This is a genomic window from Brevundimonas sp. (assembly GCF_030704825.1).
GTDB lineage: Bacteria > Pseudomonadota > Alphaproteobacteria > Caulobacterales > Caulobacteraceae > Brevundimonas.
Genome location: NZ_JAUYNX010000012.1, coordinates 1 through 55,959, shown reverse-complemented (window position 1 = coordinate 55,959; position 55,959 = coordinate 1). Strand labels below are relative to the sequence as shown.

General features: G+C 71.0%; 49 protein-coding genes (1 of these 49 only partly in view). 20 read left to right on the top strand and 29 right to left on the bottom strand.

The annotated features are described in order from the left end of the window. The 3 genes from Q8Q71_RS04920 to Q8Q71_RS04910 all read right to left on the bottom strand — a co-directional run. On the bottom strand, positions 1-1,930 hold the 5' portion of the coding sequence (locus Q8Q71_RS04920) for a prolyl oligopeptidase family protein (protein ID WP_305758529.1). The gene continues 299 nt to the left of window position 1, outside the view; only the first 1,930 of its 2,229 coding nucleotides appear in the window; it begins with the start codon at positions 1,928-1,930; its stop codon lies off the left edge, out of view. A 159-nt stretch (positions 1,931-2,089) separates the two neighbouring features. Further along, positions 2,090-4,267: a prolyl oligopeptidase family protein gene (locus tag Q8Q71_RS04915; protein WP_305758528.1), complete on the bottom strand. Its 2,178-nt coding sequence runs from the start codon at positions 4,265-4,267 to the stop codon at positions 2,090-2,092. Positions 4,268-4,366: 99 nt separating this feature from the next. After that, positions 4,367-5,182 (bottom strand): ion channel, encoded by an 816-nt coding sequence (locus tag Q8Q71_RS04910; RefSeq protein WP_305758527.1) that lies wholly within the window; start codon positions 5,180-5,182, stop codon positions 4,367-4,369. Between the two features lie 60 nt (positions 5,183-5,242). Here Q8Q71_RS04910 and dapF point away from each other — a divergent pair, with 60 nt between their 5' ends. Next, a complete protein-coding gene (dapF, locus tag Q8Q71_RS04905) occupies positions 5,243-6,076 on the top strand; it encodes a diaminopimelate epimerase (RefSeq protein ID WP_305758526.1) in 834 nt (277 codons plus the stop codon). 45 nt (positions 6,077-6,121) lie between these two features. Next, on the top strand, positions 6,122-8,401 hold the full coding sequence (locus tag Q8Q71_RS04900; protein ID WP_305758525.1) for an NADP-dependent malic enzyme: 2,280 nt from the start codon (positions 6,122-6,124) through the stop codon (positions 8,399-8,401). A gap of 4 nt (positions 8,402-8,405) precedes the next feature. On the opposite strand, the gene Q8Q71_RS04895 is transcribed toward Q8Q71_RS04900, so the two are convergent. The 10 genes from Q8Q71_RS04895 to rdgB all read right to left on the bottom strand — a co-directional run bounded on the left by Q8Q71_RS04895 (position 8,406) and on the right by rdgB (position 19,663). Next, a complete protein-coding gene (locus Q8Q71_RS04895) occupies positions 8,406-10,085 on the bottom strand; it encodes an MFS transporter (RefSeq protein ID WP_305758524.1) in 1,680 nt (559 codons plus the stop codon). A gap of 34 nt (positions 10,086-10,119) precedes the next feature. Then, positions 10,120-11,646, bottom strand: a complete 1,527-nt coding sequence (locus Q8Q71_RS04890) for a response regulator (RefSeq protein ID WP_305758523.1) — start codon at positions 11,644-11,646, stop codon at positions 10,120-10,122. Positions 11,647-11,701: 55 nt separating this feature from the next. Further along, positions 11,702-13,291 carry a YifB family Mg chelatase-like AAA ATPase gene (locus Q8Q71_RS04885; protein ID WP_305758522.1) on the bottom strand — a complete coding sequence of 530 codons (1,590 nt, stop codon included), beginning with the start codon at positions 13,289-13,291 and terminating at the stop codon, positions 11,702-11,704. 131 nt (positions 13,292-13,422) lie between these two features. Further along, positions 13,423-14,364, bottom strand: a complete 942-nt coding sequence (gene gshB, locus Q8Q71_RS04880; RefSeq protein ID WP_305758521.1) for a glutathione synthase — start codon at positions 14,362-14,364, stop codon at positions 13,423-13,425. A 144-nt stretch (positions 14,365-14,508) separates the two neighbouring features. Further along, complete coding sequence (locus Q8Q71_RS04875; protein WP_305758520.1) at positions 14,509-15,324, bottom strand: transglutaminase family protein; 816 nt, start codon at positions 15,322-15,324, stop codon at positions 14,509-14,511. After that, on the bottom strand, positions 15,321-15,761 hold the full coding sequence (locus tag Q8Q71_RS04870) for a YraN family protein (RefSeq protein WP_371315928.1): 441 nt from the start codon (positions 15,759-15,761) through the stop codon (positions 15,321-15,323). Before Q8Q71_RS04870 ends, Q8Q71_RS04875 begins: the two co-directional genes overlap by 4 nt. Further along, a complete protein-coding gene (rsmI, locus tag Q8Q71_RS04865) occupies positions 15,758-16,654 on the bottom strand; it encodes a 16S rRNA (cytidine(1402)-2'-O)-methyltransferase (RefSeq protein ID WP_371315927.1) in 897 nt (298 codons plus the stop codon). Before rsmI ends, Q8Q71_RS04870 begins: the two co-directional genes overlap by 4 nt. A 54-nt stretch (positions 16,655-16,708) precedes the next feature. Then, positions 16,709-17,812: a Gfo/Idh/MocA family protein gene (locus Q8Q71_RS04860; protein ID WP_305758518.1), complete on the bottom strand. Its 1,104-nt coding sequence runs from the start codon at positions 17,810-17,812 to the stop codon at positions 16,709-16,711. Positions 17,813-17,904: 92 nt separating this feature from the next. After that, positions 17,905-19,068, bottom strand: a complete 1,164-nt coding sequence (gene hemW, locus Q8Q71_RS04855; RefSeq protein WP_305758517.1) for a radical SAM family heme chaperone HemW — start codon at positions 19,066-19,068, stop codon at positions 17,905-17,907. Beyond that, the gene (rdgB, locus tag Q8Q71_RS04850; RefSeq protein ID WP_305758516.1) at positions 19,061-19,663 is read right to left on the bottom strand and encodes an RdgB/HAM1 family non-canonical purine NTP pyrophosphatase; all 603 of its coding nucleotides are present in this window, start codon (positions 19,661-19,663) and stop codon (positions 19,061-19,063) included. Before rdgB ends, hemW begins: the two co-directional genes overlap by 8 nt. A gap of 463 nt (positions 19,664-20,126) precedes the next feature. Between rdgB and Q8Q71_RS04845 the strand changes: the two genes are divergently transcribed. The 3 genes from Q8Q71_RS04845 to Q8Q71_RS04835 are packed head-to-tail and all read left to right on the top strand — an operon-like array spanning position 20,127 to position 21,528. Continuing rightward, a complete protein-coding gene (locus Q8Q71_RS04845; protein ID WP_305758515.1) occupies positions 20,127-20,702 on the top strand; it encodes a DUF2975 domain-containing protein in 576 nt (191 codons plus the stop codon). A gap of 23 nt (positions 20,703-20,725) precedes the next feature. Next, complete coding sequence (locus tag Q8Q71_RS04840) at positions 20,726-20,986, top strand: helix-turn-helix transcriptional regulator (protein WP_305758514.1); 261 nt, start codon at positions 20,726-20,728, stop codon at positions 20,984-20,986. Further along, positions 20,983-21,528, top strand: a complete 546-nt coding sequence (locus Q8Q71_RS04835; RefSeq protein WP_305758513.1) for a Smr/MutS family protein — start codon at positions 20,983-20,985, stop codon at positions 21,526-21,528. Before Q8Q71_RS04840 ends, Q8Q71_RS04835 begins: the two co-directional genes overlap by 4 nt. Here Q8Q71_RS04835 and Q8Q71_RS04830 read toward each other — a convergent pair. Beyond that, complete coding sequence (locus Q8Q71_RS04830; RefSeq protein ID WP_305758512.1) at positions 21,515-22,543, bottom strand: adenosine kinase; 1,029 nt, start codon at positions 22,541-22,543, stop codon at positions 21,515-21,517. The two genes, Q8Q71_RS04835 and Q8Q71_RS04830, sit on opposite strands and share 14 nt — an antisense overlap. Positions 22,544-22,656: 113 nt before the next feature. Here Q8Q71_RS04830 and Q8Q71_RS04825 point away from each other — a divergent pair, with 113 nt between their 5' ends. After that, positions 22,657-23,523: a RimK family alpha-L-glutamate ligase gene (locus Q8Q71_RS04825; protein WP_305758511.1), complete on the top strand. Its 867-nt coding sequence runs from the start codon at positions 22,657-22,659 to the stop codon at positions 23,521-23,523. On the opposite strand, the gene nth is transcribed toward Q8Q71_RS04825, so the two are convergent. Together nth and Q8Q71_RS04815 are read right to left on the bottom strand one after the other, a co-directional pair. Further along, positions 23,520-24,257: an endonuclease III gene (nth, locus tag Q8Q71_RS04820; RefSeq protein WP_305758510.1), complete on the bottom strand. Its 738-nt coding sequence runs from the start codon at positions 24,255-24,257 to the stop codon at positions 23,520-23,522. The genes Q8Q71_RS04825 and nth overlap by 4 nt on opposite strands. A gap of 41 nt (positions 24,258-24,298) precedes the next feature. Next, the gene (locus Q8Q71_RS04815) at positions 24,299-24,448 is read right to left on the bottom strand and encodes a hypothetical protein (RefSeq protein ID WP_305758509.1); all 150 of its coding nucleotides are present in this window, start codon (positions 24,446-24,448) and stop codon (positions 24,299-24,301) included. Between the two features lie 162 nt (positions 24,449-24,610). Here Q8Q71_RS04815 and Q8Q71_RS04810 point away from each other — a divergent pair, with 162 nt between their 5' ends. Genes Q8Q71_RS04810 through Q8Q71_RS04790 form a run of 5 tightly spaced genes read left to right on the top strand, consistent with a single transcriptional unit; the run spans position 24,611 to position 29,239 of the window. Further along, on the top strand, positions 24,611-25,723 hold the full coding sequence (locus Q8Q71_RS04810; RefSeq protein WP_305758508.1) for an HlyD family secretion protein: 1,113 nt from the start codon (positions 24,611-24,613) through the stop codon (positions 25,721-25,723). Beyond that, positions 25,720-27,306, top strand: a complete 1,587-nt coding sequence (locus tag Q8Q71_RS04805; RefSeq protein ID WP_305758507.1) for a DHA2 family efflux MFS transporter permease subunit — start codon at positions 25,720-25,722, stop codon at positions 27,304-27,306. Before Q8Q71_RS04810 ends, Q8Q71_RS04805 begins: the two co-directional genes overlap by 4 nt. Further along, positions 27,306-27,899, top strand: coding sequence for a TetR/AcrR family transcriptional regulator (locus tag Q8Q71_RS04800; protein WP_305758506.1), 594 nt, complete (start codon positions 27,306-27,308; stop codon positions 27,897-27,899). The genes Q8Q71_RS04805 and Q8Q71_RS04800 overlap by 1 nt, the downstream gene beginning before the upstream one ends. 60 nt (positions 27,900-27,959) lie before the next feature. Next, on the top strand, positions 27,960-28,715 hold the full coding sequence (locus tag Q8Q71_RS04795; protein WP_305758505.1) for a creatininase family protein: 756 nt from the start codon (positions 27,960-27,962) through the stop codon (positions 28,713-28,715). Positions 28,716-28,735: 20 nt separating this feature from the next. After that, the gene (locus Q8Q71_RS04790) at positions 28,736-29,239 is read left to right on the top strand and encodes a phasin (RefSeq protein WP_305758504.1); all 504 of its coding nucleotides are present in this window, start codon (positions 28,736-28,738) and stop codon (positions 29,237-29,239) included. A gap of 133 nt (positions 29,240-29,372) precedes the next feature. Here the strand turns inward: Q8Q71_RS04790 and Q8Q71_RS04785 are convergent, their stop codons facing one another. The 4 genes from Q8Q71_RS04785 to Q8Q71_RS04770 form a co-directional block, all read right to left on the bottom strand. Next, positions 29,373-30,818 carry an AMP nucleosidase gene (locus Q8Q71_RS04785; RefSeq protein WP_305758503.1) on the bottom strand — a complete coding sequence of 482 codons (1,446 nt, stop codon included), beginning with the start codon at positions 30,816-30,818 and terminating at the stop codon, positions 29,373-29,375. Positions 30,819-30,863: 45 nt separating this feature from the next. Then, positions 30,864-31,970, bottom strand: a complete 1,107-nt coding sequence (locus Q8Q71_RS04780; protein ID WP_305758502.1) for a hypothetical protein — start codon at positions 31,968-31,970, stop codon at positions 30,864-30,866. A 65-nt stretch (positions 31,971-32,035) separates the two neighbouring features. Continuing rightward, on the bottom strand, positions 32,036-32,893 hold the full coding sequence (locus tag Q8Q71_RS04775; RefSeq protein ID WP_305758501.1) for an alpha/beta hydrolase: 858 nt from the start codon (positions 32,891-32,893) through the stop codon (positions 32,036-32,038). 81 nt (positions 32,894-32,974) lie between these two features. After that, positions 32,975-35,008, bottom strand: a complete 2,034-nt coding sequence (locus Q8Q71_RS04770) for an AsmA family protein (RefSeq protein ID WP_305758500.1) — start codon at positions 35,006-35,008, stop codon at positions 32,975-32,977. A 191-nt stretch (positions 35,009-35,199) separates the two neighbouring features. Between Q8Q71_RS04770 and Q8Q71_RS04765 the strand changes: the two genes are divergently transcribed. Continuing rightward, entirely contained in the window at positions 35,200-35,517 is a 318-nt protein-coding gene (locus Q8Q71_RS04765; protein WP_305758499.1) for a hypothetical protein, read from the top strand. Positions 35,518-35,694: 177 nt separating this feature from the next. On the opposite strand, the gene Q8Q71_RS04760 is transcribed toward Q8Q71_RS04765, so the two are convergent. Continuing rightward, positions 35,695-37,794, bottom strand: coding sequence for a S9 family peptidase (locus Q8Q71_RS04760; protein WP_305758498.1), 2,100 nt, complete (start codon positions 37,792-37,794; stop codon positions 35,695-35,697). Between the two features lie 128 nt (positions 37,795-37,922). On the opposite strand from Q8Q71_RS04760, the gene Q8Q71_RS04755 reads away from it, so the two are divergent. The 8 genes from Q8Q71_RS04755 (at position 37,923) to Q8Q71_RS04720 (ending at position 48,462) form a co-directional block, all read left to right on the top strand. Continuing rightward, positions 37,923-38,786 carry a GNAT family N-acetyltransferase gene (locus Q8Q71_RS04755; RefSeq protein ID WP_305758497.1) on the top strand — a complete coding sequence of 288 codons (864 nt, stop codon included), beginning with the start codon at positions 37,923-37,925 and terminating at the stop codon, positions 38,784-38,786. After that, a complete protein-coding gene (gene tsaE / locus Q8Q71_RS04750; RefSeq protein WP_305758496.1) occupies positions 38,783-39,253 on the top strand; it encodes a tRNA (adenosine(37)-N6)-threonylcarbamoyltransferase complex ATPase subunit type 1 TsaE in 471 nt (156 codons plus the stop codon). Before Q8Q71_RS04755 ends, tsaE begins: the two co-directional genes overlap by 4 nt. Beyond that, complete coding sequence (gene amgK / locus Q8Q71_RS04745) at positions 39,246-40,334, top strand: N-acetylmuramate/N-acetylglucosamine kinase AmgK (RefSeq protein ID WP_305758495.1); 1,089 nt, start codon at positions 39,246-39,248, stop codon at positions 40,332-40,334. Before tsaE ends, amgK begins: the two co-directional genes overlap by 8 nt. Continuing rightward, positions 40,331-41,047 carry an N-acetylmuramate alpha-1-phosphate uridylyltransferase MurU gene (gene murU / locus Q8Q71_RS04740; protein WP_305758494.1) on the top strand — a complete coding sequence of 239 codons (717 nt, stop codon included), beginning with the start codon at positions 40,331-40,333 and terminating at the stop codon, positions 41,045-41,047. Before amgK ends, murU begins: the two co-directional genes overlap by 4 nt. After that, a complete protein-coding gene (gene addB / locus Q8Q71_RS04735) occupies positions 41,044-44,130 on the top strand; it encodes a double-strand break repair protein AddB (protein WP_305758493.1) in 3,087 nt (1,028 codons plus the stop codon). The genes murU and addB overlap by 4 nt, the downstream gene beginning before the upstream one ends. After that, positions 44,127-47,624 (top strand): double-strand break repair helicase AddA, encoded by a 3,498-nt coding sequence (gene addA / locus Q8Q71_RS04730; protein WP_305758492.1) that lies wholly within the window; start codon positions 44,127-44,129, stop codon positions 47,622-47,624. The genes addB and addA overlap by 4 nt, the downstream gene beginning before the upstream one ends. A gap of 98 nt (positions 47,625-47,722) precedes the next feature. Then, positions 47,723-48,061: a thioredoxin gene (gene trxA / locus Q8Q71_RS04725; protein WP_305758491.1), complete on the top strand. Its 339-nt coding sequence runs from the start codon at positions 47,723-47,725 to the stop codon at positions 48,059-48,061. An 89-nt stretch (positions 48,062-48,150) separates the two neighbouring features. After that, positions 48,151-48,462, top strand: coding sequence for a hypothetical protein (locus Q8Q71_RS04720; RefSeq protein WP_305758490.1), 312 nt, complete (start codon positions 48,151-48,153; stop codon positions 48,460-48,462). Positions 48,463-48,474: 12 nt separating this feature from the next. Here the strand turns inward: Q8Q71_RS04720 and Q8Q71_RS04715 are convergent, their stop codons facing one another. From Q8Q71_RS04715 to Q8Q71_RS04680, 8 genes are all read right to left on the bottom strand, one after another. Beyond that, the gene (locus Q8Q71_RS04715) at positions 48,475-49,761 is read right to left on the bottom strand and encodes a folylpolyglutamate synthase/dihydrofolate synthase family protein (RefSeq protein ID WP_305758489.1); all 1,287 of its coding nucleotides are present in this window, start codon (positions 49,759-49,761) and stop codon (positions 48,475-48,477) included. Positions 49,762-49,770: 9 nt separating this feature from the next. Then, the gene (locus Q8Q71_RS04710) at positions 49,771-50,667 is read right to left on the bottom strand and encodes an acetyl-CoA carboxylase carboxyltransferase subunit beta (RefSeq protein ID WP_305758488.1); all 897 of its coding nucleotides are present in this window, start codon (positions 50,665-50,667) and stop codon (positions 49,771-49,773) included. A 9-nt stretch (positions 50,668-50,676) separates the two neighbouring features. Beyond that, positions 50,677-51,507 carry a tryptophan synthase subunit alpha gene (trpA, locus tag Q8Q71_RS04705; RefSeq protein ID WP_305758487.1) on the bottom strand — a complete coding sequence of 277 codons (831 nt, stop codon included), beginning with the start codon at positions 51,505-51,507 and terminating at the stop codon, positions 50,677-50,679. Beyond that, positions 51,504-51,929, bottom strand: coding sequence for a hypothetical protein (locus Q8Q71_RS04700; RefSeq protein ID WP_305758486.1), 426 nt, complete (start codon positions 51,927-51,929; stop codon positions 51,504-51,506). The genes trpA and Q8Q71_RS04700 overlap by 4 nt, the downstream gene beginning before the upstream one ends. Positions 51,930-51,932: 3 nt before the next feature. Beyond that, complete coding sequence (gene trpB / locus Q8Q71_RS04695; RefSeq protein WP_305758485.1) at positions 51,933-53,147, bottom strand: tryptophan synthase subunit beta; 1,215 nt, start codon at positions 53,145-53,147, stop codon at positions 51,933-51,935. 32 nt (positions 53,148-53,179) lie between these two features. Then, positions 53,180-53,821 carry a phosphoribosylanthranilate isomerase gene (locus Q8Q71_RS04690; RefSeq protein ID WP_305758484.1) on the bottom strand — a complete coding sequence of 214 codons (642 nt, stop codon included), beginning with the start codon at positions 53,819-53,821 and terminating at the stop codon, positions 53,180-53,182. Then, on the bottom strand, positions 53,818-54,510 hold the full coding sequence (locus Q8Q71_RS04685; protein ID WP_305758483.1) for a pseudouridine synthase: 693 nt from the start codon (positions 54,508-54,510) through the stop codon (positions 53,818-53,820). Before Q8Q71_RS04685 ends, Q8Q71_RS04690 begins: the two co-directional genes overlap by 4 nt. A gap of 74 nt (positions 54,511-54,584) precedes the next feature. Continuing rightward, entirely contained in the window at positions 54,585-55,484 is a 900-nt protein-coding gene (locus Q8Q71_RS04680) for a class I SAM-dependent methyltransferase (RefSeq protein WP_305758482.1), read from the bottom strand. Between the last annotated feature and the right edge of the window lie 475 nt (positions 55,485-55,959).

Genomic DNA, 55,959 nt, shown 5'->3' with positions numbered 1-55,959 from the left:
CGATCCACGAGGCCCCGGCGGGCAGTTCGTGATAGCGCAGCATGTCGATCAGCGGGCTCTCGATCACCGCCGCATTGATCAGCTCCGGGTGCTGGGTCATGGTCACCGAGGTCAGGACCCCGCCGTTGGAGCGGCCGTAGATTCCCGTGCGCCGCGGCGAGGTGATCCCGCGCCGGTGCAGGTCGGCGGCGACCGCCGCGAAGTCGTCGAAGGCCAGCTGGCGGTTCTCGTTCAGCACCGACTGATGCCACTCCGGCCCGAACTCCCCGCCGCCGCGGATGTTGGCGTTGACGTAGACGCCGCCATTTTCGAGCCAGAGCTTGCCCATCTCGGGGATGTAGGCCGGCGGCTTGGACACCTGGAATCCGCCGTAGCCGTAGATGATCGTCGGAGCATGGCCGTCCATGACCAGGTCGCGCGGCCGGGTGACGAAATAGGGGATCTTCGTGCCGTCGGACGAGGTGGCCTCGAACTGTTCGACGACGTGGGTGGAGGCGTCGAAGCGGGCGGGGGCGGACCTCAGGGTCTCGGGCGCCGACGTCGCCGGCTCCAGTAGACCCAGCGTGTTCGGCGTCAGGAACCCCTCGGACGACACAAAGACGCGGCCTGACTTCTTCGACGAGTCGCCAAGCCCTACCGCGCTGTTGTCGGGGCCCTGAAGTTCCGTCATGCGCCAGCGGCTCGGAAAGTCCCCGCCCGGGCGGTCAAATCTCATCAGCTTGCCGGTGACGTTGTCGGACATGGACGCGATCAGAACGCCGTCCAGAACCCTGACGTCCTGCAGCGACTGGCGCGGCGACGGCACATAAACCAGGTGGGGGTCGCCGTCGGTGGAGACGCTCGGGCGGACCGCCCCGGTCAGATGGGCCAGCGGAACCGCGAGCAGCGTGCCAGGTCTGAACCTCCCCGCGATGAGACCCCAGGGTTCGTCATTCGAGAAGATCAGGGCTCCGCGGGTCACGCCGAAGATGGACACCCGTTCCGGCAGGGTCAGTTTCACCGGCGCGCCCTCGACCACCTGCCAGGTCTCGCTGCGGAAGGTGTCCAGCGGCCGGCTGATGATGACCGCCTCGATAGCCCCGTCCCTGTCGCGATACACCGTCGGGCTGACCCCATACCCGCCGTCGCCGATGTCGCCGCGATAGACTTCGGTCGCCTGATCCAGCGTCTGGCCGCGCGTCAGCGACTTGACGATGAAGGGGTAGCCGCTCTCTGTGAGGGTGTTCGGGCCGAAGTCGGTGGCGACCAGAAGCGTGTCGCGGTCCAGCCATTCGAGCCGGTGCTTGCCCTCGGGCAGGATGAAGCCGTCCTCGACCCACAGGCCGGTCGTGGTGTCGAACTCGCGCACCGTCACGGCGTCCTTGCCGCCGTCGGACAGGCTGACCAGGCAGCGCGTCTCGTCGGGGGCCAGGCAGTCGGCGCCCTTCCACACCCAGTCCCTGTCCTCGGCCCGGGACAGGGCGTCGACGTCGAGCATCGTCTCCCACTGCGTATTCGCCGAGCGGTAGGACTCCAGCGTCGTGCGCCGCCACACCCCCTTGGGATTGGCCGCGTCCTGCCAGAAGTTTCCGATGCCCTCGCCGAGGAAGGATGGAGAGGGAATGCGGTCGGTGGCGGTCAGGATCGCCTCGGCCTGCTGCCGGAACGGCTCATAGCGGCGGTCGCCGGTCAGGGCGGCCAGCGAGCGCTGGTTCTCGCCCGCGACGAAGGCCATGGCCTCGGCGCCACTGACCTCCTCCAGCGCCAGATGGTCGTCGGCGGCGCGGACGCCGGCGGGGGTCAGGTCGGACGGCATGTGCGGCGGGGGCGCCTGCATGACGCGCGGGACATCGGCGACGTTCAGGGCCGGAACCTGCATCTGGTCCGGGCCGCCCGCGCAGGCCGCAAGCAGGAGCGCCGGGATTGCGGCGGACAGGATCAGTCGGTTCATCGCACTACAACTTTCCGCTCATCCCGGCGAAAGCCGGGGACCCAGATCTTTCGGGCGATCGGCGCCGCCCGTGTCGCAACCCGCTAATCCCAGCCGCCGATGCTTCAACGAAAGCACTGGGTCCCCGGCTTTCGCCGGGATGAGCGGATGGTTGGGGGCCTATTCCGCCGCCGGCCCATCCATCAGCCGCCGCGTCAGATAGGTGTATTCCAGCGCGATCCGCCGCGCCGTCTCGCGCAGATTGGCCCCCGCCGCATGGCCGCCGTCGGTGTTCTCATAGAACAGCACCGGATAGCCCAGCTCTTCCAGCCGCGCCGCCGCCTTGCGGGCGTGGCCCGGATGGACGCGGTCGTCCTTGGTCGAGGTGTGGATGAAGACCTCGGGATAGGGCTGGCCCGCCTCGAGCCGTTGGTAGGGCGAATAGGCCTCGATCCAGGCCCGCTCCTCCGGAATGTCCGGATTGCCGTATTCGGCCATCCACGAGGCGCCGGCCAGCAGCCTGTGGAAGCGCAGCATGTCGAACAGGGGCACCTGGATGACCGCCGCGTTGATCAGGTCCGGCCGCTGGGTCAGCATCGCCCCCATGAACAGCCCGCCCTGCGAGCCGCCCATGATCCCGAGCTTCGGCTGGCTGGTGACGCCACGCGCGATCAGGTCCAGGGCGACGGCCTGGTAGTCCTCGTGCGCCCGCTGCCGGTTCTGCTGCAGGGCCGCCTGGTGCCAGTTGGGGCCGAACTCGCCGCCGCCGCGGGTGTTGGCGATGACATAGACCCCGCCCCGCTCCAGCCACAGCTTGCCCACCGTGGCCGAATAGCCGGGCAGCAGCGACGACTGGAAGCCGCCATAGCCGTACAGCAGGGTCGGGTTGGAGCCGTCCATGGCCATGTCGCCGCGGTGGACGACGAAATAGGGGATCATGGTGCCGTCGGCGGAACGGGCCTCGAACTGGTCGACCGTCATGCCCGTGGCGTCGAATTTGGCCGGCAGGGATTTGGTCAGGTCCGCCGCGCCGGTCGCCGCGTCGGCGAGGAACAGGCTGGACGGGTTCAGATAGCCGGTGACGTTGACGAAGACGCGGTCGTCCTGCTCGCTGGCCGAGCCGACGCCGACCGAGACGTTCTCGGGCAGGTCCAGACGGCTGCGGGTCCATTCGCCCGACGGATTGGGCTCATAGACATAGACCGAGCCGCGCACGTTTTCGTACAGGGCCACGACCAGCTTGTTGCGGGTGTTGGAGATGCCCTCGACGGCCTCGCGCGGCCCCGGGCGGATGACCAGTTGCGCCGGGACCGAGGGGTCGGCCAGCCAGGCCTGCAGGTCATAGGCGATGGCATCGCCGGTTTTGAATTCCTGTCCCGAGGGGGCGGTCCAGTCCTGGTCGGTGGTGAAGACCATCTGCCCACGGACGAGGGCGTTGATGTTGGACTTGGCCGGCAACTCCAGCTTCGTCGTCGTGCCGTCGGCGTTCAGCCGGTGCGTCTCGCCCTCGTAGAAGCTGACGCCGCGGTTGATCAGGGTCGCCTGCACCACGCCGTCGGCGTCGCGCAGCGTATAGCCCGAGACCGAAACGTCGGTCGGCTGGCCGGTGAAGACCGTCTGCGCCTGGTCGATCGTCTGGCCGCGCTTCAGCACCTTGACGATCATCGGATAGCCCGAGCTGGTCAGGGTGCCGGGGCCGAAGTCGCGCGAGATCAGCAGGGTGTCCGCGTCCACCCAGGACGCCCCGCCCTTGGACTCCGGCAGGACGAAGCCGCCCTCGACGAAGGTCCGGGTGGCGCGGTCGAACTCGCGGATGGTCACCGCGTCCTTGCCGCCGTCCGACAGGGAGACGAGGCAGCGGGTCTCTTCGGGCGGCAGGCAGGTCGACCCCTTGTAGACCCAGTTCCTGCCCTCGGCCGCGGCCAGGGCGTCGATGTCGAGGACGGTCTCCCAGGCGGGGGCTTCGGAGCGATAGTTGTCGAGGGTGGTGGTGCGCCAGACGCCGCGCACATGCTCGGCGTCCTGCCAGAAATTGTCGATCGTGCCGTCGTGGTTGAAGCCGGGGGAGGGGATGCGGTCGCGCGACTGGACGATCTCCAGCGCCTGCTGGTGCAGGGTCTCGAAACGCGGGTCGCCGCGCAGAACGCCGAGCGAATGCTCGTTGTGCGCATTGACCCAGGCCATGGCGCGCTCGCCCTCGATCTCTTCCAGCCAGAGATACGGATCGGTCGCGTCCGACGTGGCGAAGCCGCCCGAGACCTCCGCGGCGGCCGGCGCGGGAACTGCGGTCTGGGCCATGGCGACGCTCGAAAGGACGGGGGAGGTGAGAAGCGCGGCGAGCGCGGCGGTGCGGATCATATGGTCTGGTCCCCGACGGAAGTCGGGCGGCACCTTATCCCCCGCCGGACCCCGGGCAAGGCGACCGGGGGCATCTTACGGATTTGTCATCTTGCCGGATCAGGCCCCGTCGTCGGGAATGCAGAGAACCTCGCCGCAGGCCTTGCAGTGGACGGCGTCGGGGTCGTGCTTCTGCAGGCCGCAAACGGGACAGGGATATTTGATCTTGTGCGGCTTGAAGATGGTCTGGGCCAGCCGCAGGAACAGGGTGATGCCGGTCAGCATGACCACGATCGACAGCAGCCGCCCCCAATTGCCCGGCAGGGTGATGTCGCCGAACCCCGTCGTGGTCAGGGTGGCCACGGTGAAATACAGGGCGTCCAGATAGCCGCTGATGCCGGGGTGGCTGTCGCGGAAGGTGGCGTAGACGAAGCCCGTGACCACGAAGATGAAGGTCACCAGCGACGCCAGGGCGCGCGTGATCTCCTCCACCCGGGTGTCGTCGTATTTGCGTCCCACGGTGCGCCAGAAGAAGTCCGAGTGCAGCAGGGTCCACAGCCGCAGCAGGCGCAGGAAGCCGAAGTTGAACAGCCAGGCCGGAAACAGCAGGGTCGCCAGCACGAACAGGTCGACCCAGGTCGCCGGCTTCCTGAGCCAGTCCTTCCAGTCGGTGTGGGCGTAGGCTCGCGCGGCCAGGTCGGCCCCCAGCACCGCGGCGATGAGGTAGTCCACCACATAGAAGACCAGCCCCGCCTCGTGCAGGATCGGGGCGGCGAGGAAGAAGCCGATGATGGCGAAGTCGATGACGATGACCGCCAGCCGGAACCGCACCGCCGGCGGCGATCCGCCATGGTAGAGGTAGCGCAGTCGCGCCCTCAGCCGCAGCCCTTCGGCCTTGTCGGGAACGGACTTGCTGGCGGGCGTCGCGCGACTCATGGTCCAGCTTAACGCGGTTCTCTCGCGTCAGGTCCAGCCCGTCGCTATATGTTGCCCGGTATGACCCGTCCCTTCGTCAAGATGAACGGCGCCGGCAACGACTTCGTCGTCGTCAATGCGCTGGAGACGCCGTTCGCGCCGACGGCCGATCAGGCGCGCGCCGTCGCCGACCGCGAGACCGGCGAAGGCTGCGACCAGCTGATCGCCATCGAACCGTCCACGACGGCGGACGCCTTCATGCGGGTGTGGAACGCCGACGGCGGGTCGGTCGAGACCTGCGGCAACGCCCTGCGTTGCGTCGGCTGGCTGCTGATGCAGTCGAGCGGTCGGGACGAGGTCCGGATCGACACCCTGGGCGGTCCGACGACGGCCCGGCGCGCGGCCGACGGCCGGATCACGGTGGACATGGGCGCGCCCCGGCTGGAATGGGATCAGATTCCGCTGGACGAGGAAATGGACACCCGCGGCATCGAACTGCAGGTCGGGCCGATCGACGATCCTGTGCTGCACACGCCGGGCGCCGTCTCCATGGGCAATCCGCACGTGGTCTTCTTCATGGACCACGCCCCGAACGACGGCTTCGTGCGCGGCACGGGCTCCCTGATCGAGCATCACCCGCGCTTTCCCGAGGGCGTCAATGTCGGCTTCGCCCATGTGATGGCGCCCGACCGCATCCGCCTGCGGGTGTGGGAGCGGGGCGCCGGCCTGACCCGGGCCTGCGGCACCGGCGCCTGCGCCGCCCTGGTCGCCGCCGCGCGGCGCGGCCTGACCGGCCGGGCCGCGACCATCGAGGTCGACGGCGGCGAACTGACGATCAACTGGGACGAGGCGACGGACCACGTCTTCATGACCGGGCCGGTCGAGGTCGAACGGACGGGAGCGCTGACGGTCTGACCCGTCGACGGTTGTCGCGGCCCGCCCTCCGGCTTAGGAACGGGCATGGCCGACCTGACCGACAAACAGACCTTCTCCGACGAAGATGCGCTGGAGTTCCACCGCAGCCCGACCCCGGGCAAGATCTCCATGGCGCCGACCAAGCCGATGGCGACCCAGCGCGACCTGTCTCTGGCCTATTCGCCCGGCGTCGCCATTCCGGTCCTGGCCATCGCCGACGACGTCGACAGGGCCTATGACTATACGTCCAAGGGCAATCTGGTCGCGGTCATCTCCAACGGCACGGCCATCCTCGGCCTCGGCAATCTCGGCCACATGGCCTCCAAGCCGGTGATGGAGGGCAAATGCGTGCTCTTCAAACGCTTCGCCGACGTCGACAGCTTCGACGTCGAGGTCAAGACCACCGACCCGGACGAGTTCGTCACCGTGGTCAAGAACATCGGCGACACCTGGGGCGGCATCAATCTCGAGGACATCAAGTCCCCCGAATGCTTCGTCATCGAAAGCCAGTTGCAGGACCTGCTGGACATCCCGGTCTTTCATGACGACCAGCACGGCACGGCCATCATCTCCACCGCGGCCCTGATCAACGCCGCCCATATCGCCGGCAAGAAGCTGGAGGACCTCAAGGTCGTCCTGGCCGGCGCCGGCGCCGCCGGCCTGTCGTCGATCGGCCTGATGAAGGCGGCCGGCGTCCGGCAGGAGAACACCGTCATCGTCGACCGCGACGGCGTCGTCTACAGGGGGCGCGACAACGTCGACCAATGGAAGGCCGCCCACGCCACCGACACCCCGCATCGCACGCTCGCGGAAGCGATGGTCGGCGCCGACGTCGTCCTGGGCCTGGCCGCCAAGGGGGCCATCACCAAGGAGATGGTCGCCTCGATGGCGCCGAATCCGATCATCTTCGCCATGGCCAATCCGGACCCGGAGATCACGCCGGAAGACGTGCTGTCCGTCCGCTCGGACGCCATCATGGCCACCGGCCGGTCCGACTATGTGAACCAGGTCAACAACGTCCTCGGCTTTCCCTACATCTTCCGCGGCGCGCTCGACGTGCGCGCCCGCCGAGTCAATCACGAGATGAAGATCGCCTGCGCCCGCGCCCTGGCCGCCCTCGCCCGCGAGGACGTGCCGGACGAGGTCGCCGCCGCCTATCGCGGCCGCAAGCTGAAATTCGGCCGCGACTACATCATCCCCACGCCGTTCGACCCGCGCCTGATCTGGTACATCCCGCCCTTCGTCGCCCAGGCGGCGATGGACACGGGCGTGGCCCGCAAGCCGATCGAGGACATGGACGCCTACCGCACCGAGCTGCGCTCGCGGCTCGATCCGTCCGCCGCCTTGATGCAGAACATCTCGGCCGCGGTGCGCGCCGGCCCGAACAAGCGGGTGGTGTTCGCCGAGGGCGAGGAGACGGCCGTCATCCGCGCCGCCTGGGGCTTCAAACAGGCCGAGCTGGGCACGCCCATCCTCATCGGCCGCGAGGAGCTGATCCGCAAGAACGCCGCCGAGGCCGGGCTGATCTTCGACGACCTGGGCATCGAGATCGTCAACGCCCGCGTCAGCGAGCACAACGCCGACTACACCGACTGGCTCTACGGCCGCCTGCAGCGCCGCGGCTATCTGAAGCGCGACGTGCAGCGGATGATCAACCAGGACCGCAACTATTTCGCCGCCGCCATGTGCGCGCGAGGCCAGGCCGACTGCATGGTCACCGGCGTGACCCGCAATTTCAACATGGTGCTGAAGGAGGTCCGGCGCGTCCTCGACGTCCGGAACCGCATGATCGGCCTGTCGATCCTGCTGTCAAAGGGCCGCACCCTGTTCGTCGCCGACACCTCGATCCACGAGCTTCCGAACGCCGAGGAACTGGCCGAGATCGCCATCCAGGCCGCCGAAACCGTCCGCAAGCTGGGCAAGACCCCGCGCGTCGCCTTCCTCAGCTATTCGACCTTCGGCAACCCTCCGGGCGACCGCGGCGAGAAGGTGCGCGAGGCCATCCGCATCCTCGATCAGCGCGGCTGCGATTTCGAATACGAGGGCGAGATGCCGCCCGAGCTGGCTCTCGATCCCGAGGCCCGCGCCGCCTATCCCTTCATGCGCCTGACCGGCCACGCCAATGTGCTGGTCATGCCGGCCATCCATTCGGCCGCCATCTCGACCCGGCTGGTGCAGCAGCTGGGCGGCGCGACGGTGATCGGGCCGCTGCTGGTCGGGCTGGAGAAATCGGTCCAGATCGTCAGCCTCGGCGCCTCGGTCAGCGAGATCATCACCGCCGCCACCTTCGCCGCCTATGACGAAGGGGCGGCGGTGGAGGGCTGACGGGTCAGGTGGAGGCCGCGAGTTTCCGCTTCTCCGCCGCCAGTCGCACCCATTCCAGGATGCAGAAGACCACGGTGATGCCTCCCAGCGCCGCCGCGAAGATGAACACGGGCGCGAAGCCCTGGTTCTCGATCATCTCGCCCAGCGCCCCGCGCCCGAAGGTGCCGATCAGAAGCGCCAGCGAGGTGAAGATGGCGAACTGCACCGCGCCGAACATCTTGTTCGACAGCGCCGACAGATAGGCCACGAAGGCCGCGCCGGCGAAGCCGCCGGCGATGTTCTCTCCGGCGATCGCCAGCATCAGCCGCGCCATGGGCTCGCCGAGACCGAAGGTCCCGAACAGGCCGTACAGGCCGGTCGCGCTCATGAAGCCGCCGATCACTGGCGCCCCCATAGCCAGATCGGCGAACAGCAGGTTGGTCGCCGCCGCCAGGATCGCCCCGATCAGCAGTGACGCCATCCGGCCGATCACCAGCAGGGCCCAGCCGCCGAGGCCGATGCCGATGATGGTCATGATCACCCCGAAGGTCTTGGACGCCAGCGCCACCTCCGTCTTGGTGTGGCCCAGCGCGCCGCCCTCGGCCCCCATGTAGAAGGGGAAGGCGAATGGCCCCCAGACGCCGTCGGTGATGCGATAGGTCAGGATCAGGCCCAGCACGATCAGGGCGCCCCAACCCAGCCGCCCCATCAACTCGACCAGCGGGGCGATGATGGCGTCGTAAAGCATGGTCAGGATCGGGCGGTCGCCCGCGGCCGGGACGGCCACCCGGCCGCGCCAGACGACGAAGCCCGCAAGGGCGCAGGGCAGCAGCACCGCCGCGCTGATGATCCACGGACCCCAGGTTCCGGTGAACTCGCCCGCGCTGGGCGCAGGGGTCGTGGTGAGGGCCGTGATCATGAAATTGACCAGCATGAAGGCGGCCCAGGCCCATGCCGCCAGGGTGGCGACGAGGGCGAACAGCCGGAGACGCGGTGAACCCAGCCGTTCCTTCGCTATGGCCTGCGGCGGGGCGGCTTCGGGTTCGGGCGCGATCGCGGCGCCCAGCAGGCCCAGGCCCATCAGCACGCCGCTCACCGCGAAGGTAGCGGGCCAGCCGGCGACGTCGGCGAGAAGAAGCGCGCCCGCGCCGCCCACCAGGGCCGCGGTCCTGAAGCCGAACTGATAGATGGTCGACAGCAGATCGATCGGGGCGCCCGGTCCGGCCACCTCGATGCGCCAGGTGTCGATGACGATGTCCTGGGTCGCCGAGGCGAAGGCGCCCAGGGCCGCCGCCCCGGCCAGCAGGCCGAGGGTCCCGCCTTCCGGGCTGGATACGGCAATGACGATCAGGGCCGCGCCGATCACCAGCTGGCAGCCGATCATCCAGCTCCGCCGCCGTCCCAGCCGCCGGCCGATGAAGGGCGGAACCACGCCGACCAGCGGCGACCAGAGGAATTTGAAGGCGCCGAACAGGCCGATCCAGGAAAGGATGCCGATGGTCGAGATCGCCACCCCGGCGTCCGACAGCCAGGCGTTCAGCGTGCCGATCAGCATGGTGAAGGGCAGGCCGGCCGAGAACCCCAGCAGCAGCATCGCCAGGGTGCGCCGGTCCCGGAAGGCGACCTTGATCACCCCGAGCCCCTTGGGCGCGGTATCGGTCGCAGCGACAGCCGGCGGCGCGGTCTCCGTGGCGTTGTCGGTCATCTGTGGCGTCCCTCGAAGCGACGCCCCCGCGTCCCTATCCGGCGGCGACCTTGGCGCGGTCCGTGCGGTTCGTCCAGCGGGCGAGCGAGGCGCGCAGGGATTCCAGCTCCAGCGGCTTGACCAGATGGTCGTTCATGCCGGCCTCGAGGCAGGCCTTGCGGTCCTCGGCGAAGGCGTTGGCGGTCAGGGCGACGATGGGGGTGCGGTCGCCGCCCGCCCGCACGGCCCGGGCGGCGCTGGGCCCGTCCATGCCCGGCATCCGCATGTCCATGAAGACCAGGTCGTAGCGGGCCCGCTTCATCGCATCGACGGCCTCGTGGCCGCTGGCGGCGGTCTCGACGGCGCAGCCCTCGCGCCGCAGCAGGGTCGCCGCCAGCAGGGCCCCGACGGGATTGTCCTCGACCAGCAGGACGCGCGTGCCCGAGAACCGGGTCGGGGCGACGCGGTCGTCCTCGGGCGGGGGCGGGGGCGGCAGGCCGGGCTTCAACGTCGTCTGCCCGGCGGCGGCGAGCACCCGCTCGGCCAGGGAGGCGCGGCGCAGCGGCTTGATCAGATAGCCGTGGAAGCCGGCGACGCGGTAGCGGGCGATCAGGTCGCGTTCGGCGGGCCTCAGCAGGACGATGGCGCGGGCGCCGGCGGGCTTCCGGGCCAGTCCGTGGCCGGGCTCGCGCGCGGCGTGGTCGATCAGGGCCACCTCCGCGTCGTCCTGCACCGTCCCGCCCGAGGCCTTGATCTGCTCGACGGCGGCGGCGCGGACGAAGGGGTCGCGGCTCAGCACCGCGACGGCGTGGCCGGCCAACGGCCGCCCGCGGCGGGACGCGCCCGGGGCGGCGTCGAAGCGCGCCTCGAAGCGAAAGCGCGCGCCGGGGCCGTCGGGTCGGTCGGCGACCGAGACGGCGCCGCCCATGGCGGCGGCCAGCTTGCTGACCACGGCCAGCCCCAGGCCGGCGCCGCCGAAGCGGCTGGCGTCGGAGGCGTCGACGTGGCCGAACTCCTCGAAGATCCGCGCCCGCGCCTCGACCGGGACGCCGGGTCCGGTGTCGTCGATGACGAAGGCGAGCCGGGGGGATCTGGCCGAGCCGCCGGTCCGTTCGACGGCGATGCGGACCCCGCCCGTGGCGGTGAATTTGACCGCATTGCCGGCCAGGTTGAACAACACCTGCCGCAGCCGCCCCTCGTCGCCCATGACGTCGACGGCCTCGGGCGCGACGGACCAGGCGATCTCCAGCCCCTTCTCATGGGCGCGCGGGCTGAGCAGTTCGGCGACGCCGCGAACCAGCGCCTCCAGATCGACGGGGGCGTGGTCGAACTCCAGCTTGCCGGCTTCCAGCCGGGCGTAGTCGAGCAGGTCGTTGACCAGGCCCAGCAGATGCTCGGCCGACGACCGGGCCGCCTCGGCGTAGGCGCGCTGGGCGCCGTCCAGCCGGGTGCGCGACAGCAGGCCCAGCATGCCGATGACGCCGTTCAGCGGCGTGCGCATCTCGTGACTCATCAGGCGCAGGAACTGCTGCTCCGGCGCCTCGGTCCCGGTCGTCTCCGCTGTGGTCTTCGCCCGCGCCATCGCCAGCCTCCTTGAACCGCAGGATGCGCCGACAGGCGTTAAGACGGGGTTGGATTCAGAAGGCGCGCGTCTCCGCCCCCGCGCCGGCCGTCCGCTCGAAGTCGCCACGGGCGCCGACGGTCGTCCGGCGATGAACCAGGGCCTCGGCGATGTGACGGCGCAGGACGCCGTCGCAGCCGTCCAGATCGGCGATGGTGCGGGCCAGCCGCAGCGTCCGGGTCCAGCCGCGCGCGGTCAGACCGCCCGCCTCTCCGGCCCGCATCAGCAGGGCCCGTCCGGCGTCGTCGGGCGCGGCGAACCGGTCCAGAGTCTCGCCCGAGGCGCGGGCGTTGACGGTCTGGTCCCGGGCGGTTTCGGGATCGATGCCCGCCGCGCGCAGCCGGTCTTCCTGCATGGCGCGGGCGGCCAGCACCCGGGCCGCGGCCTCGGCCGTGCCCTCGGCGGGCGGCGGCAGGGCCATGTCGGCGGCGGTGACTGGCGGCGTCTCCACCGTCAGGTCGATGCGGTCGAACATCGGGCCCGAGATGCGGTTCTGATAGTCGCGCTGGCAGCGCGGAGCCTTGCCGCAGGCCCCCTTGCCGGCGCCGCCGAGACCGCAGCGGCAGGGATTCATGGCGGCGACCAGCTGGAAGCGGGCCGGGTAGCGGACGTGGGCGTTGGCCCGGGCCACCACGATCTCGCCCGTCTCGAGCGGCGCGCGCAGGGAATCGAGGGCCTGGGCGCTGTATTCGGGGAGCTCATCCAGAAACAGGACTCCGTTGTGCGCCAGCGAGGCCTCGCCCGGTTTCGCCCTCAGGCCGCCGCCGGTCAGGGCGGCCATGGAGGCGGAGTGATGCGGCGAACGGAAGGGCCGGTCGCGGGTCAGCCCACCGCGCTCGATCAGCCCGGCGATCGACCAGACCATGGAGGTCTCCAGCAACTCCCGGGGCGTCAGGGGCGGCAGCAGGCCGGGCAGGCGCGCCGCCATCATCGACTTGCCCGAGCCCGGGGGGCCGACGAACAGCAGGTTGTGGCCGCCGGCCGCGGCGATCTCGAGCGCGCGCTTGGCGCTTTCCTGACCCTTGACCTCGCGCAGGTCGGGGACGCGGTCTCCGGACCGCATCGCCCCCGGCTCGGGCCGGCGCAGCACCTGGGTTCCCTTGAAATGATTGACCAGGCCGATCAGGGAGCGCGGGGCCAGCACCGCCGCGTCTCCGGCCCAGGCCGCCTCGGGTCCGTTGGCCTCCGGGCAGATCAGCCCCAGCCCCATGGCGTCGGCGGCGACCGCCGCGGGCAAGGCGCCCCCGACCGGCGCGATCCGGCCGTCCAGCCCCAGCTCGCCCACCGCCGCCCAGCCGGCCAGCATGTCCGGCGGGATGACGCCCATCGAGGCCAGCAGGGCCAGGGCGATGGGCAGGTCGAAATGACTGCCCTCCTTGGGCAGGTCGGCGGGCGCCATGTTGACGATGATCCGCATCACCGGCAGGGACAGGCCGATGCCGCCGAAGGCCCCGCGCACCCGCTCGCGGCTCTCGGCCACCGCCTTGTCGGCCAGGCCGACGATGTTGAAGGACGGATGCTCGCCGCACGGCAGCTGCTGGACCTGCACGTCCACCCGCCGGGCGTCCACGCCTTCGAAAGCCACGGTCACCACGCTGGCGAGCATCCGCTCCTCCCGCTGTACGGGAAAGGAACGAACCACGAACGCGTGGGATTTGCAAGGGGAGGACTTGGGGCCTGGGCTCAGGGCTTAGGAAGAGGCCCGGTCTCCGAAACCCAAGCCCCAGGCCCCAAGCCCTACGACCGCTTCTTCTCGATCACGTCCCACATCAGCGCCGCCGCATCGACGCCGGTGAAGCGCTTCAGCTGCTGGGCGCCGGTGGGCGAGGTGACGTTGATCTCGGTGAGGTAGTCGCCGATCACGTCGATGCCGACGAAGATCAGGCCGCGCCGTTTGAGTTCGGGGCCGATGGCGGCGCAGATCTCGCGGTCGCGGTCGGTCAGCTCGACCGGGGCCGCCGTGCCGCCGACACGCAGGTTCGAGCGCACCTGATCCTTGGCCGGGATGCGGTTGATCGCGCCGACCGGCTCGCCGTCGATCAGGATGATCCGCTTGTCGCCCTTCGACACCGCCGGAATGAATTTCTGGATCACCAGCGGATCGCGGCTGCCCGTCGCATGAATCTCGATCAGCGCCTCCAGGTTCGGATCGTCCGCCTTCAGGCGCACCACGCCCGAACCCGCCGCGCCGTGCAGGGGCTTGAGCACCACGTCGCCGTGACGCTGGTGGAAATCGACCAGGGCGACCGGGTCCGAACTGATCAGGGTCGGCGGCGTCAGGCCGGGGAATTGCGTCACCAGCAGCTTTTCGGGCGCGCTGCGGACCTCGGCCGGGTCGTTCACCACCAGGGTCTTCGGATGCACCGTCTGCAGCAGATAGGTGGCGGTGACATAGGCCATGTCGAACGGCGGATCCTGCCGCATCAGGATCACATCGACGTCCCCGGCCAGGTCCAGCTTCACCTCGTCGCCGAGGCTGACGTGGTCGCCGGGGGTCTGGCGCACGGTCACCGGTCGGGCGCGGCAGAACAGGCGGCCGTCCTCCAGCGCCAGGGTGCGGAAGTCGTAGACCCATTGGGCGTGGCCCCGGTCCTGGGCCGTCGTCATCATCAGCCAGGTGGTGTCGGACTCGATGTTGACCGCCTCGACGGGGTCCATCTGGATCGCGACTCTGAGCATGGACATCTTCCCTGGCCTACCGCGCTTCGCGCTACTTGAGGCCGGGCCGCAGGAGGCGGACAGCCGCGCATTGGCTAATGGGCAGCCGCGGGCGCGCGCGCAAGCCTGGTCCGGCCTCAAGTAGTCTGAAAGCGGCAGGCCAGCTCAATTGAGCTGCAGCCGGACCCGGTCGACCGACATCTGGCGGTGGGCCTCCATCGGATCGTCCACCGTGCGGGCGTGGGCCAGGGCTTCCAGCGCGCCGGCGAGGGCGCCCTGTTTCTCGCGGGCGGCGGCGACGTCCAGCCACGGCCGGTGATCCTCGGGGTCGAGCAGGGCCCGGCGCAGGGCGGAGCGTTCGGCCCCCTCATAGTCCTCGGCCCGGATGGCGCGGCTGAACAGCACGTTCTGCAGCCGGATCAGGGCCTGGCGGTCGGTCACCGGGGCCATCAGCACGTCCAGCCGGTCGGCCACGTGCGGCGTCAGCCCGGCCCTGAGCGCGCGCCGCGTCAGCTCCGACGGCAGCACCAGCCGGCCCTGGCTGAACGGATCGAGAGCGACCGGCCCCTCGGGGGTCTCGACCCGCAGCAGGAAATGGCCGGGGAAGTCGACGCCCCGGGCCTTGATCCCCGCCCGCCGCGCGGCGTCGAGGTAGAAGACCGACAGGGCCGCCGACAGGCCGCGCCGGCGCTCGGCCACGTCGATGACGTCGGTGTTGCCCGGATGGTCGTAGTTGAGCAGATCGCCGTTCAGGCGCAGGTCGGCGGCCATGGTCTCGGCCAGGGCGTCGTCGGGGCTTTCGCCGCCGGTGCGCTCGGCCAGCCGTTCGGCGGCGCGGGCGGCCAGGGTCCGCACCGGCTCGGGATCGCGAAACGGATGGTCGTGGATGGCGCAGGCGATGGCCGCTTCGAGCAGGGGAAAGGCCTCGTCCCCGACCTGTCCGGCCTCGGTGAGCACCTCTATCGCTTCATCGCGGGTCATGCGGCGCCCCTCCCGAAGGCGACAACCCCGCGACGATGGCGCGGAAACCGGCCGGGAGCCAGCGCCACCATATCGATTCTCAGCACGTGACCGGCCAAGCTGGGTCTTTGGCGCAACACCGACCGGCCGGCCGCCAGCAGCCGGTCGTACTGGTCGGGGCCAAGGGCGGTCAGGGCCGCCTCGAGGGTGGCGCGGCGCTTGACCTCGACCACGGCCAGCACCCGGCCGCGCCGCGCGAGGATGTCGATCTCCCCGGCGCGGGTCTTCAGGCGGAAGCCGAGGATCTGGTAACCCGCGGCCATCAGCAGGGCCGCGGCCAGCCATTCGGACCGATGGCCGAGCCGGTGGGACACGGCTCCGAGGGCGACCCGCCAGCCGCGCTTGACCCGCACGACCTTCGGGGCTTTCAGCCGCCCCTCCGGCCGCTTCCGGCTCACCGGCCCTGCAGCTCCAGCGCCCGCTTGTAGAGCGGCTTGCGCGGCAGGTTCAGGGCCCTCGACACCTCCGCCGCCGCCTCGCCGGGCGGCAGCCGGGTCATGGCCTCGGCCAGGGCCGCGTCGGCGTCCGCCTCCGAGGCGGCCTCCGCTTCGCCGGGGGCGACGACGATGACGATCTCGCCCTTGGGCGACTGGCAGCGCGGATCCACGGCCAGTTCGGCCAGGGAGCCGCGCACGCACTCCTCGTACATCTTGGTCAATTCGCGGGCGACGGCGGCGGGGCGCTGGCCCAGCACGGCGGCCATGTCGGCGAGGCTGTCGGCCAGGCGCGGGCCGCTCTCGAAGAAGACCAGGGTCTGTCGCGCGGTGCGGACCTCTTCCAGCGCCGCGCGGCGGGCGCCGGACTTTGCGGGCAGGAAGCCGGCGAACAGCACCCGATCCGCGGGCAGGCCGGCGATGCACAGGGCCGCCAGCAGGCTGGACGGGCCGGGGATCGGATGCACCGGCAGGCCGGCCGCGATCACCGCCCGGGCCACGACGAAGCCGGGGTCGCTGACCAGGGGCGTGCCCGCGTCCGACACCAGCGCGACCACCGCCCCTTCGCGCAGGCGCTCGATGGCCAGTTCGGCGGCGCGCGGCGAGGCGTGATCGTCGCAGCGCTCCAGCTTCGCCTTCAGCCCGTAGGCGGACAACAGCTTGCCGGTGACCCGGGTGTCCTCGGCCAGCACCAGGTCGGCGGCGGACAGCACATCGAGCGCCCGCAGGGTCATGTCCCTCAGGTTCCCGATCGGCGTCGACACCAGATAGAGACCCGACGCCACCGGTCGCCGCGGCGGGGCGATCGGGGGAAACGGCGAGGGATCGGGCACGGACTCTGGCGGAAACTCTGGCATCGGCGGACCGTGCCAGCGGGGATCGCCCGGCTCAAGGGGCCGCGGGGGCGAGGATCAGAGTGAGACCGTGCGTCGCTCGCGGGCGGCGCGGTAGATGGCCTCGATGATCCGCATGTCCTTCAGCCCCTCCTCGCCGGCGACGATCGGCGCGCGGTCGTTCATCACGCACAGGGACAGGTGATCGAGCTGGGCCGAGAACTGGTTTTGCCCGGCCTCGGGGACGGGATGTTCCGCCGTGCGACCGTCGCGGTGCAGACGCAGGCGGTTGCCGCCATAGCCCGTGGCCGATTCGGCGTCGATCCAGCCTTCCGTCCCGACCACCCGGTAGCGATTGTGATGCGAGCCGTAGGTCGAGACGCAGTCGGCGACGACGCCGGACGGAAAGCGAAGCTGGAAATTGATGGTGTCCTCGACCTCGCGGAACCGCGGGTCCGAGCGATCGGTCGATTCCAGCGCCGTGACCTCGACCGGCTCTTCGCCGGTGAGATAACGGGCGGCCTGGAGGCTGTAGATGCCGATGTCCATCAGCGAGCCGCCGCCGGCCAGGGCCCGGTTCAGCCGCCACTGGGTCGGATCGCCGATGTTGAAGCCGTGTTCGGCTGTGACGATGCGCGGGCGGCCCAATTCCCCGGCCCTGACGACCCGCATGGCCTCGAGGTTCGCCGCCTCGAAATGACTGCGATAGCCAATCATCAATTTCCGGTCGGCGGCCCGGCAGGCGGCGATCATCGATTCGGCCTCCGCCGCCGTATTGGCCATCGGCTTTTCGCACATGACGTGCTTGCCGGCCGCCGCGGCCCGCAGGGTGTATTCGTGATGCATCCCGTTCGGCAGGATCACATAGACGATATCGACGTCCGGATTGTTCCGGAGGTCGTCGAAGGTTTCATAGGAATATTGGCTGCGTTCCGGCACGCCGTACTGGACGCCGTAACGCCGGGCCTTATCCGCTGACCCGCTGACCAGGGCCGCAACCCTCGAGTGCCGGCACTCCGCGAAGCGCGGCAGGATGACATTAGCGTACCCCCCGAGGCCGACGATCGCATAGCCGAGCTTGTCGCGTGATCGCGCGTGGGCCGTCGCGGCGGTCGCGGTGGTCGCGGACAGAACGGCCGTGGCGGCGGCGAGTTCGAGGATACTGCGACGGGTGGGAAACATCTGCCTTGGAGCCCATTCGTTACGACGACCGCGACAAGACTAACCTGTTGGGGATGATGATCCACCCGCTGCCCAGGCGAGGGGTTCGGCGCTCAAACCAGCAAGGCCTTCAGCACTCCGTCCAGCACCGGCCGGCCGGCCGGCGTCGCCCTGACCCGTCCCGCAGTCGCCGTCAGGAAGCCGTCCGCGATCAATCCGGCGAGCGGTTCCGTGGCCCCGGTCCGGCCCAGCAGGGCCAGATCCGCCAGCGCCACGCCCTCGATGGTGCGCAGGCCCAGAAGCACCTTCTCCTCCGCCGCGTCCCGCGCCGACTGCGTCTCCCGCTCGCTCCACGGCGCGCCGGCCGCGACGCCGGCGACATAGGCCCCGATGCCCTTGTGCGCGACCGTCGCCGTCCGCGCGCCTTCGAGCGTCAGCCGCCCGTGCCCCCCCGGCCCGGCCCCGAGATAGTCGCCGCCGCGCCAGACGTGGAGATTGTGGGCGGACCGCGCCGCCACGCCGCGCGCGTGGTTGGACACCTCATAGGCGTCGAAGCCGGCGGCCTCGAGGACAGCCTGGGTGGTTTCGTACAGGGCGGCGGCGCGGTCCTCGTCGGGAGGGATCCAGGCGCCGCGGGCGACGGCGCGGCCGAAGGCGGTCGAAGGCTCGATGGTCAGCTGGTAGGGCGAGACGTGCTCAAAACCCAGGTCGATGGCCCCGGTCAGTTCGGCGCGCCAGCCGTCCACGGTCTGGCCGGGCCGGGCGTAGATCAGGTCGATGGACAGGCGCGGGAAGGCCCGGGCGGCGACGGCGACGGCGCGGCGGGCCTCGTCCGCCGAATGGTTGCGGCCGAGGAAGGCCAGGGCCGCGTCGTCCAGCGCCTGCACCCCCATGGACAGGCGGTTGACCCCGGCGTCGGCCAGGGCTTTGAACCGGGCCGCTTCGGCATCGGTGGGATTGGCCTCCAGCGTGATCTCGATTTCGCCCCGTGGCGGGAACAGGGCCTTCGCCCGCTCGATCACGGCGGCCACGGCCTCGGGCGCCATCAGCGACGGGGTGCCGCCGCCGAAGAAGATCGAGGCCAGCCGGCGCGGACCGGTCAGGGCGGCTTGCGCCTCCAGGTCGGCGAGGATGGCCTGGACCAGCGCCGCCTGTTCCTCCGCCCGGCCCCGGTCGCGCACGACGTTGAAGTCGCAATAGGGACAGATGCGGGCGCAATACGGCCAGTGGACGTAAAGCGCCACATCCGTTCCGGGGTCGGGGACCGCGTCAGTCAATCAGGCAGGCCTTCAGCTTCGCGAACGCCCGCGCCCGGTGGCTGATGCTGTCCTTCAGCGCCGGATCCAGTTCGCCGAAGGTCCGGGTCTGGCCCTCGGGGATGAAGATGGGGTCGTAGCCGAAGCCGCGGTCGCCGCGCGGGGGGAAGGTCAGCTGGCCGTCGACCCGGCCCTCGACCACCACCGCCGGCCCGTCCGGCCAGGCCACGGCGAGGGCCGAGGTGAACCAGGCGCGGCGATCCGGCGAGCCGGTCTCCTCCAGCCGCTCCTCGACGCGGCGCATGGCGAAGGCGAAATCCTTGTCCGGCCCGGCCCAGCGCGCCGAGAAGATGCCGGGCGCGCCGTCCAGGGCCGCGACCGAAAGGCCGGAGTCGTCGGCCAGGGCGACCTCGCCCGAACGGTCGGCTGCATGGCGGGCCTTCAGCAGGGCGTTGCCGGCGAAGGTGCTCTCGGTCTCGTCCGGCTCGGGCAGATTCAGGCTGGCGGCGGTGACCACCGCGTAATGTCCGCCCAGCAGGGCGTCGATCTCGACCGCCTTGCCGGGATTGTGGGTCGCCACGACCAGCCGCATCCCCTTGATAAGCTTCAGTTTCATTCCGATCACGCGCTCCGCAACAATCCATTGCCAAAGTTTAATATCGTTAAACGATATGTAACGTGCCTTTTCGTTAGGCACGTCCTATCTATGTCTTCAAGGACGGACGCCGGGACGTTCCCCGAACGAGCCGATACCGGCAAGATCGATGCAGCGGAACAATCAAAGAGGGGTGAAAAACATCCCTCACTCAGGACCAACGGAGAAAGACCATGAACACCATGAACGCTTCCTACTTCATCGAGAAGGTCGGCCACGGCATCCTCAACGCCTTCCTGCTCGCCGCCCTGCCGACCGCCCTGGTCGCCACCCTGATCCAGGCCCTGTGATTCTTCTCTTCTGTCTCACAGGAGCTTTGACGATCGGCATGACAATCGCGATGAATAAGACCGCGTGTGGGTTCGCCGGACCCCGCGCGGCATCCTCGCCCCGCCGACCGGCCCGCTAACAGAGAGGTCGACCCATGCGCTTCCCGAAGTCGTTTTCGCTCGGGATCCGCGTACCGGCCGTGCCGGGCCTGCCCGCCCGCTCCATGTCCCGGCTGCTGAACGCGGCCCTGGGCGTGGCCTACTGGCTGATGATCCTGCTGACCGTGATCGTCCTGGCGGCCTTCGTCGTCGCCGCCTTCCTGCCCATGGGGCCGACAGGCCTGATTTTCAGCGATGAATCGGGCGGCACCGAGATTCCCGTGTCCCGCGCCTACATCCTGTTCGGTTTCGGCGCCTTCGCCGGCTATTTCGGCGGCTTCGCCCTGATCCTGCGGCAGCTGCGGCGCATCTTCGCCACCCTCGCCACCGGCGACCCGTTTCATCCCACCAACGTCAGCCGTCTGAAACAGATCGGCCTGACCCTGGCCGTGGTCACGGGCGGCGCCTGGATCGGCCAGACCCTGGTGGCGCGCCTCGCCCGCGGCGAGATGGACCCGCCCTCCCTGTTCGACCTGGTCACCCCGGCCTTTTCCGTCCTCGTCGTCTTCGTCCTCGCCGAGGTGTTCCGCGAAGGCGCGCGCCTGCGGCGCGAATCCGAATTAACGATCTGATCGGGTTGAGCTAGAGAACCGTCATGGCCATCCGCGTCCAGCTAGATCGCATCCTCCTCGAGCGGCGCATGTCGCTGACCGAGCTGGCCGACCGCGTCGGCGTCACCCTGGCCAATCTGTCGATCCTCAAGACCGGCAAGGCCCGGGCCATCCGCTTCACCACCCTGGACGCCCTGTGCCGCGAGCTGAACTGCCAGCCGGGCGACCTGCTGGCGCAGACTCCGGGGCCCCAGGATCTCGGCTCGGACGAGGACGTCGACGGGAACGCCCCCGGCACGACATGAGCCGCCGCGACGACCTGAGCCCCGACGACCGCCGCATCTGGGCTCGCGTCGCCGGCTCGGTCACCCGCGCCCGGCCGAAGAAGGCCCCCCGCGTCATTCCCGGCGCGGCGGTGGTCGATCCGCCGGCCGCGCCGCAGCCGAAGGCGCCGGGCAAGGCCCGGGGAGTCGCGCCGTCCTGGACCCCGCCCGCCCCGGCGCCCGCCCGTCCGCGCGGCCATCCGGAAGAGCTGGAGCCGCGTCGGCAGCGTCGCCTGTCGCGCGAGCGCGATCCCATCGAGGCCCGGATCGACCTGCACGGCTTCGGCCGCTTCCAGGCCCAGGACGCCCTGACCGCCTTCCTGCTCGGCGCCCAGGCGCGCGGATACCGCTCGGTGCTGGTCATCACCGGCCAGGGCCGGCGCGGCGGTGCGGGGGTAATCCGCGCCTCGGTCCACGAATGGCTGCAGGGCCCGGCGCTGCGCGGCGTGGTATCGGGATTCGCGCCAGCCGCCCGGCATCATGGCGGCGACGGGGCGCTGTATGTGACGATCAGGCGAGGTTGAGCGTCAGCCCCGTCTCTCTCGCAAGCGTCTGCAGCGACACCATCGGCCGCGGGCCCCAGTGGGCGATGACCTCGGCCGCCGCCAGCGAGCCCAGCTTGCCGGCGTCCTCGAGCGACAGGCCGCGGGCGAGGCCCAACAGGAAGCCGGCGGCGTACTGGTCGCCGGCGCCGGTGGTGTCGATCACCTTGTCGACCGGGCAGGCGGCGACCTCGACCCGCTCGGCGCCGCCCTTGCCGAACACGACCGAGCCCGCGGCGCCGCGCGTGACGGCGGCGATCTCGACGATGCGGCCCAGATGGGCGGCGGCGTGGTCGAAGTCCTCGGTCTCGAACAGGGCGTGGAGTTCGCCCTCATTGGCCAGGACGATGTCGGCCGAGGCCTCGATGAAGGCCAGAAGTTCGGCGCGCCAGCGGTGGACCACGAAGCTGTCCGACAGGGTGATGGCGACCTTGCGCCCGGCGGCGTGGGCGGCGGCGGCGGCGGCCTCGAAGGCGGCGCGGGCCGGGGCCGGGTCGAACAGATAGCCCTCGAGGTAGACGATCGCCGAGTCGCCGATCAGGGCCGCGTCGATGTCGGCGACGGCCAGCTGGTTGGCGGCGCCGAGGAAGGTGCACATGGTGCGCTGGCCGTCGGGGGTGACGTTGATCATGCAGACCCCGGTGGCGAGACCCTGTTCGGCGCCGTCCTTCAGGGGCGCCGTGTCGAAGGCGACCCCGGCGGCGCGGATGTCGTGGGTGAAGACGCCGCCCAGCTGGTCGTCGGCGACCTTGCCGATGTAGGCCGCGCGCCCGCCGAAGGAGCCGACGCCGGCCACGGTGTTGCCCGCCGAACCGCCCGAGGCCTCCACCCCGGCGGCCATGGCGGCGTAAAGGGCGGCGCTCTGTTGCGCGTCGACCAGCTGCATGGAGCCGGCGGTCAGGCCCTGGGCCGTCAGGAAGCCGGGGTCACAGGGGGCGAGAACGTCGACGATCGCATTGCCGACGGCGCAGACATCATAGGCGGGGGGTTGGGTCATGGCGGGCCCATAGCGGGCCGCGGCGCGCTTGGCCAGACGCGCGGCCGATCTCCTTATGGACGGACAAGGAAACCGGTGTTGCGCCCGGGCGGGTTTCCGGCGAGGAGCCGGACATGACCGACGTCGCCGTCCTGACCCCCGACCCGTCCGATCCCTCCTACGCCGGCCAGTGGCCGGGGGTGCTGGAGCGCCTCGGCGAAGCCCTGTCGACGGCGGGACTGACGGCGGTTCCGACGCCGTGGACCGACCACGTCGCCGACGCCTCGGGCCTGGCCGGCTATCCGCTGGTCCTGCCACTGATCGCCTGGGGCTATCATCGCGATCACGACCGCTGGATGCAGGCCTGCGAAACCTGGGCGGCGGGGGTGCGGATGCTGAACCCGCCGTCGGTGCTGGGCTGGAATTCGGACAAGTCCTACCTGGGCCGTCTGGCCGACAAGGGGATCGCCATCCCTGACACGGTCTGGATCGACAGCCCGACGCAGGCCGACGTCGACGCGGCCTTCGATCGCTTCGCCACCGACCAGCTGGTGGTCAAGCCGCGCGTCTCGGGCGGAGCATGGAAGACCCTGCGGCTGTCGCGCGGCGACCGGCTGAAGGACGCGCCCGGGGGGCCCGCGATGATCCAGCCCTATCTGCCGACCATCGAGACCGAGGGCGAAACCTCGCTGCTGTTCTTCGGTGGCAAGCTCAGCCACGTCGTCAACAAACGGCCCGTCCCCGGCGAGTTCCGGGTCCAGGTCCAGTACGGCGGCGGCTACACCGCCCTGGCCGGGCCGCCGGCGGGCGCCCTGGCGCTGGCGGAACAGACACTGGCGGCGATCGGCGAAGACCTGCTCTACGCCCGCATCGACATGGCCCCCGACGTCGACGGCCGCTGGCTGTTGATGGAGGCCGAGCTGATCGAGCCGGACTTCTATCTCGGCTCGGCGCCGGAGGGCGAGAAGCGGTTCGCGGAGGCGGTGAAGGCGCGGCTCTAGACCGCTTCCCCAAGCGCCTGCAGCCCCGCCCGCGACGGGCACAGGTCGCTGATCAGACAGGCGCTGCATTTCGGCCTGCGCGCCGTGCAGGTGTAGCGGCCGTGCAGGATCAGCCAGTGGTGAGCCTTGGGCAGCCACGCCTCGGGAACGACCCGGAACAGCTGGGCCTCGACCTTGTCGGGGGTGGCGGCGTTGGCCAGCCCCAGACGGTGCGAGACGCGGAAGACGTGGGTGTCGACGGCGATGGCGGCCTCGACCCCCAGTTCGTTCAGCACCACGCTGGCGGTCTTGCGGCCCACGCCGGGCAGGGCCTGAAGCGCAGCGCGGTTCAGCGGAACCTGCCCGCCATGCTGTTCCAGCAGGATGCGGCTGAGGGCGATCACGTTCCTCGCCTTGCCGCGATAGAGGCCGATGGAGGCGATGTAGGGGATCAGTCCCTCTTCCCCCAACGCCAGCATCTTCGCGGGCGTGTCGGCGACCTTGAACAGCCGGTCGGTGGCCCTGTTGACCGAGACGTCGGTGGCCTGGGCCGAGAGGGCGACGGCGACGACCAGGGTATAGGGGCTGGAGAAATCCAGTTCGGTCTTCGGCTCCGGCATGACCCGCGCCAGCCGCTCGAAGATGGCCTCGACCCGATCCTCGTCCGGCGGCCAGCCCTGCACGGGGACCATGGCCCCGGTCATGACGGCGGGGCGCTTCGACGCGGGCTCGGGTCGGGCCTTGGGCGGCTTCATGGATGACCCGGTAGCAGACCCGGCCGGCGACCGGGAGGGCGTCAGGCCGCCCAGCGATCGGGAATGAACAGGGCCCCCGCGCCAATGACCATGCCGACCACGCCGACGGCGAGCGGCCAGTCGAACAGGATCGTGCAGCTGAGGATCAGGAGACTGGCGGGCTGGGCGAAACGGGCGGCGAGGCGCTTCATCAAGGGTCTCCTGTCAGCCTGGCCGTAGTCGAACCCTCCGCGGCGTCGCGGTCAAGCAGGTTCGGAAACAGGATGTGTCGGGACGGGCGTGAAGAAGGGTTGATTTTTGGACAGTCTTGTCCATTTATGCGCCGTCCTCCCTGACACGCCTTCGAGTCCGCCATGACCCTGTCTCCCGCCCACAAGAAGCGTCTGCCCCTGATCGTGGCCGCTGTCGCGGTCCTGGCGCTCGTCATCGGGGGCGTGGTCTGGTGGCAGAACAAGCAGCGCTGGGAGGCCACCGACAACGCCTTCGTCGCCGCCGACACCACCGGCGTCAGCCCCCAGATCGAGGGCTATGTCGTCGAGGTGCTGGTGGCCGACAACCAGCGGGTCGCGCCGGGCCAGATCCTGATCCGGCTCGACGGCGCCGACGCCCGCGCCGACCTGGCCCAGGCCGAGGCCAACCTCGCCGCCGTGATCGCCGCCGTGGGCAATGTCGACGCCCGCGCGGCCCAGGAACAGGCGGTGATCGCCTCGCGCGCCGCCGGCCTGGCCCAGGCCCGCGCCCAGGCCGAACTGGCCGCGCAGCAGGTCGACCGCTACGGCAGGCTGGCCGAGCAGGGCTGGGTCTCCCAGGCCCGCATCCAGACCGAACAGGCCGGCGCCCGCACCGCCCAGGCCTCTGTCGCCGAGGCTGAAGCCGCCCTGGTCGCCGAACAGCGCACCGCCGGGGTGCTGGGCTCGAGCCGCAACCAGAGCCTGGCCGCCGTCGACCTGGCCCGCGCCCAGGTCGAACAGGCCCGCATCGCCCTCGACCGCACCGTCATCCGAGCCCCGGTCGCCGGCGTGGTCGGCGCCCGCGGCGTCCGCGTCGGACAGTACGTCCGGCCGGGCGGTCAGATCCTGTCCATCGTGCCGCTGGGCGACGCCTGGGTGGTGGCCAATTTCAAGGAGACCCAGCTCGACCGCCTGCGCCTCGGCCAGACCGTCGAGATCAGCGCCGACGCCTTCCCCGGCGAGCGGCTGACGGGCCATATCGACAGCTTCGCCCCCGCCACCGGTTCTGAATTCGCCCTGATCCCCGTCGAGAACGCCACCGGCAATTTCACCCGCATCACCCAGCGCGTTCCGGTGCGCATCCGCGTCGATGCGGCGGGCGCCGCCGCCCTGCGGCCTGGCCTGTCGGTCGAGGTCAAGGTCGATCTGAAGAGCCGCGGCGGGCTGAATTTCGCCGAAGCCGCCACCGGTCCGGTCGTCGCCGCCGTCGCCTCCCCGGACGTCGCGGTCCGGTGACCGCCGCCGCGCCGACGGTCGAGGCCGCGCCCGCCCCGACGCCCGCCGTCAACTGGACCGTCCTGCTGCTCGGCTTCGCCGGCATGGTGATCGGCCAGTTCATGGCCATCCTCGACATCCAGATCGTGGCCTCGTCCCTGCCGCAGATCCAGGCCGGGGTCGGCGCCTCGGCCGACGAGATCAGCTGGATCCAGACCGCCTATCTGATCCCCGAGGTCGTGATGATCCCGCTGTCGGGCTATCTGTCGCGGCTGTGGGGGACGCAGAAAGTCTTCCTAGTTTCCTGCGCCGGCTTCCTGCTGATGAGCGTGGCCACCGGCATGTCGTCCTCGATCGAGGCGATGATCTTCTTCCGGGCGCTGCAGGGCTTTGTCGGCGGGGCCATGATCCCGACCGTCTTCGCCGTCGCCTTCACCGCCTTCCCGCCGGACAGGCGGGTCACGGCCAGCATCGTCATGGGGCTGATCGTCACCCTGGCGCCGACGGTCGGCCCGACCCTGGGCGGGCACCTGACGGAATGGCTCAGCTGGCGCTGGCTGTTCTTCATCAACGTCGTCCCGGGCATGCTGGTGCTGTTCCTGGTCGGCCGCTACGCCGATTTCGACAAGGGCGATCCGTCGCTGTCCAGGGGGTTCGACTGGGCGGGTCTGGGCCTCATGGCGACCTTCCTGATGAGCCTGCAGTTCGTGCTGGAGGAGGGGTCGAGGAACGACTGGTTCGCCGACGACACGATTCTGCTGCTGGCCGTGGTGGCCGCCATCACCGGCCCGGCCTTCATCTGGCGCTCCCTGACCTACCGCAATCCGATCGTCGAGCTGCGCGCCTTCGCCAATCGCAACTTCCTCGTCGGGGTGGTGATGACCTTCACCGTCGGGGCGGCCCTGTTCGGCGGCACCTTCCTGCTGCCGCTGTTCCTCGGCCGGGTGCGCGACTATTCGGCCTCGGAGGTCGGGACGACCATGGTGGTCTCGGGCCTGGCCATGTTCCTGACCGCGCCCTTCGCCGGGCGGCTGGTGCGCAAGGTCGACCTGCGGCTGCTGATGTTCGGCGGCTTCATGCTGTGCGCCTGGGGCATGTGGGACGCCCGGCTGGTCACCGCGGACTGGGGCTTCTGGGAGTTCGCCGGGGTGCAGGCGGTGCGCGGCTGCGGCGTCATGCTGGCCATGATCGCGGCCCAGCAGGTGACCATGTCGACCCTGCCGCCCGGGATGGTCAAGAACGCTTCGGGCCTGGTCAATCTGAGCCGCAACGTCGGCGGCGCCTTCGGCCTGGCCATCCTCAACACCTCCCTGACGCAGAACACCGCCCTGCACATGAGCGAGCTGACCCAGAACATCCCGGTGACGAGCACTGGAATGCAGGCCATGCTGGCCGGGATGCAGAAGCGGTTCGCGGGCTCGGTCGATCCGGCGGGGGCGGCGATGAAGGCGGTGTACGGGATGCTGAACCGGCAGGCGACGACCCTGGCCTTCGGCGACGCCTTCGCCATGCTGGCCATCGCCTGCGCCTTCGCCGCCTTCGTCACCCTGCTTTCGCGTCCGGTGAAGGCGCCGGCCGGGGCGCCGCCGGCGGAGGCGCACTGATGGCGCGGGTTCGCGGACAGGTCGACGAGGCCAAGACCGAGGCCATCCTCGAGGCGGCGTCCGCCCTGTTCGGGGAGAAGGGCGCCCTGGCCTCGATGGAGCAGATCGCGCGCCGGGCCGGAGTGTCGCGCCAGACCCTCTACAACCGCTTTCTCAACAAGCTGGAGATCGGCCGCGCCCTGGCCGCGCGCCGGTCCGACGCCATCAGCGCGCCGCTGCGCGCCGGCGGCGATCCCGAAACCGTGCTGACGGCGCTGGCCGTCGGCCTGCTGGACAAGCTGTGTCGGGCCGAGGCCGGGGCGTCGCTGCGCGGCGTGGCCCTGATGTCGCCCGAGATGCCGGACCTGGCCGACGCCATCTACCAGGCCGGCCCGGCGGAGGGCCTGCGCCGCCTGTCGGCCTGGCTGGCGGAACAGGACCGGTCGGGCCTGCTGTCGGTTCCCGACCCCGACGCCGCCGCCGAGATGTTCTCGGGCATGGTGCTGGGGCACGGCCATCTGCGCGGCGTGCTCGGCGTGGCGCAGCCTCCCTTCGATCTGCAGGCGCGCGCCGCCGAGGCCGCCCGCCGCTTCCTGCGCGCGTTCGCCCGCTGACGGTTGGCCCCGGCGCCCAATCGGCCTAGACCGCGCGCAAATCGTCGCGGAGTCCCAACCATGCTGATCCACCTGTCGTCCTGGCCCGAGATCGACGCCCGGCTGAAGAGCACGAAGACCATCGTGGTGCCGATCGGCTCGAACGAGCAGCACGGCCCGACCGGGCTGCTGGGCACCGACTGGATGTGCCCCGAGATCATCGCCCACGCCGCCGAGAAACGGGACGGGAGCCTGGTCGTCGCCCCGACCTTCAACATCGGCATGGCCCAGCACCACCTGGCCTTCGCCGGCACCATCAGCCTGCGGCCATCGACCTTCATGGCCGCCATCACCGACTGGGTTTCGTCGCTGGGCCGGCACGGCTTCGAGCGAATCTACTTCCTCAACGGCCACGGCGGCAACGTCGCCACCATCGAGGCGACCTTCGCCGAGATCCATGCCGAATGGAGCTTCGTCGAGGAACGGCCGCCCTTCGTGCTCAAGCTGCGCAACTGGTGGGACCTGCCGGGGGTCAACGGCCTGTGCAACCAGCTCTTCCCGAAGGGGCACGGCATGCACGCCACCCCGTCCGAGATCGCCGTCACCCAGGCGGCCTATCCCGATCATATCAAGACGGCCGATTACAGCCCGAAGATCGCGCCGTTGGGGCCGATCCGCGACGCCCTCGACTACCGCGCCCGCTTCCCCGACGGCCGCATCGGTTCCGATCCGGCCCTGGCCAGCCCGGAACACGGCCGCACCATAATCGACGCCGCGGCTCCGGCCCTGTTGAAGGATGTGGCCGCCTTCGCCGACGAGGTCTTGCCGGGAACGTGATTGCGGCCCAAGGCTGGGGCATGACCCAGATCGACCGCGCCCTGAAGACCGGCCGCCGCCTGGCCCGCGACGGCGCCCGCGCCGCGCGCACGGCCGTGTCCGGCGGCGAGATGCTGCAGGCCGCCGGGGACGTCATCAACGCCCGGATCGAGATCATGGCCGCCGGCCTGGTCGATCCCCGCAAGGCCGACCTGGCGGAGCTGTCGCTGATGACCTCCGAGAAGACGGAGGCGCTGGCGGCCTCGGCCGCCGCCCTGACGCGGACCTTCGGCGACATCGGCGGCCGCGTCGGCTTGGGCCTGGTGACCGAGGCCGGCCTGGCCTCGCGGGCGGTTTCGGCCATGGCGACCGCCGCGACCCCCGCCGCCGCGCTGCAGGCGCAGTACAGCTACGCCGTCGGCTGGTGGAGCCGGGCCGCCGGCCAGATGCTGACCCTCAACAGCGAACTGTTGAAGGGCCATGCCGACGCCCTGCGCCCCATCCACGCCACCGCCGTCGCCAATGCGAAGCGGCTGAAGAAATAGGCCCCGCGTCTCCCTCCCCTTTATGGGGAGGGATGTCGGCGCGAAGCGACGACGGGGTGGGGTGCGTCTGGACACTTCCCCCCCGGTCGCTGCGCGACCACCCTCCCCACAAGGGGGAGGGAGACGGCATTCCTTATCTGAACGGCGGCTCGTCGAAGGCCCTGAGCTTGCGCGAATGCAGGCGCGCGCCCTCGGCCCGCAGCAGGTCCACGGCCTGGATGCCGATCTGCAGATGCTCCGAGATCGAGCCCTCGTAGAAGCGGTTGGCCTGGCCCGGCAGCTTGATCTCGCCGTGCAGCGGCCGGTCCGAGACGCACAGCAGGGTCCCGTAGGGCACACGGAAGCGATAGCCCTGGGCCGCGATGGTGGCGCTTTCCATGTCGATGGCCACGGCCCGGCTCTGGTTGAAGCGCTGGGCGGATTTCGAATAGCGCAGCTCCCAATTGCGGTCGTCGGTGGTCACCACCGTGCCCGTCCGCAGCCGCCGCTTGACCTCCTCGCCGGGCGCGCCCGAGACCATCTTGGCGGCGTCGTAGAGGGCGCGCTGGACCTCGGCGATCGAGGGGATGGGGATGTCCGGCGGCAGCACCGCGTCCAGCACATGGTCGTCGCGAAGATAGGCGTGGGCCAGGACGTAGTCGCCGATCACCTGGCTGTCGCGCAGGCCGCCGCAGTGGCCGATCATCATCCAGGCGTGGGGCCGGGTCACGGCCAGGTGGTCGCAGATGGTCTTGGCGTTGGACGGGCCGACGCCGATGTTGACCAGGGTGATGCCGTTCCAGCCGGGCGCCGTCAGGTGATAGGCCGGCATCTGATGCTTCTTCCAGGCCGCGTCCATCACCGCCTGCTCGGGATCGGGCGTGTCGCGGGTGATGACCACCCCGCCGGCGCAGACCAGGCTCTCGTAGGCGCTGTTCGGATCGGCCAGCTGGGCGCAGGCCCAGCGCACGAACTCGTCGACGTAACGATTGTAGTTGGTGAAAAGGATATAGCTCTGCACGTCCTCGACCGGCGTGCCGGTGTAGTGCCGCAGCCGGGCCAGGGAGAAGTCGGTGCGCAGGCCGTCGAACTGGGCCAGCGGGAAGTCCTCGGCCAGGTCGAACAGGCCGTCCGAGATCTCGTCGCCGATATGGGCCAGGTCGGTGGTCGGGAAATAGCGGGCGACGGCCGCGGTCTGGCTGCGGTCCAGGGCCACGTCCGAACCGTCCATCACATAGGGGAAGGGAATCTCCTGGTCCGACGGCCGCACCTCGAAGGTGGCGCCGTAGTCCTGCTCCAGCAGGGACAGTTGCTCGGCCAGATAGGGCCGGAACAGGTCGGGGCGGGTGATGGTGGTCGAATAGACGCCGGGGCGCGACAGTCGGGCGTAGGCGCGCGTGGCCAGATTCGCCGGTCGGTCGCCGAACCAGCTGACCCTGAGCTGGGGATAGGAGAACAGGCCCCTGGCCCGCGCCTCGGGATCGGCGCGCTCGCCGGTCCGCAGGAAGGTCCCGACCGCGGTGCGCAGGTTCGAGACGGATTGTTCGTAGAGGGTTTCGAGGCGGTCCAGCGCCGCCTGTGCTGTCATTGTTTCTGTCATGGCCTCCTCTAGCGGATGATCATGACCTTGGCGAGACGGCGGAGCTTAGTCCCTCGGCGCCTCGGCCCGGGCGATCACCGCCAGGGTGCGCGGATCGTCGGCGTATCTGCGCCTCAGGGCCGCGCCGTCGGCCCTCAGCGTGGCGCAGCCCGGGTCCGGGATGGCCCCCGCCATGATGGTTCCGGCGGCCGCGTCGACCGGTTCCTCGCCGCCCCGGCGGTCGCAGCCGCCCCGACGGCCGACGTAGTCGAACACCTCTGCCGGCGTCCGCGCCGCCGTCTCCAGCACCGCATCGCGCACCGTGACGTGGGCCAGCACCAGCTTTTCGCCCTCGATGTCGAAGGACAGTATGGCGGTCCCGCCGGTGCCGCAGCAGTGGCCGTCGCCTGCCTGCCACAGCGGAGTGAAGGCCGTCATATTGGGCCAGTCGAACCGCACGCCCTGCCAGATTCCCAGCCCCTCGGGCAGCATGACGTCGAGGCTGTCGCGCCAGCTCCAGGTGTCGATCTGGGTCAACCTGCGGGTGTCGGGCAGGTCCCAGCGGAACAGCACGTCGGCGTTGCCGGAGCCCGAGCCGGCGCGGACGCCCGGGACGGCGATATAGGCCTTGCCGTCGAACTCGGGGCCGGTGAGCAGGACCGGGGCCTCGAAGCGGGCGCCGTCGAAACTCCAGGCGATGGGCGCCGTGGGGCCCATCCGCGCCGCGCCCGCGTCGCCGATGAAGACGATGCCGCCCGAAACGCCATCCTCGTCGGTGAATCCCTGCTGGAGCTGCCAGTGCAGCCCGCCCTCGTCGAGGGCGAGATAGCCGCCCATCGGGGAGGTGCAGCCTTTCAGGCCGGTGGCGACGCATTCGCGACCCAGGGGCGGCGCGCCGTCGCGGAAAATGGTCCGGGCCAGACCCGCGTCCCGATCGGCCTGGGCTGTCAGGGCCTCGATGCGGGACTGAATGTCGTCGGCGGGGTCGAAGCCTTCCGGCAGGTTGGCGTGGCTCTCCAGCCAGTCGGCCTGTTCCCGCGCCAGCGTCAGCGGCAGGGGCGAATAGTCCTGGGCCCGCCGCAAGGCCTGCTCCATCGTGGGCGTCTGGCCGGTCACGGGGCCGGCCCCGGCCAGGGTCAGTGACGCCAGAGTCAGAACGGCCAGAGCGCGCATGCGGTGTCTCCCCATGCTCCATGCTGCGCGCGCGCGTGAAGGCGCTCCACTGACGCCTTCTGACGTCAGCCCAGTTCGCGGTGCAGGAAGGCGGCGACGTCGTCCAGCACGGGGGCCTTCCCGCGGAACAGGGGTGAAAAGGTCGCGATCAGGTCGGCGTGGTTCAGGCCGGGATAGAGTTTCGCTTCGCAGCGCCCGCCGACCGCCTGCATCCGCTCGCACAGGATGGTGCTGTCCTCGGCGTGGACCACGACGTCCTCGACGCCGTGGCCCAGCCACAAGGGCGGGGCGTCGGCGCGGGCGAAGGTGACCGGCTGGGTCAGGGTGGGGTCCGGCGCGCGGCCGAAGGCGTTGACCGAGGCGGGAACGTCGAACGGCAGGAAGTCGTAGGGCCCGGCCAGTCCCGCGGCGGCCTTGATCAGATCGGGCTGTCCGGCGGCGGCCATGTAGCGCCGGTCCAGTGCGATCATCATGGCCAGATGGGCGCCCGCCGAATGGCCGATGACGCCGAGCCGGACCGGATCGCCGCCGTATCCCGCCGCGACCCCGGCGACCCGGGCCGCGGCCGCGGCGGCGTCCTCGATGAAGGCGGGGAAGTGGACGCCCGGCGCGACGCGGTAGTCCGGCGCGGCGACGAGGAAGCCGCGCGCGGCCAGGGCGTGGGCGGCCCAGGCGTACTGGCCGCGCGCGCCGCTGTCCCAGCCGCCGCCGTAGAAGAAGACCAGCACCGGCCAGGGCCGCCGGCCGGCGGCGTCGGGGGCGTAGAGGTCCAGACGCTGGCGAGGGTCGTCGCCGTAGGGAAGGTCGCGGACGACCCGGCGGGCGCCCCGGTCGCGCGGTCCCAGGCTGTTGAGCAGGCTCAGCGGCGAACAGGCGGCGGCGAGCAGACCGAGAGCGGGTGCGAACAGGCCTCTGCGGGTCATGCGGTCCCTGGCGTCGGAAAGCGTGTCGGCGTCACGATACCGCAACCCGCTCCCGGCTCAACGTCCGGCTCGATGCGCGGGTCAGCGCGCCGACGAGATCAGGGCCCCGCAGTTGGCGTCCTCGGCCAGGCCCGGATCGACGAAGGGCAACAGGGCGACCAGGGGGTTGATCAGGGCGCCCAGGGCCGCCCCGAGGCCGACCTGGCCGGCGACCGAGGCGCTGTCCACGCCCACCTTGGGCCCCGTCAGCGGTCCCTGGACCACGATCGGCGACCAGAGCCGGATCAGACGCGCCTGCTTGGTCTCGCCGTCGATCCGGAGGTTCATCGTCTCGGCCCCGAGGTCGATGGTTCCCGATCCCCGCGCCAGCACGGGGGTGGTGTCGATGACGAAGGTCCGGGCGGTCGCCGTGCCGCCGCTGACGGTGAAGTCGGCCACGGCGCAGCGGATTTCCGATGAACCCGTATCGCCCGAAAGCAGCTTGCCGAGGCCGGCGGTCAGGTTGATGCCCAGCAGTTCGGCGAAGGCCGCTCGCATCTGGCCCTGGGGCACCACGAGGCTGATGGCGCCTTTCGACCCGGCCGCGAAATCGTGCACCGACGCCCCGGGCCCTTCCAGCTTCGCGCGGCCCAGCGCGCGGCCCGTCACCGTCGGCACGCCGTCGCGGGCGGGAATGATCGATTCCAGCGGATAGCCGCGCAGGCGGAAGTCGGCGGTCGTATAGGGCATGTCCCGTGTGGCGTTGATGCGCGCCGTGCCGCGCAGTTCGCCGCGGTTGAAGTTGAACGCCACCGGATCGAGGTTGAGGATTCCGTCCTTCAGCTCGGCGCCCAGATCGACCTGACGGATGTCCAGGTCGTTGCGCTTAACCCGCGCCGCCCGGTAGCGCAGCGTCCCGTCCATGACCCTGAGCCGCTCGACGTTCAGGGGCGCGTCGGGCAGCAGCCGCCCCGGGGCGCCCGAGGTGACCACCGTATCGCCCGACGGGGTCACCCGGGGCTCGGCCCCCAGCACCGCCATCAGGTCCTCGATGTCGAGCAGGCGCGAGCGCAGGTCGGCCTCGACGCGGCGCCGGTCGCCGACCTTGTTGACCGTCAGGTCGCCCGACAGGTCCGACGAGCCGACCCGGCCGCTGAAGTCGCTGAAGGTGAACAGGGCGTCGTCGCGCGTCAGGGCGCCGCTGAGGCGATAGGGCGGGGTGTTCGGCGTGGTGACGCCGGTGAGCAGATACAGGTCGGCCATGTCGCGTCCCTGCAGACTCAGGGCCGCCTGGAACTGGCCCAGATCGAACGGGCGGGTGATGCTGCCGTCCGCCTTGAGCCGCGAACCGACCCCCGCCAGTTCGGCGGTGAAGGCGTAGGGCCGGTCGCGGCGGATGTTGATGAACGGCCCCCCGCGCACGGTGAGGGTCAGGGGCGTGCCGTTCATCGTTCCCCGCCCGTCCAGATGGAAGCCGGCCTCGCCGTCCGTGCCTTCCCGGGCGGTGATCGTGGCCTCCAGCGTCATGTCGCGGCGTTGCTCGGTGAGGCTGAGCCGGCCGTCCCGAATGGTCAGCCGGTGGATCGGCGGCAGTTTCAGCCCCTCGCCGGTGTCGGGCGCATCCGGATCCAGCTTCCAGCTCTTGCGGCCGTCCTCGGTGGCGATCAGCACGGCCTCGGGCCGGGTGATGGTCAGGGCCGGCATCTCGATCCGGCCCGACAGCAGGGGCAGAATCTTCACCGAGGCCTGGATGTCCTCGACCCTCAGGGTGTCGCGTTCGGCCGCCCAGTCCGGCCCGCCGATCCTCAGGCCGCGTATCCGCGCCGAGGGCGTTCCGCTGAACAGGTTGACGTCGAGGTCGCCGTTCAGCTCGATCTCGCGGTCGTAGCGCGCCGAGGCCCAGTCGCCGATCGGCCCGCGCAGCCAGTTCCACTGGAACAGCATCAGCAGGACGACCATCAGGGCGAGCAGGGCCACGGTCGCCCCGGCGGCGATCTGCTCCGTCCGGCCCGGCCGGCGCAGGCCGGCGTAGACCGGATCGCGGGTCACGATCCAGTCGCGGCGCGATCGCGCCCACGCGCCGGCGGGAACCAGGGCGCGATCCCGCACCACGAGCCAGTTCGGGTTCTCTTTCAAGGGTTTGGGCAAGAGGGAACTCCGCAGGACTTTCCACAACGCGCGAAGTTCCGGAAAGCCTCATGCCGGGCTGGCGATCCGCCCTGTCAAACTTCGTACTCGAAATCGTCGCATAATCTTTACATTCGCAGCGAAGAGCGCATTATTCCCTCCGGGTCCTGACTTCTTTCAGGCGTTCGGGAGCGATCGAGATGCGCACATTCACCCCGTTTGTCGGCCTGGCGGCCCTGGCCGCCGCGGCGATTCTGCCGGCCGGCGCCGTCTCGGCGGGCGACCCGGGCAAGGATGCGAGCCTGGCCTCGGCGCGCGCGGTGCTGATCTGCGACACCGACGAGGCGACCCGCCGGGCCTTCATTCGCCAGCACGGGGCGCCGCCGGTGTTCGTCACGGCCCGCGAGGCCCTGTCGGTGCGGCCGTCCGACCCGGCCTGGAACGCGCCGCGCTGCATGACGGCGCGCGAGCACGTCCGCTATCGCGAGGCCGCCGCCACCTACGCCGCCGTACGCTAGAGCGAAATCGGTCTTGGTGGATGCAGTCCGCCAAGGCTCAGATTTCGCTCCAGTATGATGCTGGACCATTTTTTGGATTCAGGTCGATCCGACCTGAAGCAAAAATGGTCTGGCAGAGAAACGGCAAAGGGCGCTTCCGCGGGGAAGCGCCCTTCATCCGTCGCCCGGGACCCGGCCCTATTCGGCGGGCTTCAGATATTTGTCGAGCCAGCCGAACACCTCGGTGTGCCACTGGCGGCTGTTGGCCGGCTTGAGCACCCAGTGGTTCTCGTTGGGGAAGAAGACCAGCCGACTGTCGATCCCGCGCCGCTGCAGGGCGGTGAAGGTCGACAGGCCCTGGGCGGTCGGGATGCGGTAGTCGAGGTCGCCCTGGATCACCAGCATCGGGTCGCGCCAGTTCCGCACATGGTTGGCCGGGTTGAATTCCTGGTAGGCGCGTGGATTGTCGTACGGCGTGCCGCCGTTCTCCCATTCGGTGAACCACAGCTCCTCGGTCGAATAGCCCATGCCGAAGGTGTCGAAGACGCCGTCGTGGTTGACCAGGCATTTGAACTCGCCCGGCCAGTTTCCGGCGATCCAGTTGACCATATAGCCGCCGTAGGAGGCGCCGAGGGCGCAGGCGTTGTCGCCGTCGAGGAAGGGATAGCGTTCCTGGGCGAAGGCCCAGCCCTTCTGCAGATCCTCGAACGGGCGGTCGCCCCAGTGCTGGCTGATCGAGTCGGTGAAGGCCTGGCCGTAGCCCGTCGAGCCGTGGAAATCGATCATCACCACCGCATAGCCGGCCCCGGCGTAGGTCGACGGGTTCCAGCGATACGACCAGCTGTTGCCGAACGAGCCCTGCGGCCCGCCGTGGATCAGGAAGGCCACGGGATATTTCTCGCCCTCGACGTAGCCGGCGGGCTTGATGACATAGCCGTGCACCGTCTCGCCGTTCCAGCCGGGGAAGCTGAACTGCTCGGGCTCGCCGAAGGTCTCGGCGTCCAGCGCGGGGTTCACGTCGGTGATCCGGCGCGGCATTTCCCGGCCCCGGAAGGTCTTGACGAACAGTTCGCTGGGCCGGACCAGGCTGTCCTGGGCGAAGACGAAGCCCGAAGGCGTCTGCTGGAAGGCCGAGACATGGCCCTCGCCGGTGATCGGCGTGACCGAGCCGCGGGTCGTGTCGATGGCGAAGATGCGGGTCTGACCGACGTCTCCGGCCGTGGTGTAGAGCGTCCGTCCGTCGCGCGACCATTGCAGGGTGTCGGCCGAACGGTCCCAGTCAGCCGCGATCTGGCGCACCTGTCCGGTGGCCATGTCGCGCAGGAAGATGGCGTATTTGTCGGCCTCGAAGCCCGGGCGGGCCATGGCGCGATACGCCATCGTCCGGCCGTCGGGCGAGAAGACCGGGCCGGTGTCCCAGGCGTCGTTGTCGTCGGTCAGATTCTCGAAGGTCCCGTCGCCGCCCAGGCCGTTGGTGCGGTAGATGTCGAAATTGGTGCTCCACGGCTCCGACGAACCGGCCATCCGCGCCGAGAAGACGATCGACTGGCCGTCGGGGGCGAAGACGAACTCGCTCTCGTCGCCGAAGGGCTTGGAGGGGGTGTCGCCGTCGAAGCCGCGGGTGACCATCACCGGCTCGCCCGAGCCGTCGGCGTTGACCACGAACAGGTGGTTCTGGGTTCCGTCGTTCCAGGTGTCCCAGTGGCGCACGAACATCCGGTCGTAGACCTGGCCGGTCGCGGGGTCGTCGGCCACGGCCTTCGTCCGGTCGACCGTGCAGGCCAGGTCGGCGCAATCGGGGAACACCGCCAGCGACACCGCGACCTTCGAGGCGTCGGGGCTGAGGCGGTAGGCGTTGACGTCCAGCGGCAGGCTGGTGACCTGCACGGGGCCGGTCCCGTCGGCCCCGGCGCGCCAGACCTGGCTGGAGCCCGAGCGGCCCGAGAGGAAATACAGAGTCCCGTCGGAGCCCCAGCGCGCGGTATTGGCCCCGCCCTCGTTGATGGCCAGCCGCACCGGCTCGCCGGGCTCGTTCAGGTCGATCATGAACAGGGCGCCCGAGCGGCGGTTGGCGGCGACGTCGGTGGCGGTCACCGAATAGACGACCCGCCGCCCGTCCGGAGACACCTGCGGATCGCCCAGCCGGTTGAGTCCGATCATGTCCTGCCAGGTGAAGGTGTTGACCGCCTGCGTCGCGGGGGGCGGGGCCGCGGGCGCCTCGGCCAGGGCCGGAAGGGCGGCCGAGGCCAGCAGGGCGAGGGCGCTCAGGCCGGTGAGAAGGCGGATGGATCGGCGCATGCGGGCTTCCTCGAACGGGGGACGAATTGCTCGGCGCGAAGGGGTAGCACCGGCGCGGCGCGCGTCAAAGGCGGCCCGGCCAGGAAGCCGCTTGCGGAGGCCCGCGCGAGCGGCGACAACCGGGGCGAATGACCGAGACCGTCGCCCTCACGTCGACCCGCCGCGAACCGCACATCTGCGACGTGCTGATCGCCGAGCGCGCGCCCCGCCTGACCGGGTCGCTGGCCTGGCCGGTGATCCGGCCGGTTCTCTACAGGCTGCTGAACTACCGTCACGCCGTGCGCATGGCCGACGCCGTCCGCCCTCTGTCGGGGTCCGAAGCGCTCGACTATATGAGCGACCTGATGGACCTGAAGGTCACGGTGATGAACAGCGAGCGGATTCCCGCCGGGGGCCGCTGCATCGTCGTCGCCAACCACCCGACGGGCATCGCCGACGGCATCGCCATGTTCGACGCCGTCCGCCGGCGACGGTCCGACGCCGTCTTCTTCGCCAACGCGGACGCCCTGCGGGTCTCGCCGCGGCTGGGCGAGGCCGTGATTCCGGTCGAATGGGTGGTGGAGAAGCGCACGCGCGAAAAGACCCGCGCCACCCTGCAGGCGGCCAAGGCCGCGTTCGAGGCCGAGCGCTGCGTGGTCATGTTTCCGGCCGGACGGCTGGCCCGCGTCGCCCGCGACGGCTCGGTCACCGATCCGGAATGGGCCCCGACCGCCGCCTCCCTGGCGCGCAAATACGGCGCGCCCATCGTGCCGGTCCATGTGGCCGGGCCCACCTCGACCCTGTTCCACCTGTTCGACCGGGTGTCGCCGGAATTGCGCGACATCACCCTGTTCCACGAGTTGCTGAACAAGCGGCGGAAGCCGTTCCAGCTCAAGGTCGGCAAGCCGATCCCGCCCTCGCGGCTCGATATCGACGCGGCCCGGGCGACCTACGGCCTCAAGGCCTTCACAGAGCGGGTCCTGCCCAGCCAGCCGGACGCCGAATTCGCATGAGCGAGGCGCGCGAACGGGTTCTGCCCGACGCCGGGGCCACCGCCCGTCTCGGCGCGGCGATCGCCCCCCTCCTGGCGCCGGGCGAGGCGGTGCTGCTGTACGGTCCGCTGGGCATGGGCAAGTCGACCCTCGCGCGCGGCATGATCCGCGCCCTGACCCGGCCCGACGAGGACGTGCCATCGCCGACCTTCACCCTGGTCCAGTTCTATGAAAGCGATCCCCCGGTGGCCCATTTCGACCTCTACCGGCTGACCCGGCCTGAGGAGGCGTCCGAGATCGGCCTGGACGAGGCCCTGGACCACGGTTGCGCGATCATCGAATGGCCCGAACGGCTGGGCGACGATCCGGCCCGGTGGCTGGGCCCCGACATCCTGACCGTGACCCTCGCCGAGCAGGGCGAGGGCCGGGTTGCGACCGTTTCCGGCGCGGGCGCATGGAAAGGGAAGCTCAGGGACCTTCATGTCTGACCGTGAACAGCAGCGCCTCGACTTCCTGAAAGCGGCAGGCCTCGCCGACGCCGTCCGCACGCCGCTGGCGGGCGACGCCTCGACGCGCCGCTACGAGCGGCTGACCACGCCGTCGGGCGTCAATCTGATGCTGATGGACCAGCCGCCCGCCGCCGAAAGCCCGCCCGCCGATCCGTCGTGGTCGCCCGAGCGCCGCAGAGCCGAGGGCTGGAACGCTGTGGCCCGCCTGTCCGCCGGGCGGATCGAGGCCTTCGCCGCCGTCGCCGCCCACTTGCGGTCGATCGGCCTGTCCGCGCCCGAGATCGTCGCCGTCGACGCCGCCGCCGGTCTGGCCGTGCTGGAGGATTTCGGCGACGACCTGTTCGCCCGGGTGATCGAACGGGGGGAGCCCGAGGAGCCGTTGTACCTCGCCGCCGTGGAGGCTCTGGCGACCCTGCACGACGCCGCCCTGCCCGAGGTTCTGAGCGGAGCCGCCGGCGACTGGCCGCTGCTGGCCTATGACGAGACCGCGCTTCAGGGCGGCGCCGACCTGTTCGTGGAATGGATGCCGAAGCTGGATCCGGCCCTGATCTTCGACGCCGCCGCGATCGAGGCATGGCGCGCCGCCTGGGCTCCGGTGACGGCGCGCGGCGCGGCCGGGGCCACGGTCATGGCCCACCGCGACTATCACGCCGAAAACCTGATCCGCCTGCCGGACCGCGGCGGCGCCGCCGGGGTCGGGCTGATCGACTTCCAGGACGCCGTGCGCGCCCACCCGTCCTGGGACCTGCATTCCCTGTTGCAGGACGCCCGCCGCGATGTGCCGGCGTCGCTGGAGGCCCGGGCGCTCGATCACTATTTCGCCCTGCGCCCCGCGACGGACCGCGAGGCCTTCCTGCGCGACTATGCCGGACTGGCGGCCCTGAACGAGGCCCGCATCCTGGGAATCTTCGCCCGCTTGATCGTCCGCGACGGCAAGCCGCGCTATCGCGCCTTCATGCCGCGCATGTGGGCCCATCTGGACGTCAATCTGAAGGCGCCTGGACTCGAACCTGTCGCCCGCTGGTTCGACACTCATGTCCCGGAAGCGAGACGCCGATGAGCGCCCCGACGACCGCGATGGTGCTGGCCGCCGGCCTCGGCACGCGCATGCGCCCCCTGACCGACGACCGGCCCAAGGCCCTGGTCGAGGTCGGCGGCCGGGCCCTGATCGACCATGTGCTGGACCGGCTGGCCGACGCCGGGGTCGAGCGGGCGGTGGTCAATGTCCACTGGTTCGCCGACCGCCTGGAACGCCATCTGGCCGCCCGGGGCCGGGCCCCCGACGTCGTCATCTCGGACGAACGCGCCGAACTGCTGGAAACCGGCGGCGGACTGAAGAAGGCCTCGGCGCTACTCGGGCCTGACCCGGTCTTCGTCGCCAATATCGACAGCGTCTGGACCGACCCGAAGGGGGACGCGCTGAATCAACTCGCCCGGCTGTGGAATCCGTCAATCATGGATGCGGCGCTTCTTCTCGCGAGACGCGAAGGCTCGATTGGTTTCGAGGGCGACGGCGATTTCTTCCTCGCGGACGACGGCCGGCTGACCTTCCGCGGCGACGCGGCCTCCGCCCCCTTCGCCTATATGGGCGTCCACATCTGCCGCCCCGACTATGTCGCCGACGGACCGGACGGACCCTTTTCGTTGAGCGGTTTCTGGCGCCGGTCCGCCGCCGCGGGCCGCCTCTATGGCTGCATCCTCGACGGCGACTGGATGCATGTCGGCGACCCTCAGGCCCGCGACGAGGCCGAGGCGAAACTGGCGAGGGAATGACCGCCCGCTTCGACCCTTTTGAACCGGCTGGCGCGCGCTGGTACGCCATCGAGGCGCGGCGGCCCTTCCTCGAGGACCTGGCCGCCGGGGTGCTGGACTGGCTGGGCGACCATCCGCCCGAGGCCCTGTCCGACGCCGTCATCCTTCTGCCCAACCGCCGCGCCGCCCGCGCCTTCGCCGCCGCCCTGTCGAAACAGGCCGGCGGCCGCCCCCTGCTGCTGCCGCAGGTCCGTCCGCTCGGCGATCTGGAAGAGGACGAGCCGCCGTTCGCGCCCGGCGAACTGGGCCTCGACCTGCCGCCGGCCATCGCCCCCCTGACCCGCCGCTTCGAGATGGCGCGGATGATCGTCGAGGACTTCCGTCCCGGCCTGTCGCCCCCGCGCGCGCTGGAGATGGCCGACGCCCTCGGCGGCTTCCTCGATTCCTGCCAGCTGGAAGAGATCGGGGACCTGCACCGCGTCGCCACCCTGGTCGAGGGCGACCTGGCCGAACACTGGCGCGAGTCCGCCGAATTCCTCGCCCTCGCCGTCGAGGCCTGGCCGAAGCGGCTGGACGCCATGGGCCTGGTCGATCCGGCCTGGCGGCGCGCCCGGCTGCTGCGCCTGCTGGCCACCGCCTGGACCGAGCGGCCGCCGAGCCAGACCGTCATCGCCGCCGGCTCGACAGGCACCGCCCCCGCCGCCGCCGACGTGCTGGCCGCCGTCGCCGCCGCCCCGCGCGGCTGCGTCGTCCTGCCCGGCCTCGATCGCGACCTGGACCCGGCGGTCTGGGCGACCCTGGGCGACAACGAGCAGCATCCGCAGAACGCCCTGTGGCGGCTGCTCGACGGCCGCGCCGAACGCGCCGACGTCCGCCCGTGGTTCAGGCCCGCCGAAAGCGCCGTGGCCGAGGCGCGCGGTCGCGCCCGGCAGCGGCTGATCAACGAGGCCCTGCGTCCCGCCGATGCGACAGACGACTGGCGCACCGTCATCGCCGCCCTGCGCGCCGACGCCTTCAAGGAACAGTCCGCCGACCCGATCGCACAAGGGCTGGAAGGCCTGTCGGTCGTCACCGTCCGGGCCGAGGAGGACGCCGCCGCCGCCCTCGCCCTGATGATGCGCGAGACGCTTGAAACGCCCGGCAAGACCTGCGCCCTCGTCACCCCCGACCTCGCCCTCGGCCGCCGCGTCGCCGCCCGGCTCGAGCGCTGGGGCGTCGCCGCCGACGTCTCGTCCGGCCAGCCGCTGTCGCGCATGCCGGCGGGGCGGCTGATCGATCTCGCCGTCCGGTTCGTCGACAAGCCCCTCGACCCGCACGCCCTGCTGGGCCTGGTGAAACACCCCCTGACCCGGCTCGATCCCGGCGACACCGACCCCGCCCTCGCCCTGCGCGCGCTCGAGCGCCACGCCCTGCGCGGCCCGCGCCATCGCGACTGGAGCCGGCTGCGGCGCGCCCTGCTCAGGGCCGGCGAACCCCGCGACGACGGCAAGGCCGCGTCCGAGGGAACCCGCGCCCGCCTCGCCGCCGCCGGAGCCCTGGTCGACCGGCTGGAGGCCCTGTCCGCCGCCGCCCTCGTCCCCTTCACGCCCGGGGCCCCGCTGGACGCCGCCGCTCGCGCCCTGACCCGACTGATCGAGGCCCTGGCCGGGCAGGACGCCTGGGCCGGTCCCGACGGCGAGGCCGCCGCCTCGTTGCTGTCCGGCCTGATCGAGGGCGGGGCGTCGCTGGGCGGCGTGTCGCGCGCCGAGTTCTCCGACCTCGTCCGCGGCCTGCTGGCCGAGGAGACGGTGCGCACGGGCGGCGCCACCCAGCCGCGCCTGCGCATCCTCGGCGCCATCGAGGCCCGGCTGGTCAGGGCCGACCGCATGATCCTGGCCGGGCTGGAGGAGGGCGTCTGGCCCAACGCCGCCCCGACCGATCCCTTCCTGTCGCGGCCCATGCGCCAGACCCTCGGCCTGCCGCCGCCCGAGCGCCGCCTCGGCCAGACCGCCCAGGACTTCGTCCAGGCCGCCTGCGCCGACGAGGCCATACTGGTCCATTCCGAACGCCGCGGCGGCCAGCCCGCGGTCAAGTCGCGCTGGCTGTGGCGGCTGGAGATGCTGACCCGCGGGGCCGACGCCCCTTCCACCCCCGTCGTCCTCGAACGCCCGTCCGCGACCGTGGATGTGGCCCGCGGGCTGGATGTCCCGCCGACGGGACCACCGCGTTACGCGCGCCGCCCGGCCCCGACCCCGCCCGTTCGCCGCCGCCCGCGCCAGCTGCCGGTCACCGGCGTCGAGCGCTGGGTCCGCGACCCCTACGCCGTCTACGCCCAACGCATCCTCGGCCTGCAGAAGCTCGACCGCCCCGGCGCCTCGGCAGAGGCCATGGCGCGCGGCAACGCCGTGCACCGCGCCATCGAACGCGTCGTACTCAGCTGGCCCGACGCCCTGCCCGAGGACTGCGCCGACCAGATCGAGGGCTTTCTGCGCGAGGCGCTCGACGAGGCCGGCTTCGAGGACCACGCCATGGCCCGCGAGACGCCGCTGGCCCGCAATTGCGCCGTCTGGCTGGCCGGCTGGGAGCGCGAGCGCCGGTCGCGCGGCGCGACCCTGCTGATCGAACAGACGGGCCAGATCACCTTCGGCGCCCCGGCCGGCCCCTTCACCCTGACGGCGAAGGCCGACCGCATCGAACTGGACGCGAACGGCGCCGCCATCATCGACTTCAAGACCGGCTCGACCCCCAGCGCGAAACAGGTGGCCCAGGGCTTCGCGCCCCAGCTGACCCTGACCGCCGCCATCCTCGCCGCCGGCGGCTTCCCCGGCGCCCCGCCGACGCCCGCGTCCGAGCTGCTCTACGTCAAGGTCACCGGCCGCAAGACCCCGGGCGAGGCCGTCGACGTCGGCAAGGTCACCCGCGGCCAGCCCCTGACCGCCGCGGAGCTGGCCGGGCGCGAGCTGGCCCGGCTGGTCGACGGCGTCGCCGCCTTCGACGATGAGGCCCGGCCCTATGTCTCCTGGGCCGCGCCCCAGTTCATGGGCAATTTCGGCGGCAACTACGATCACCTGGCCCGGGTCTGGGAATGGCACGTCGTCGGCGGCGAGGACGAGGCCCCCGAATGATCCTTTCCGCCCTCGACCAGGCCCGCGCCCACCAGACCGCCGCCGCCGACCCGGGTCGCTCGGTCTTCGTCACCGCCAACGCCGGTTCGGGCAAGACCACGACCCTCGTCGACCGCGTGGCCCGGCTGCTGCTGCGCAAGGTCCCGCCCGGCGAGATCCTGTGCGTCACCTACACCAGGGCCGCCGCCGCCGAGATGCAGGCCCGGCTGTTCGACAAGCTGGGCCGCTGGGCGGTCATGGACGACGCCGACCTGTCCGGCGACCTGGCCCGGCTGGACGGCCGCGACCCGGCCGGCCTGAAGCCCGCCGACCTGAAGGAGGCCCGCCGCCTGTTCGCCCGCGCCCTGGAGACGCCGGGCGGGCTGAAGATCCAGACCATCCACGCCTTCTGCGAAAAGCTGCTGCGCCGCTTTCCGATCGAGGCCGGGGTCTCGCCCGCCTTCAGGGTGCTGGAGAACGAGGCCGCCGTCGCCCTGTCGCACCAGGCCCGCGAGGATCTGGCGCGCGAGGCGCTGAAGGACCCCGACGGGCCCGTGGGCGCCGCCTATTCCCATTTCGCCGTCGAGCTGGACTGGAAGGCCTTCCACGCCCTGCTGGCCATGATCGAGAGCGAGCGTGGCAAGCTGATCGATTGGGTGGGCCGGGTCGCCTCGGGCGCCGCCCCCGGCCCGCATATCCTGGCCGGCGTTTCGAAAGACGAGACCCCCGCCGCGATCGAAAGCGACTTCCTGAACTGGCTCGACCCCGCCGCCTGGCGCGCCGCCGCCGACGGTTTCGCCATGGGTTCGGCCAACGACCAGAGGATCGCGGCGCAGATGCGCGAGGCGGTCCCGCCCCACGCCAGCCTCGCCGCCATGAAGGCCCTCTTCATCGACTCCAGGGGCGAGCCGCGGACGAAATTCGGCACGAAGAGCGCCCCGCCCGCGGCGGCCGCATACCTCGACTCCGTCTCGCTCAAATACTGCGCCGTCCTTGACCGGATGCGGGCGGCGAAGGTCGCCGACGACACGGTCAAGGCCCTGACCCTCGCCCACGCCCACGCCGCCCTCTACGAGGCGGCCAAGATCCGCCAGGGCGCGCTGGACTTCTCCGACCTCGTCGTGCGCACGGTCGAGCTGCTGACCGGACGCGCCACCGCCGCCTGGGTGCTGTTCAAGCTGGACGGCGGCATCGAACACGTCCTCGTCGACGAGGCCCAGGACACCGCCCCCGATCAGTGGGCCATCTTCAAGGCCCTGACCGAGGAGTTCTTCTCGGGCGAGGGGTCCGCCCGCCGGGAGGACGGTCCGCCCCGCATCCCCCGCACCGTCTTCGCCGTCGGGGACGAGAAACAGTCCATCTACTCCTTCCAGGGCGCCCGCCCCGAGCGGTTGCGGCAGGAAGCCCGGGCCTATGAGGCGCTGGCCCGCGGCGCCGGACGGCCGTTCGAGGAGGTGCCGCTCGACACCTCCTTCCGTTCCACCGAGGAGGTGCTGGCCTTCGTCGACGCCGCCTTCGAGGGTCCGGAGCGCACCCGCGCCCTCGTCGGCGTCCTGGGCGACATCCCCACCCACCATCCCGCCCGCATCGGTCAGCACGGCTCGATCGATCTCTGGCCCCTGTTCCACGATCCCGCGACGCCGGACCGCGAGGCCTGGAACGCCCCCGTCGACAAGGAGGACGCCCGCAGCGGCCGCAAACAGCTGGCCCAGGCCCTCGCCCGCGACGTCCGCAAACAGGTCGAGGCCGGGACCGCCGTCCACGACCGCGATACGCCCGGCGGGATGCGCCCGGCCCGCTGGGGCGACTTCCTCGTTCTGGTGCGCCGCCGCGACGCCCTGTTCGAGGAGATCATCCGGGCCCTCAAGGCCGAGGCCGTGCCGGTCGCCGGCGCCGACCGGCTGAAGCTGAGCAGCCATATCGTCTTCGACGACCTGATCGCCGTGGCCCGCTTCGCCCTCTACCCCGACGACGATCTGTCGCTGGCCGAGGTCCTGCGCAGCCCCTTCTGCGACGTGACCGATTTCGGCGATCCGCACAGCCTCTATCCGCTGGCCGACAAGGAGGCCCGCGCGAGCCGTTCGCTGTGGCGCGAACTGCAACGCCGGGCGGAGGAGCAGCCGCAATGGCGCCGCGCCCGCGACTTCGTCCAGGCCGCGCTGGACGCCCGCGACCGCGACCCCTTCGCCTTCTTCTCCAGCCTGCTGAACCGGGTCGACGGGACGGGCGTCTCGGGCCGCGCCCGCATCCTCGCCCGGTTGGGCCGCGAGGCCGAGGAGGCGATCGACGAGACCCTCGCCCAGGTGCTGGCCGCCGAGGGGCGGGGCGGCGTCGATCTGGAGACCTGCGTCGCCCTGCTGGAAGCCGCCGACGTCGAGGTCAAGCGCGAGATGGAAGGGGCCCGCAACGAGGTCCGGGTCATGACCGTGCACGGCGCGAAAGGTCTGGAGGCGCCGGTCGTCATCCTGCCCGACACCACCTCCCGGGCCAAGCCGCAGGGCCCGACCCTGATGCCCGCCGCCGGCGACGACGGCGAGGAGGGCGAGGGCTGGCTGATGTGCCCCGGCTCGGCGAAGGAAGATTGTCCGGCCTCGAGGGCCGCCCGCGAGGCCCGCGCCGCCCGCGCCGACGCCGAATCCCTTCGTCTGCTCTATGTCGCCCTGACCCGCGCCCGCGACCGGCTGGTGATCATGGGCCGCGCCCTCCGGCGGCCCGAGGAGGGGTTCGAGGCCGGCAGCTGGTGGAGCGTCGTCGCCGACACCTTCCAGAGACTGGGCCAGGACGATCCGCTGAATGTCCGCGACATCGGCGACGGCGTGCTGCGTTTCGGGGTCGATCCCGAAATCCTGGCCGCGGCGACCTCCACCGGGCGCGGCTTCGCGGCGGCGCCGCTCTGGGCCCACGCGCAGCCCGCCCCGGACAACGCCGCCCGCTTCGCCTCGCCGTCGAAGATGGAAGAGACGGCGCGCATCCCCGCGCCGTCCCCGCTGGCGACCACGGCCGGACCCGGCGCGCCGCTGGGCCGGTTCCGGCGCGGCGATCTGATCCACCGTCTGCTGGAGCGACTGCCCGACATTCCGCCGCCGGAACGCGCCGACGCCGCCCGCCGCATGCTGTCCCGGGAGCGGGACCTCGATGACGCCCAGCGCGAGGAGATGATCGCCGCCGCCTTCGCCGTGCTCGACGACGCCGGCTTCGCGCCGGTCTTCGGCCCGGGCTCGCGGCCCGAGGTGGCCCTGACCGGCTCGGTCGGCGCCATTCCGGTGTCGGGGCGGATGGATCGGCTGGTGGTCACGCCGGACCGGGTGCTGGTGGTCGACTACAAGACCAACCGCCCCGCCCCGGCCCGGATCGAGGACGCCGACCCGGCCTATGTTCTGCAGCTGGCTGTCTATGTCTCGATCCTGCGGGACCTGTACCCGGATCGCGGGGTGGACGCGGCCCTGGTCTGGACCGACGGGCCCCGGCTCATGGCGGTCCCCCGGGTGATGATGGAGGCGGCCCTGTCCGGTTGAGACGGCGCCTGCGTTGATTTGGCCGGTGCGGCGCCCCACATCGGCTTTCGAAGCGCCGGAATCACTCCATGATGGCCGGCCGATCCGGAGAATCCCCCATGGCCACAGTCAAGGTCACTGACGACAGTTTCGACGCCGACGTGCTCAGGTCGGCCACCCCCGTTCTGGTCGATTTCTGGGCCGAATGGTGCGGACCGTGCAAGCAGATCGGTCCGGCGCTGGAGCAGATCGCCGACGAACTGGCCGGCCAGGTGGTGATCGCCAAGGTCAATATCGACGACAGCCCGATGATCCCGTCGAAACTGGGCGTGAAGGGCATTCCGACCCTGATGCTGTTCAAGGACGGCCAGATGGCCTCGATGAAGGTCGGCGCCATGCCCAAGGGCAAGATCGTCGAATGGCTGGCCGAAGCCGGCATCGGCCAACCCGTCGCCTGACGGTCGAGGGTCGGACTCGCCGCCATTTGCAGGGGCCGGCGATCAGTGTTCTTCTTCCAGGTTCAACCCATGGACGCTGGAGTGTCGTCATGCTGACCGCCGCCCTCATCGCCTCCGCCCTGCTGTTCGACGGCGGGCAGGTCGTCACCGTCATCGCCGGAAACACCCCGCCCGCCGAGGTCCGCCCCGCCGACGCCCCCCCGGGGCCGGAGGGCGACACCCGCCGCATCTGCCGCATGGAGCGGGCCACGGGCTCGAACATGCAGCAACGCGTCTGCCGCGATGTTCCGCGCGCCGGCGTGCAGGATCAGCAGACCCGGGAATTCCTGCGAAACCTGCAGCGCGTCCGCTTCCCGGACGAGGGCGCGGCCGCGACGCCGGGCGGTCCGAACGGCAGCTAGAGCCGGGATCCGTCAGTCCGGCCAGGTCTCGCGCGCGGCGCCCAGCACCTCGCCCGCCAGATAGAGCGAGCCGCAGATGGCTGCCCGGCCCGCGCCCAGGCGCAGGGCGCGTTCCAGCGCCTCGCCGACCGAGGCGCAGGGGGTCGCGCCCAGCCCATGGCCCCGCGCCACCGCCGCCAGCGCCTCGGGCTCGGCCGCGGCGCCGTCGAAGCGCACCGTGAAGACCGCCGCGCCCGACTCCCTCAGCGCCTCGAAGAAGCCGCCGGCGTCCTTGTTGGCCAGCATGCCGACGATCAGCGCCAGAGGCCGGGGCGCCTTCGCCTGACGCTCGGCGAGGGCCTCCGCCAGGGCCCGGGCCGCGTGCGGATTGTGGCCGCCGTCCAGCCACAGCTCGGCGTCCGCCGCCCGCGCCGCCTCGCCATAGGGGCCCGTCGTCAGCCGCTGCAGACGCGCGGGCCAGCGCACGGCGCGCAGCCCCCCGGCGATCGCCGCCTCGGGCAGGTCGAGTTCCAGCGCCACGGCGACGGCCAGGCCGGCGTTGGCGATCTGGTGCGGTCCGACCAGGGCCGGCGCGGGCAGGTCCAGGAACCGCTCCTGGTCCTGGAAGGCCATGCCGCCGCGCTCGGCCCAGGCGTCGAAATCCACGCCCATGACGGTCAGGGGCGCATGCACCGACCGCGCCGCCGCCTCGATCGCCGCCATGGCCTCTTCCGGCTGCCGCGCGATCAGGCCGCGCGCGCCGGGCTTCAGAATCCCGGCCTTCTCCACCGCCACGCCGCGCAGGCTGTCGCCGAGGAATTCGGCATGATCCAGATCGACCGGGGCGATGACGCTGAGCAGCGGGCGTTCGATCACATTGGTGGCGTCCAGCACCCCGCCGAGGCCGACCTCGACCAGGGCCAGGTCCGCCGGCGTCTCGCTCATGGCCACGAAGGCGGCGGCGGTGGCGCTCTCGAACACCGTGGCCTCCGACCCGTCGCGGTCGATGGCGGCCTCGACCCGGTCGAGGATGGCGTTCAGTGCGTCGTCCCCGATCAGCTGGCCCGCCAGGCGGATCCGTTCGTTGAACCGGACCAGATGGGGCGAGGTGTAGGCATGGACCGTCAGGCCCGCCGCCTCGGCGATGGCGCGGATGAAGGCGACCGTCGAGCCCTTGCCGTTGGTGCCGGCCACATGGATGACCGGCGGCAGCCGGCGCTGCGGATCGCCCAGCGCCGCACACAGAACCCGCATCCGCTCCAGCGACAGGTCGATGCGCTGCGGATGGCGCGCGCGTAGCCGTTCCGAAATCGGATCCATCAGCCCAGACTACGCCGCGCGGCGCGTCCCGCCCATCAGCATCGACAGGATCCGGCCCAGGGTTTCGGTCAGCTCCGCTCGCGGCACGACCTTGTCGACCATGCCCTTTTCCTGGAGGTATTCGGCGCGCTGGAAGCCGGGAGGCAGCTTCTCGCGGATCGTCGCCTCGATCACCCGCGGACCGGCGAAACCGATCAGGGCGCCCGGCTCGGCCAGGTGCACGTCGCCCAGCATGGCGTAGCTGGCCGTGACCCCGCCGGTGGTCGGATCGGTCAGCACCACCACGAACGGCAGTTGCGCCGCCTTCAGCTCCTGGACGGCGAGGGTGGTGCGGGCCATCTGCATCAGGCTCAGGGCGCCTTCCTGCATCCGCGCCCCGCCGGCGGCGGTGAAACAGACCAGGGGAACGCCCCGCTCTATGGCCGCCCGGGCCGCGGCGATGAAGGCCTCGCCCGCCGCCATCCCCAGCGAACCGCCCATGAAGGTGAAGTCCTGGACGATGACGACCGCCTCGGTCCCGTCCAGCTCGCCGAAGCCGATGGCCATGGCGTCCTTGCGGCCCGCCGCCTTGCGCGCCGCGGCCAGCCGGTCCTTGTAGGGCCTGCCGTCCGAGAATTTCAACGGGTCCTCGGGCACGTCCGGGGTGTCGATGCTTTCGAAGGCGCCGTCGTCGAAGGTGAAGCGCAGCCGCGTCGGGGCGTCGATGCGCATGTGCCGGCCCGAGGGCGTGACCCACAGAGACCCTTCGAGATCCGGGCGGTACAGCATCTCGCCCGTGTCCGGGTCCTTGACCCACAGATTGTCCGGCGTGTCCCGCCGGCTGACGATCTTGCGCACGCCGGGGGCGAAGCGCGACAGCCAGCCGCCGCGCTTTTCCTGGGGTTTGGGGGGAGTCTTCTCAGCCATGGGCGCGCTTTAGACCGTTTCCGCGACCCGCGCACCCCGGACCGCGTCCGCGAGGGCCTTCACCTTCGCCAGAACGCGCGGAGCCGCGGGTTCGTTCGCCGCCAGCGCCGCCGCCACTTCGTCGACCAGAACCGAGCCCGCCACCACCGCGTCGGCGACCCGGGCGATGTCGGCGGCGCGGTCCGGCGTCTTCACCCCGAAACCGACCGCGACCGGCAGGCCCGAGGCCTTGCGCACCCGCTCGACGGCCGGCGCCACCGACAGGGTCTGGGCCTCCTTGACCCCGGTCACGCCCGCGACCGAGACATAGTAGACGAAGCCCGAGGTCCGTTCGGCGATGATCTTCAGCCGGGCGTCGTCCGAGGTCGGCGTGGCCAGCCGGATCAGCGACACCCGGGCCGCGTCCAGCGCGTCTGACAGCGGCCCGGCCTCCTCGGGCGGGCAGTCGACCACGATCACCCCGTCCACCCCCGCCGCCGCCGCGTCGCGGGCGAAGGCGTCATGGCCGTAGCTCTCGATCGGATTCAGATAGCCCATCAGGATCACCGGCGTGTCGGCGTCGCCGGCGCGGAAGTCCGCCGCCAGCGCCAGCGTCCCCTTCAGGGTCAGCCCGGCCTTGAGTCCGCGCAGGGCGGCGCGCTGGATCGGCGGCCCCTCGGCCATCGGGTCCGAGAACGGAAAGCCCAGCTCGATGATGTCCGCGCCCGCCGCCGGCAGGCCGCGCAAGATCTGCAGCGCCTCGTCCCGCGTCGGATCGCCGGCCATGACATAGGCTACGAACCCCGCCCGGCCCTCGGCCTTCAGCGCGGCGAAACGGGCGTCGATGCGGGCGGTGGTCATTGCGCCGGCGCGGGCGTCGGCAGCGGGGTCGGCTGGTCCGAACAGACATTGCCCGGAATGGGGCCGAAGCCGAGATAGCCGATGGCGTCCGGACCGGCGGGCCGCGAGGTGTCGTAGAAGGCCTGCATCTGCAGGCCGTCGCAGCCGCCGCCGTCGCGGCGGCGCACGAAGACCACGCGGTTGTCCTCGCCCCCGGCCGGCAGCCAGCCCTTGGTCCTCAGGTCGGCGATATAGGCGTCGGCCAAGGCGCCGATCCCCGCCAGCGGCGCGCTGACGCAGAAGGCGCGGCCGGCCAGGCCGTACAGATTGCCGCAATCGGGGGCCAGGGTGGCGCCGGGCAACACCAGGGTTTCCGGCGATTCCTGCGCCATCGCCGGCCCGGCCATCAGCGCCGCCGCGGCGGCCATCATCACGATCTTCATGGTCTACAACTCCACGCCCAGATGTTTCGCCACGGCGAAAATGTCCTTGTCGCCCCGCCCGCACATGTTCAGCACGACGTCGCCGCCCTTGCCGACTTCCTTCGCGATCTCGCCCACCCGGGCCAGGGCGTGGCTGGGCTCCAGCGCCGGAATGATCCCTTCCAGCCTCGAGCACAGCTGGAAGGCCTCCAGCGCCTCGGCGTCGGTGGCGGCGCGGTATTCGGCGCGGCCGATGTCCTTCAGCCAGGCGTGCTCGGGCCCGATGCCGGGATAGTCCAGGCCGGCCGAGATCGAATGGCCCTCCAGAATCTGGCCGTCGTCGTCCTGCAGCAGATAGGTCCGGTTGCCGTGCAGCACGCCCGGCCGCCCGCCCTGCAGGCTGGCCGCATGGTCGGGCCCGTCCAGCCCGCGCCCGGCCGCCTCGACCCCGATCAGCCGCACGCCGGCGTCCTCGATGAAGGGATAAAACAGGCCGATGGCGTTGGACCCGCCGCCGATCGCCGCCACGCAGGCGTCAGGGAGCTTGTCCTTGCGGGCCAGCATCTGGATCCGCGTCTCCTTGCCGATCACCGTCTGGAAGTCGCGCACCATGGCCGGATAGGGGTGTGGCCCGGCGGCGGTGCCGATCAGATAGTAGGTGTCCTCGACATTGGTGACCCAGTCGCGCATCGCCTCGTTCATGGCGTCCTTGAGCGTCGCCCGGCCCGCCGTCACCGGGACCACCTCGGCCCCCAGCAGCTTCATGCGGAAGACGTTGGGCATCTGCCGCTCGACGTCGGTCGCGCCCATGTAGACCACGCATTTCAGGCCGAAGCGGGCGCAGACCGTCGCCGTGGCCACCCCGTGCTGGCCGGCCCCGGTCTCGGCGATGATCCGCGTCTTGCCCATGCGCATGGCCAGCAGGATCTGGCCCATGCAGTTGTTGATCTTGTGCGCGCCCGTGTGGTTCAGCTCGTCGCGCTTGAACCAGATGTCGGCGGCTCCATAGTGCTCCGTCAGCCGCTCGGCCAGATACAGCGGGCTGGGCCGGCCGACATAGTCGGTCAGGAAGCCGTCCAGCTCGGCCTGGAACGTCGGATCCGCCTTGGCCGCCTCGTACGCCGCGTTCAGTTCGTGAACCAGCGGCATCAGGGTCTCGGCCACGAACCGCCCGCCATAGGGACCGAAACGGCCCTCGGCGTCGGGCAGGGCGTAGCGATTGGGAAGGATGGCGTTCACGTCTTAGCCTTCGCGCGGGGGAGCGGCGGAAATCAGGCCGACCGCGTCGCCTCCAGGAACGCCGCGATCAGGGCTGCGTCCTTAACACCCGGCGCGGTTTCCACGCCAGAGGACACGTCCACGAGGGGCGCGCCGGACATCCGGATCGCCTCGCCCACATTGTCCGGCGTCAGCCCGCCGGCCACGAACCACGGATGGCGGAAGGCCTTGCCGGCCAGCAGCGCCCAGTCGAACCGCGCCCCGACCCCGCCCGGCAGGTCGGACCCCTCGGGCGGCCTGGCGTCGAACATCAGATGATCGGCGAACGGCTCCCAGTCGTCCGCCGCCGCGAAATCCTCGTGGGTCCGGATCGGCAGCGCCTTGATGATCCCCGCCCCGGTCAGCATCCGGACCTGTTCCGCCCGCTCGCGGGTCTCCGATCCATGCAGCTGGATCAGATCCGGCTTCAGGATCAGGGCGATTTCGGTCACCAGGGCGTCGTCGGCGTCCACCGTCACGGCCACGATCTTCGCCTTGCCGCGCGCCCGCTCGAACAGGGTCGCCGCATGCAATGGTTCGATGTGGCGCGGGCTTTTCGGAAACACCACCGCCCCGACGAAGGCCGCGCCGCCCGCGAGCGCCGCGTCCAGGGCGTCCGGCGTGGTCAGTCCGCAGATCTTGGCGTGGGCGGTCATGCGGCGAATATGGCGTCGATCCCGCCCTGATCCAGCAGCCGCCAGTCCCCCGGCTCCAGATCGTCCGGCAGGGCCAGGCCGCCGACCCGCTCGCGGTGCAGGCCCTCGACGTGGTTGCCCACCGCCGCGAACATCCGCCGCACCATGTGATAGCGGCCCTCGGTCACGGTCAGCCGCGCCTCGGTGGGCGACAGCACCTCCAGCACGGCCGGCGACAGCGGCTTGTCCTCGCCCTCCAGCACCAGCCCCCCGGCGGCGAAGACGTCGCCCTCGGTCCCGACCATCGGCCGCGCCAGGGTCGCGCGATAGACCTTGGCCACATGCCGTTTGGGCGAGATCACCCGGTGCAGCAGGTCGCCGTCGTCGGTCAGCAGCAGCAGGCCCGTGGTCTGTTTGTCCAGCCGGCCGATGGTCGAGATGGCCGGATCGCGCCGCCGCCAGCGCGGCGGCAGGACGTCATAGACCAGGGCCCCGTCCTCCTTGCGCGAACAGGTCATGCCCAGCGGCTTGTGCAGCATCATCACCAGACCGGGCGGCGGATCCAGCGGCTCGCCGTCGATCTCCATCCGCGCCGGCAGGTCCGGGGTCACCGCGATCCGCTTCGACACATCGGTCAGATCGGCCCCGTCCAGCACGATCCCGCCCGCCTTGCCCAGCCGCGCCATCTCGGTCCGCGAGCCATAGCCCATCGAGCCCAGAAGCTTGTCGACGCGGCTTGTTGGCGGGCTACCGCGCTTCGCGCTGCCTGAGCCCGAGGGCGTCTTCACTTCACCGCCTCGAACACCTTGTAGCCGCCCGCGTCGGCGGCCATCCGCACCCGCTTGAAGGCCGCGTTCAGCTCGGCCTCATAGGGCAGATGGCGATTGGCCACGAGCCAGAGCACCCCGCCCTTGCCCAGCATCGCGGCGGCCTGCCGGATGAAGGCCTGGCCCAGCCGCTTGTCCTCGGCGCCGCCGTCGTGGAACGGCGGATTGGTGACCACGAAGTCCAGATCGCCCGCCGCCTCGACCGTGCGCGCATCGGCCCATTCGAAGCGCGCGCGCGGGTCGGCGACATTCTTCCGCGCCGCTTCGATCGCCCGCCGGTCCAGATCGATCATGCGCAGCGAAGTCACCGCCGGCGAGCGGAGCGCCACCGTGGCCAGGGCGCCGTAGCCGCAGCCGAGATCGGCCCCCGCGCCCTTGAGCGGCGGCACGGCCTGGGCCAGCAGCAGGGACCCCGCGTCGATCCGGTCCCAGGCGAAGATCCCCGGCTGCGACCAGGCGTCCAGCCCCTCGACCAGACGCGGCGCCCCCGCGGCGATGGCCTCGTCGATTCCGGTCAGCGTCTCCGGCCGGATCACCACGCAGCGCCGGTGGTGCGCCTTGGCGCTCTCCCCGACCTCGACGCCGAAGCCTTCCAGCTCCTTCCTCAGCCGCGACCCGCCCTTGTCCTTGGGCGCCATGACATCCAGCCGCCCGCCGGGCTTCAGCGCCCTCAGCGCCAGGGCGAGCGTGTACCGCCGCTCCAGCACCCCGGGCGGGGCGTAGATCATGATCTCGTCGGCCGAGCCCCCGGCCACGTCCTCGAGCGGTGTCGAGCCGGGAATCAGCGGCGAAACCTGGGTCGCCGCGCCGGGCGGATCGAACACCGCCGGCGGGCGGCCATACAGAAGGGGGGTCATGCCGCGGCCTATAGCGGGAATGCGGCGCCGCGCGAAGCCGGACCTCTCCTTCCGCGACCGTCATTCCGGGCCAGGCGCGCGGTTCCTTCTCCCCTTGAGGGAGAAGGCGCCCCCAGAGGGGGCGGATGAGGGGGCTGCTTCCGCGAGCGGATTGGCGAGAACGGACGCGGTCCACGGACAGACGGGTGTTTCACCCCTCATCCGTCTCGCTTCGCGAGCCACCTTCTCCCTCAAGGGGAGAAGGAATTCGTGCTGCGACAATTTCATTTCCAGACACAGCAATTTTCGCAACCCGCCCGTTGTTTTTCCGCGCCTTTCCGGAAATGCAGCGTCATTTGCGCGCCGCATGTAGGCCCCGGTCTAGACTCCGGCCCATCCCGTCGAAGGGGAGGGCGTCGGATCCACGTTCTCGATGACGGCGGGCTGTGGTCGAGCGATGAAGCCCGGGGGATGGAGACCCCGGGGGTCCTTGCGG

Bases quoted from the DNA above. Each gene is read 5' to 3' on its own strand.
- Q8Q71_RS04915 (WP_305758528.1), bottom strand. From the start codon at position 4,267: ATGATCCGCACCGCCGCGCTCGCCGCGCTTCTCACCTCCCCCGTCCTT.
- Q8Q71_RS04910 (WP_305758527.1), bottom strand. From the start codon at position 5,182: ATGAGTCGCGCGACGCCCGCCAGCAAGTCCGTTCCCGACAAGGCCGAA.
- dapF (WP_305758526.1), top strand. From the start codon at position 5,243: ATGACCCGTCCCTTCGTCAAGATGAACGGCGCCGGCAACGACTTCGTC.
- Q8Q71_RS04900 (WP_305758525.1), top strand. From the start codon at position 6,122: ATGGCCGACCTGACCGACAAACAGACCTTCTCCGACGAAGATGCGCTG.
- Q8Q71_RS04895 (WP_305758524.1), bottom strand. From the start codon at position 10,085: ATGACCGACAACGCCACGGAGACCGCGCCGCCGGCTGTCGCTGCGACC.
- Q8Q71_RS04890 (WP_305758523.1), bottom strand. From the start codon at position 11,646: ATGGCGCGGGCGAAGACCACAGCGGAGACGACCGGGACCGAGGCGCCG.
- Q8Q71_RS04885 (WP_305758522.1), bottom strand. From the start codon at position 13,291: ATGCTCGCCAGCGTGGTGACCGTGGCTTTCGAAGGCGTGGACGCCCGG.
- gshB (WP_305758521.1), bottom strand. From the start codon at position 14,364: ATGCTCAGAGTCGCGATCCAGATGGACCCCGTCGAGGCGGTCAACATC.
- Q8Q71_RS04875 (WP_305758520.1), bottom strand. From the start codon at position 15,324: ATGACCCGCGATGAAGCGATAGAGGTGCTCACCGAGGCCGGACAGGTC.
- rsmI (WP_371315927.1), bottom strand. From the start codon at position 16,654: ATGCCAGAGTTTCCGCCAGAGTCCGTGCCCGATCCCTCGCCGTTTCCC.
- Q8Q71_RS04860 (WP_305758518.1), bottom strand. From the start codon at position 17,812: ATGTTTCCCACCCGTCGCAGTATCCTCGAACTCGCCGCCGCCACGGCC.
- rdgB (WP_305758516.1), bottom strand. From the start codon at position 19,663: ATGAAACTGAAGCTTATCAAGGGGATGCGGCTGGTCGTGGCGACCCAC.
- Q8Q71_RS04845 (WP_305758515.1), top strand. From the start codon at position 20,127: ATGCGCTTCCCGAAGTCGTTTTCGCTCGGGATCCGCGTACCGGCCGTG.
- Q8Q71_RS04840 (WP_305758514.1), top strand. From the start codon at position 20,726: ATGGCCATCCGCGTCCAGCTAGATCGCATCCTCCTCGAGCGGCGCATG.
- Q8Q71_RS04835 (WP_305758513.1), top strand. From the start codon at position 20,983: ATGAGCCGCCGCGACGACCTGAGCCCCGACGACCGCCGCATCTGGGCT.
- Q8Q71_RS04830 (WP_305758512.1), bottom strand. From the start codon at position 22,543: ATGACCCAACCCCCCGCCTATGATGTCTGCGCCGTCGGCAATGCGATC.
- Q8Q71_RS04825 (WP_305758511.1), top strand. From the start codon at position 22,657: ATGACCGACGTCGCCGTCCTGACCCCCGACCCGTCCGATCCCTCCTAC.
- nth (WP_305758510.1), bottom strand. From the start codon at position 24,257: ATGAAGCCGCCCAAGGCCCGACCCGAGCCCGCGTCGAAGCGCCCCGCC.
- Q8Q71_RS04815 (WP_305758509.1), bottom strand. From the start codon at position 24,448: ATGAAGCGCCTCGCCGCCCGTTTCGCCCAGCCCGCCAGTCTCCTGATC.
- Q8Q71_RS04810 (WP_305758508.1), top strand. From the start codon at position 24,611: ATGACCCTGTCTCCCGCCCACAAGAAGCGTCTGCCCCTGATCGTGGCC.
- Q8Q71_RS04800 (WP_305758506.1), top strand. From the start codon at position 27,306: ATGGCGCGGGTTCGCGGACAGGTCGACGAGGCCAAGACCGAGGCCATC.
- Q8Q71_RS04795 (WP_305758505.1), top strand. From the start codon at position 27,960: ATGCTGATCCACCTGTCGTCCTGGCCCGAGATCGACGCCCGGCTGAAG.
- Q8Q71_RS04790 (WP_305758504.1), top strand. From the start codon at position 28,736: ATGACCCAGATCGACCGCGCCCTGAAGACCGGCCGCCGCCTGGCCCGC.
- Q8Q71_RS04785 (WP_305758503.1), bottom strand. From the start codon at position 30,818: ATGACAGAAACAATGACAGCACAGGCGGCGCTGGACCGCCTCGAAACC.
- Q8Q71_RS04780 (WP_305758502.1), bottom strand. From the start codon at position 31,970: ATGCGCGCTCTGGCCGTTCTGACTCTGGCGTCACTGACCCTGGCCGGG.
- Q8Q71_RS04775 (WP_305758501.1), bottom strand. From the start codon at position 32,893: ATGACCCGCAGAGGCCTGTTCGCACCCGCTCTCGGTCTGCTCGCCGCC.
- Q8Q71_RS04765 (WP_305758499.1), top strand. From the start codon at position 35,200: ATGCGCACATTCACCCCGTTTGTCGGCCTGGCGGCCCTGGCCGCCGCG.
- Q8Q71_RS04760 (WP_305758498.1), bottom strand. From the start codon at position 37,794: ATGCGCCGATCCATCCGCCTTCTCACCGGCCTGAGCGCCCTCGCCCTG.
- Q8Q71_RS04755 (WP_305758497.1), top strand. From the start codon at position 37,923: ATGACCGAGACCGTCGCCCTCACGTCGACCCGCCGCGAACCGCACATC.
- tsaE (WP_305758496.1), top strand. From the start codon at position 38,783: ATGAGCGAGGCGCGCGAACGGGTTCTGCCCGACGCCGGGGCCACCGCC.
- amgK (WP_305758495.1), top strand. From the start codon at position 39,246: ATGTCTGACCGTGAACAGCAGCGCCTCGACTTCCTGAAAGCGGCAGGC.
- murU (WP_305758494.1), top strand. From the start codon at position 40,331: ATGAGCGCCCCGACGACCGCGATGGTGCTGGCCGCCGGCCTCGGCACG.
- addB (WP_305758493.1), top strand. From the start codon at position 41,044: ATGACCGCCCGCTTCGACCCTTTTGAACCGGCTGGCGCGCGCTGGTAC.
- addA (WP_305758492.1), top strand. From the start codon at position 44,127: ATGATCCTTTCCGCCCTCGACCAGGCCCGCGCCCACCAGACCGCCGCC.
- trxA (WP_305758491.1), top strand. From the start codon at position 47,723: ATGGCCACAGTCAAGGTCACTGACGACAGTTTCGACGCCGACGTGCTC.
- Q8Q71_RS04720 (WP_305758490.1), top strand. From the start codon at position 48,151: ATGCTGACCGCCGCCCTCATCGCCTCCGCCCTGCTGTTCGACGGCGGG.
- Q8Q71_RS04715 (WP_305758489.1), bottom strand. From the start codon at position 49,761: ATGGATCCGATTTCGGAACGGCTACGCGCGCGCCATCCGCAGCGCATC.
- Q8Q71_RS04710 (WP_305758488.1), bottom strand. From the start codon at position 50,667: ATGGCTGAGAAGACTCCCCCCAAACCCCAGGAAAAGCGCGGCGGCTGG.
- trpA (WP_305758487.1), bottom strand. From the start codon at position 51,507: ATGACCACCGCCCGCATCGACGCCCGTTTCGCCGCGCTGAAGGCCGAG.
- Q8Q71_RS04700 (WP_305758486.1), bottom strand. From the start codon at position 51,929: ATGAAGATCGTGATGATGGCCGCCGCGGCGGCGCTGATGGCCGGGCCG.
- Q8Q71_RS04690 (WP_305758484.1), bottom strand. From the start codon at position 53,821: ATGACCGCCCACGCCAAGATCTGCGGACTGACCACGCCGGACGCCCTG.
- Q8Q71_RS04685 (WP_305758483.1), bottom strand. From the start codon at position 54,510: ATGGGCTATGGCTCGCGGACCGAGATGGCGCGGCTGGGCAAGGCGGGC.
- Q8Q71_RS04680 (WP_305758482.1), bottom strand. From the start codon at position 55,484: ATGACCCCCCTTCTGTATGGCCGCCCGCCGGCGGTGTTCGATCCGCCC.